Origin of the sequence: Agromyces albus (assembly GCF_004134825.1) — a bacterium.
Lineage (GTDB): Bacteria > Actinomycetota > Actinomycetes > Actinomycetales > Microbacteriaceae > Agromyces > Agromyces albus.
The window spans coordinates 1-44,767 of sequence record NZ_SDPN01000034.1; the positions used below are offsets into that span (position 1 = coordinate 1).

Genomic DNA, 44,767 nt, shown 5'->3' on the forward strand with positions numbered 1-44,767 from the left:
GCCGGCCGCGCGCGCCGACTGCACGAGCTCGCCGCAGCGCTCGACCGCAGCCGCGACGGCGGCCGCCGCGTCGGGCGCGAGCCCGTACGGTTCGAGCATCGCCGGGTCGCCGAACGACCGCTGCACGTCGACTACGAGCAGGGCGGCGCCGTCGGCCGAGAGCCCGCCGAGCTGACGTTCGCGCAGGCCGGTCATGTGACGAGCTCGGTCGAGTCCGCCAGCTCCGTCGAGTCCGCGAGTTCCACGGCCCGAAGTGCCGGCAACACGCTCTCACCGAACGACTGCAGCCCCTCGAGGTAGTCGGGGAAGATCAGCATGAGCCCATCGAGCTCCGCAGTCTCGAGGATCGAGAGCACGCGCTCGGTGACCGTGTCGGCCGAGCCCGTGACGTAGGGCGTCTGGAACGCCTCCTCGCCCTTCGCGCCTTGAGCCCATGAGAGGGCTCGCGCGGGATCCCAGCCCCAGGAGCGGCGCATGTTGCCGAGCGCCTCGCGGTCGATGCCCTCGCCGTAGCGGATCGCGAGCGCTTCGGCTGCGGCATCCGTCTCGCCCTGCACGATCGTGAGCATCGAATACGTGCGCACCTCGCGGCCCTCGGAGGCGGCGCGCTCGTGCACGTCGCGAGAGAGGTCGCGCATCTCGTCGAGCGTCTCGGCGCCGAGGAACGCGCCGTCGGCGTACTTCGCCTGGAACGCGCGGCCCGGCTCCGACCGGCCGGCGCTGATGATCGTCGGGCGCGGGTCGGGGTGTGGCCGCGACTCGCAGTCGGTGAGCGTGAAGAACTCGCCGTTCATGGTCACCGACGGCTCCGACCACAGCCGCAGCACGGCTTGCGTCCACTCCTCGGTCATGCGGTAGCGGGCGGCGTGGCTCATCTCGGCATCCCAGATGCCCATCTGGATGAACTCGTCGGCATACGCCCCGTTCACGATGTTCATGCCCGCGCGGCCGTCGCTGATCTGCTGCAGCGTCGTGAACACCTTCGCCGCGAACGCGGGGTTCTGCATGTTCGCGTGCACCGTCGCCCAGATCTTCACGCGCTCGGTGGCCTCGGCGAGGCCCGCCATCATGGTCATCGACTCGAGCGTCTCGCCCCAGTGGTCGGTGGCGCCGCCGAAGCCGCGCCACTTCGCCATGGCCATGATGAAGTCGAGCCCGATGCCCTCGGCGAGCTGTGCGACCTGCTTGTTGTAGTCGTAACTCGCCGGCGGGTAGGGCGCGGTCGACGAGATCATCCATCCGCCTGCCGCGTTCGGCAGGAAGACGCCGTAGTCCTTGTGCTGCATCATCCGTTCCCTCTCATTGCGGTGGGGGCGGATGCCGCAGCGAGCGGCATCCGCGAGTGCATTCCGGTCACGGCGCGGGCCACACGAGGCGCCCGTCGGCGTAGATCGCGTCGACGTACGCGGTGTCGAAGTAGCCGAGCGCTTCTTCGGGACTGAGCTCGTTCTCGAGCAGCGAGTACGTGTCGAGCATCTCGACGAGCGCCTCGACGTTCGCCGGGTCGATGGCACCGAGGTTGCCGCCCTTGGGCTGGCTCTTGCGGATGATGCCGACCTCGGTGTTCCAGACCTTCACGTTGTGTTCGAGGTCATAGCCCTCTCCCGAGAGTTCGGCGGCATAGCCGACGCACTCCTCGGGCATCTCCTCGCAGTAGCCGAACCCGCGGAGCGTGGCGCGGAGGAAGTCCTCGACGACCGTCGGGTGCTCGGCGGCGAACCCGGTGTTCGCGGCGAGCGCGCCGAGCGATCCCGGCACTTCGTAGTCGTACGGACGCCACACCTTGACCTTGTCGCCCGTGGCCTTGAGCAGGTTCGGCTCGTTCGAGATGAACCCAGTGAGCGAATCGACCTGGTGGCGGGGCAGCACGCTCGGGTCGTAGCCGACGACGACCTGCTGGATGCCTGCGAGGTCGACCCCGGCGTTGTCGAGCATCGCCTGCACGCTCGCAGGGAGCTCGCCCTTGTGTCCGAGGATCGTGCCGTCGAGCTCGGTGAGATTCGTGATGTCGGGCTCGGTCATGAGCACCTCGAGCCCGACGTTCGAGTACGAGGAGATGCCGACCATGTCGATGCCGGAATCCTGCGCGAGGATCAGGTTCTGCTGAGCGACGGCGGTGAACTGCACCTGGTCGCTCGCGACGAGCTGGACGTTCTGGCTCGTATCGCCCGTGCCGGGCTGGATCTCGAGGTCGATGCAGAGGGCATCGAAGTAGCCGAGCTCTTCGGCCGCGAGCACCTCGAGGATCGAGGCAGACGCCTGGTATTGGTAACCGGTCAGGTAGGTGACGGTACCGGCAGCCTCGTTCTCGGCGCATCGCTCGGCCGAGATGGCCGAGCCGACGGATGCCTCGGGCTCGGCCGCGTCGCCGACGCTCGCGCAGCCGGTGAGCGCGACGAGCAGTGCGGCGGTTGCGGCGACGCCGGCTGTGGTGATCGTGGAGTTCAGGACGGTGCGGGGGGCCATGTCGTCTCCTTCAGGTGGGGTGCTGTAAGTCGTGCTCGGGGTCTTTGCTGGTCTCCGGGCAAGGGGGTAGCCGGGAGGGTGGGTCCGGGAGGGAAGCGGCGGCTACTTCTGCTCGCCGGAGTGGGTGTCGTGCCAATGGAGCACGCGTCGCTCGACCGCGGTGACGAGGCCGAGGAGCGCCGATCCCATGAGCGCGAGAATGAAGATCGACGCGTAGATCACGGGAAGCTTGTTGTTCGAGCTCGCGAGGCTGATGGTGGTGCCGAGGCCCTCGGATGCCCCGGGGGCGAACATCTCGGCGACGACCGCGCCGACGATCGACAGCGGGAAGACGATCTTCAGCGCCGCGAAGAGGTAGGGCAGCGCGTTCGGGATGCGGATGTTCCAGAGCAGCTCGAGTCGCGAGGCCTTGATCGTTCGGTAGAACTGCAGCACGGCGGCCGGCACGGATCGCAGGCCGACCGAGACGTTGATGAGGATCGGGAAGAAGCAGATGATCGCGGTCACGATGAGCTTCGGCTCGGGGCCGAAGCCGAACGCCACGACGAGCGCCGGCGCGATCGCGACGAGCGGTGTGACGTTGAGCACGACCGCGATCGGCATGACCGCGCGCTTCACCATGGGCACCTCGCTGATCGCGATGGCGAGGATCGACGAGGCGACGAACGCGATCGCGAGCCCGAGCAGGGACTCCTGCAGGGTGACCCACGCGTTGGCGAGGTAGAAGCCGGGATTGCCGGCGAGCGTCTCGCCGATGTCAGCGAGCGGCGGAAGCAGGTAGGGCATCGTCTCGGCGCCGAGCTGCCAGAGCAACCCGAGCGCGACGAGGGTCACCGTGAGGGGCAGCCATCGACTGGGTCGCAGCACAGTGGGCAGGCGCCGAGGGCGAGGCGTCGCGGCATCCGCTGGGCTCGCAATCGCAGCGGTCGGAGCGGTGCCGTCTGAGGCCAGGGCGGTGGCGGGGGTCGTGGTGGCGGTGGCGCGGCGGAAGGTGTCGAGTGCGGTCATCATCGTGGCTCCTACGCCGCGTTCGGCAGTTCGGGCGAGCGCCAGGCAGCCTGCAGGCGATCGCGGATGAGGTCTTCGAAGTGATGGAACTCGGGGGTCTTGAGGAGCTCAGCGCTGCGCGGGCGGGGAAGGTCGATGTCGACGACGTCGACGATGCGGCCGGGTCGCGGCGCCATCACCACGACGGTGTCCGAGAGTCGCACCGCCTCGGTGACCGAGTGGGTGACGAAGACGACGGTCGTGGCGATCTCGTCCCACAGGTCGAGGAGCTGCTCCTGCAGCGCCTCGCGGGTGAACTCGTCGAGCGCCGAGAAGGGCTCGTCCATGAGGAGCACCTCGGGTTGCAGCCCGAGCGCCCGCACGATGGCGGTGCGCTGCTGCATGCCGCCCGAGAGCTCGGCTGGGAGCTTGTGCATCGCGTCCTTCAGGCCGACGTCGTCGAGCAGCTGCTCGAGGTCGGGCACGCTGCGAGGGGAAGCGGATGCCGCACGCGACCGTTTACGCTCAGCCGCCCTGTTGACCCGGTGCGGCAGGGTCACGTTCTGCAGCACGTTGAGCCACGGCAGCAGCGCCGGCGACTGGGGCACGAAGCCGATGAGCTTCGCCTCGCACGCGGCGTCGGGGGATGCGCCGAAGATCTCGACCTCGCCGGCGTCGGGTCGCTCGAGGTTCGCGATCATCCGCAGCAGCGTCGACTTGCCGCATCCTGATGGGCCGATGACGCTGACGAACCGGCCAGGAGCGATCGTCAGGTCGACGCCGTCGAGGGCGACGAGAGCGTTCTGCCCCGAGCCGTAGACCTTGCTGGCGCCCGCGATGCGGATGGCGGTGGTGGTGGTTTCGTCGCCCGTCGCCGGGGTGGCGGGGCCTGTTGTGCTGCTCGTGGTCTTGGAGCCCATGCTCACACCAGCTTTCTGAATTCGCGGTTGTGGTAGACGAGCGGTTCGCGATTGCTGTGCACGACGTGGTCGACGGCGATGAGCAGCATGAGGTGGTCTCCTGCGGTCTGCCGCAGTTCGACGCGGCCGAAGATGGTCGCCATCGCTCCGCTCACGGCAGGAACTCGAGGCTGATCGGCGTCGAGCTCGACGCCCGCGAACTTGTCGATGCCCTTGGTGGCGAACTGGCGGGCGATCCCGCCCTGGCCGTCGGCGAGGATGTTGACGGCGACCTCCTCGGCCGCGGCGAAGGCACCGTAGCAGTCGGCCGATTCGGCGAGGAAGACCGTCACGAGCGGCGGCTCGCTCGACACCGCGGTGAAGCTGTTGGCGGTGAACCCGTAGTTGCGGCCGTCGTGCGTCGTCGTGACGAGCGTGACCGAGGTCGCCATGTGGCCGAGCGCGCGGCGCAGCGGGTTGGGCGTGGTTTCGAGCACGGTCATGCGCGCACCTCCTCGGCGGTGACGGCGCCGAAGAGCGCGATGCGCGCGTCGACCCACTCGGCAAGGAGCTCGTCGCGAGCGGATGCGTCGGCCACCGTGCCATCGAGCAGCGCGAGGGCGCCGAACGGGGTCTCGGCGCCGACCTCATGCAGGAGCGGACGCAAGTGGATCTCGGCCGCGAGCGTCGTGTGGGCCGGCGAGGCGGCGATCACGAGCGGGATGGCGGCGACTCCGGCGAGCGACGTTGGCCCGTAGCCGTCGAGGAACGCCTTCAGGAGTCCCGTATACGACCCCTTGTAGACCGGCGTGGCGACGATGAGGAGATCGGAGCTCGCGACGCGAGCCTGTGCAGCTGCGACATCCGCTCGGCCGGGTTCGAGCACTGCAGGGCCGAGTTCGGCGAGTTCGATGACGTCGACCTGGAGCGGTGCTGCGACACGGGCGGTGATGGCCTCGGCGAGCGCAAGAGCGGTCGCTGAGGTCTTGGACGGGGTTCTCGGGTTGCCCGAGAGTACGACGAGCGAATGCATGGAGCCTCCACGACTCAATCCGATGTGCGAAAAGTGGAGAGCATGCGGAGCGAATCACGAAGGTGATGTGCACCGCGGAGGTCCATCTGCCTCGAAGTTACGCGTCGGGTGTTTCGCGGGCCGTGCGTCGATGTTTCACGTCTGTGAACTCTGCGGCTCTGGACGCAACTCTGGACGCTCCAGCTCTGAACCCTGTGGCGATCGACTTACTCGCCGGCGAAGAGCGGAGTGATCGCGGCGTTGCCGTAGACCACGACGTCGATGCCGAGGTCGCGGGCGGCGATGGTGGCCCAGCCCGTCTGGGTGAAGGCCTGCGCGGCGGTGCCGCTCACGCACAGCATGATGCGCGCGTCGGGGAAGAGCGAGCCTTTGAGCCACGCGAGCTTGAACAGGTTGGCGCTCACGCGGTTGCGATGCGCCGACTTGAACTCGCCCTGGTTGGCGACGAACTGCACGAAGACGGTGCCCGCGGCATCCGCGCCCTCGACCTCGAATCGCGTAGCGCCATCGACCATGATCGTGGCCGGTGCCAGCTCGGCGCCGACCGTGCGCCCGAGCGCGGCGAGCATCTCGCCCTCGACGCTGCCGTCGACGACGCGATGGCTGGCCCGTTCGAGCTCGATGCCGCGCGTGAGTCCCGTCATGGGCGACAGCCTACGAAACCTTCTGTTTCGCCCCGGTTTCCGGTCGGTGGTCGAGTAACGCCGGCCAAGCCCGCCGCGTATCGAAACCACACTCGCGCTCCCTGCCAGCGCCGTATTAGATAGTGATACTATCCATTACTGGATAGTTTAACTATCCAATACGTCACCACCTGGCCGCCGCCTCTTCGAACGGAGTACAACCATGGAACCGCTCATCGCCCTCCTGGCCGTCACCGGCGCTCTCCTCCTCATCGGTGCGGCGGGCGTGCGCTGGCTCCGACCGTGGACCGTTCCGCTGCGGGGTGGACTCGCCGCGATGTTCGTGCTGACCGGTGTCTCGCACTTCGTCGGGATGCGTGGCGAGCTGATCGAGATGGTTCCCCCGTGGGTGCCGGCACCAGAGCTCGTCATCACCGTGACCGGTGTTCTCGAGCTCCTCGGCGCTGCTGGGCTGCTGGTGCGGCGAACCGCGCCCCTCGCCGCCGGCGCTCTGGCGCTCATGCTCGTCGCGATGTTCCCCGCGAACGTCTACGCCGCCCTCGAGGGCATCGCCTCGACGACTGCCGACTACCTGCTGCCGCGAACGCTGATCCAGATCGTCTTCCTCGCCGCATTGCTGGCCGTCGTCGTCTCTCACGTGCACGCGGCCCGCGTGTCAAGCCCGCGCCTCGCCACGCGGTCGCGTGCAATCGTGGCAGGGACGGAAGGAGCATGATGAGCGACACCGAGGGCACTGACGGCACCACCAGCGAACCGCGCCAGAAGCCGGGCGGGCTCGGCAGCGAGGGCACGATTCCCAACGAGCCCGACGGCGTGGGCGTGGGTGCCGGTGAGCCGACGACGTTCGAGCCCGAGGAAGACCCCGAGGCGGCCGCCAACCGCGACGACGAGGCAACCGAGGCGGGGCCGGGCTCCGGCTCCTGACCGACCAGCGCGCCGATGCTCATCGCGAAGTGACGCGAATCGACCTTCGCTCGGGGCGGAAGGTCGATTCGCGCCACGCAGGCTCCACTCACGCGAGGGATGTCGCGCTACCGCCTCGTCGAGACGAGCGATTTCGCCAGCACCAACAGCGCGGAGTCGAGATGCCCGTCGCGGGTGTCGGCGACCGCGATCTTGATCGTCACCGGTTGACGCGCCTCGACGTCGGCCGAGCAGGTGAGCGGCGTCGTGAAGGCGTTCAGCTCGGTGTCGAACTGGGTACTCGGACCCTCCTCGGTGAAGTTCGCGACGTAGTACTCCGAGTTCGTCGTGGCGTTGATCGACGCGAGCCCCGCGGCATCCGCAGTGCCAGGAACCGCCGAGCACAGCTCGCCGTCGACCCAGATTCCTACGGCGTCGTTGTAGCCCTGCGCGCTCCAGTTGGCATATTCCTCACTGCCGAACGCGTACGCCAGTTGCAGCTTCGAAAACTTCGGCACTGCGGTGAACGTGAGCACGGCGGCGTCGTAGCTCGTGGCTCCGGCGAGCGACGTCAGGTCCTCGTCGCCGGCGCCACCGAAGTCTCCCGTGGTGGTGAGGCTCGAGTTGGGGCCGAGCAGCGCCGAGTCGGTGAAGTCGACGTCGGAGTCGGCTTGTGGATCGGCGACGATGAGGCTTCCCGACGAGAGCGCGACGCCAGCTTTGAGCTCCTTTCCGAACGCCTTCGACGTGAACAGGCCGCCCTGCACATCGGTGCCGGCGAATGAGGCGTCGCTCACCTTGACGCCATGCCCCGCCAGTGTCTTGGCGAGTTTGTCGGCATCGGTCTCGCGCAGGGTCTGCACCGAGCCCGAGCCCTCTTCTTCGGGGGCGGCGCCGGCGGGGATGGTGGCGCCGAGGGCGACCCCGATGAGGGATGCGGCGGCCACCGCGAGAACGAGCGGACGCAGTGCGCCTCGTCGCCTCGTCGGGACGATATGGGTTCTCATGACTCTCCAAATGATGAGCGGGCATCCGTTCGGATGTCCGCATGCGGTTGAGATCCGGGGGGAACTCGTCACCTCAGAGAGATCGTGAAGTCAAGCTATCGCCCCCCGACCGGGGGTCAAGTCCTCTTTCTTGCGGACACCGCGAAATGGCGGCTGGAGATCCCCGGAACGGCGGGGAACGATGACGAAAGCTCAACAAAGAAGTGGTCAATTGGCCTCCTTTGACTTGACATTGTCGGCGGGCCGCCTGAAAGATGCGCGTGGGGGGTACCACGTCACAGAGCGATCGATCATCAACAACTCGATCGAAAGCTGACATCGTGACTACACACAGAACACCGCGACGACGCGGACTCGTCGGCGTCATCGTTGCGGCCGCGCTCGTGGCAACCGCGTTCACCGCGGCATCCGCGCCCGCAGCAGCAGAAGAAGAGCCGATCCCGGCCGTGCCCGGATACCCGGCGCCGACCGATCACACCCAGCAGGCCTACGATCCCGAGGACGACTTCACCTCGAGGTGGACGAGAGCCGATGCCAGGCAGCTGAAGGCCATGTCGGATCCCACCGCGCCGTCGCGCGAGAACTCCATGCCGGAGGAGTTCACCATGCCGACGATCCCGCAGGACTTCCCCGACATGTCGAATGGCCAGGTCTGGGTGTGGGATACCTGGACCCTCACCGAGGGCAACGCCGACCAGCCGAGCTTCAAGGGCTGGGAGGTCATCTTCTCCCTCGTCGCCGATCGCAACCTCGGGTTCGACGACCGGCACACGTACGCCCGCCTCGGGTACTTCTTCCGCAAGGCCGGCATCCCGGCAGAGGAACGGCCGGAGAACGGCGGCTGGACGTATGGCGGCCTCGTCTTCCCGGATGGCGCATCCGGCGCGATCTTCGAGGACCAGTCGTTCAGCCACCAGACGGAGTGGTCGGGCTCGACCCGGATCTTCGACGGCAACAAGCTCCGGATCTTCTACACCGCCGTGGCGTTCTACCGGGACGCGGCAGGGCAGGACATCAAGCCGGCCGACCCGCGCATCGTGCAGAGCGAGGGGCGCATCTTCGCCGACGAGAACGGCGTGTGGATGACGGGGTTCCGCGATCAGCACGAGCTGCTCGTGCCTGATGGCACGTACTACCAGACGAAGGACCAGAATCCGTTCGTGAACTTCCGCGACCCGTTCACCTTCGAAGACCCGGCGCATCCAGGAAAGACGTTCATGGTCTTCGAGGGGAACACGGGCGGAGTTCGCGACCAGGTGGAGTGCACCGCGGAGGACCTCGGCTACAGGCCGGAGGACCTGCAGGGCGAGAATCCGCTCGGCGAGGTGCCGGTGGGAGAGGGGGTTCCGGGCGGCCCGCCCGAGATCCCAGCCGACGCGAACCTGCGTATGGGCAACGTCGGCCTCGCGGTCGCGGACAACAAGGCCCTGACCGAGTGGCACTTCCTGCCACCCATCCTCTCGGCGAACTGTGTGACCGATCAGACCGAGCGGCCGCAGATCTACATCAAGGACGGCAAGTACTACATCTTCACGATCAGCCACCGGAGCACCTTCGCGCCCGGCATCGACGGTCCTGAAGGCGTGTACGGGTTCGTCGGCGACGGCGTCCGAAGCGACTTCCAACCGGTGAACCGTGGGTCGGGACTCGCCCTCGGCAGTCCGTCGAACCTGAACTTCGCCGTCGGGTTCCCGTTCGCGCCCGACTTCAACCAGCACCCGGGACAGTTCCAGGCGTACTCGCACTACGTCATGCCCGATGGGCTGGTGCAGTCGTTCATCGACACGATCGGCACATCCGAGGACTTCCGCCGCGGCGGAACCCTCGCGCCGACCGTTCGCGTGAACATCGACGGTGACGACGTCACCGTCGATCGGGAGTACGGCGACAACGGACTCGGGGCGTACGCCGACATCCCGGCGAACACGGTGTGGCCGGTGCCGGACACGCCCGATCCGCGACCGATCCCGTAGACGAACGCGGATCGAAGCGGATGCCCCGGGCCGCGTGCCCGGGGCATCCGCCGACGCGTTGACGTCAGCGCCGTTCTCGCCCGGCCGTGCTCTAGGAACCCGGCCGCACGGCGTCGCCGACCTGCACGGCTCCCGGCCCCTGCGGCACGAGCCAGATGCCGAACCAGGTCTTGCCGTCCCAGCGGCGGTGCTTCGCGAGGGTACGGATCGGCTCCTTGCCACGCGCGAGCGTCACTGGGTCGATCGTCGTCATCACGCAGCGGTCGCAGACTCCCGAAACCCTGAAGCGCACGTCGCCGAGATCGACGAACGGCCACGCGTCTTCGGCGAAGGGCTCGTCGCCGTCGATCACGACGTTCGGCCGGAACCGCAGCATGTCGAGCGGGGCCGCCTCGTCGTCGACCCACTCGTCGAGCTGGGCGAGGGAGGCCTCGCTCGCGAGGAGGAGCGGAGCGGCGTCGGCGAGCGACATCCGATCATCGGGAAGTCCGCCGTTGCCGGGATTCACGGTGCGAAGACGCGGGTCGGGCTGCCACACGAGTCGTACGGGCCTGCCGAGCTGCGCGGTCAGCCAGTCGTCGGCCTCATCGCCTGCCGGGAGGGCGGTGCCCTGGCGCGAGTGGCCGACCGGAATGGGCGACGCGTCGGTGGGCGGATCGACCCGTAACGGGTCGCCTCCGACGCGCGGGTCGGCGAGTAGCACGCCGCCGTCGGCGAGCGCCTCCGCCGTCAGGCCCAGCAGGCCGTTGTGCTCGCGAGCCGTCACCGGCTGCCCGGCGGGATCGACCACCGCCCAGCGCCGATCGCCCTCGAGCCCCCATGGCTGAACCTTCGCCGAGGCGACGTCGTAGCCGGCGAACGACTTCACCGGATGAAGCCGGATCCGCGTGACACGCATTCCGCTACAGTACCCGCGCCGAGCTCAGGCCCGCGGCGGCGCCACCGACGCCCGCTCGACGATCGGGCAGTCGAGCAGCACCGGATGCGCCCCGAGCAGCCCGACCTCGTCGCGCCCCTCGATGAGCGACGCGACCGTGCGCACCGCCCACGCCCCCATCTCGTAGTGCGGCAGGGCGACGGTGGTGAGCGCCGGAAACAGGCTCTCGGCAATGGGATCCTGGTCGTCGAAGCCGACGATCGAGACATCCGCCGGCACCTGGAGCCCGAGTTCGGCGGCGGCGCGGTAGGCGCCCATCGCCATGCGGTCGTTGTAGCAGAAGACCGCGGTCGGCCTGGTGGCCGGGTCACGGCCGTGGTCGAGCAGGCCTATCGTCGCCTCGTACCCGCCGCTCGCCTCGGAGACCGCCTCGACGACGAACTCGTCGGGGTCGAGCCCCGCCGCGAGCATGCCGTCTCGGTAGCCCTGCAGGCGACCGCGCGTGGCGGGCACGTCGACCGACGTCGCCGCGAAGGCGATGCGTCGGTGTCCCTTCCGCACGAGCAGGTCGACGACGGATGCCGCGCCGCCGCGCTCATCGGGCATCACCGACGGGATCTCTCCCTCGCGGTCCCGCGCACCGATGAGTACGGCCGGCACCACGTGCAGCTCATCGGGCGTCACGACCTCGTCGTGGTAGACGGTCGCGTAGATGATGCCGTCGGCCTGCCGGTCGATGAACGCCTGCACCTCCGGCGTCTCGACCTCGGGATCGGTGTTCAGACGCGAGTTGATGATCGCGAGCGTGAGGCCCCGGCGACTCGCCTCCTCCTGCGCGCCGAGGATGATGCGACCGGCGTGCGGAGTGGTCGCGATCTCCTCGGTGAGCAGGCCCACCATCCCGGAGGCACGAGTGCGCAGTCCGCGGGCGAGGCGGTTCGGCTGGTAGCCGAGCTCCGCGGCCGCGGCGCGCACCCGCGCCTTGGTGTGTTCGCTCGTACGCGTGTGCGGAGTGTCGTTGAGCACGTGGGAGACGGTCGTCACCGACACGCCCGCCGCAGCCGCGACATCGCGTATCCCGACCTGCTCGCGCGGCATCCGTCTCCCGTTTCTCATCTCACCGTCTCACCTTCGTACCACTCCGCACCCGACACCGCGCCCGCCGCGTCGCGATTGCCTACCCGGCGGCGATCGCAGGGGTGGCCCTGAACGCGTTCGCAGCCCGGTCGACGACGACTTCGGCCTCGGTTCCGGAGTCCAGGATCGTGTTCCGCGCTGAATCGGAGTCAACCTCGACGGCCGTGACGGCGAGGCTGTCCGAAGCCTCGGTCGTCAGCAAGGCGTCCACCTGGGCTGAGAAGCAGGAGTCGCTCGACGTGGTTCGCACGTCCATCGCGACGACGTGGTTGCTGGAGATGTAGTTGCCGCCTCCCGCCACGAGTCGGATGATGACGGGGGTCGCGCCGGCCGGACGGATGGTCTCCGCGTCGACCACCTCGGAGAAGTGGTTGCCGATCACGGAATTGTTGCTGCCGTCGATGCGGAGGAGTCCGAAGAGGTCGTCGAGTCCGTTCCCGACGCCGAGGAACGGGGTCCACGGCTCCTGGTCGCGTAGGAAGTGGTTCGTGGCCACGAGGTTCTCCGAGCTGTTCGCCGCGAGCACCACCATGCCCGGGTAGAACGAGTGCAGACGGTTGCCCGTGATACTCGAACGCGTGACGCCGTTGAGATGGACACTGCTCGCGCCACGGGGGAACACGTTGTTGGCGGTGACCAGCAGCCCGCCGTGGTGCTCGGCGTAGATCGAGTGTCCCTTGAAGCCGGCTCCGATCAGGTTGTCGGTGATCTTCGACGCCTGTCCCCACCCGCGCAGCTCGATGCAGCTCCCGCATTCGGCGATGAAGTTGTCGTGGACGGAAAGCGCGTCGGCGTTGTAGATCGTCAGCGCGTGCTCGAGGAACACGAACCCCATGCCGGTGATGCGGAACGAGTCGTTGGAGCTGCCGACGTAAATGCCCGTCTTGCCGTTGACGTAGGTGTTCGCCGGATGGAGCTCCGAGCCGTCGCCGTCGAAGCGCATCCCGTCGATGCAGAAGTTCGCGAACTCGACCGAGCTGATCCGTGGGCTCCCGCTTCGCTCGATGAAGAAGGCGGCGCCCGTGGACTCGTCCACCTCGCCGGCGATGGGGAGGTCCACGACAACACGGCTGCCCCCTGGCCACAGCTCGTGCAGATCGGGCCACTCGTCTTCAGGGACGTTGAACCGGATGCTCGACGAGGTGAAGCCGTGTCCCGAGCCCTCGATCCTGAGGAAGCTGACGTCGATCACCACTTGCGTACGAAGGTGGTAGTCGCCTGGCGGTATGTGGATCACCGCGCCGGGCTTGCCGCCATGGTGCTCATCTGTGGCCGTCTGTCGCGCCTTGATGTCGGCGATGATGCTGTTGATGACCTCGCCGATGTCCTCGGCCGCATCGCCGACGGGCCACGTCGTCACGTCGTAGGAGTTGACGCTCGGCATGGCTCAGCCCTTGACCGCGCCGAGCGTGAGCCCGGCGACGATGTGACGTTGCAGGAAGAGGGTGAGCAGGATGACGGGGATCGAGTACACCGCGGCGAGCGCCGTCATGCCGCCCCAATCGAGCCCGAACTGGCTCTGGAAGTTCGCGATGACGATCGGCGTCGTCTGCGCGCGCACCGAGGTGAGCAGCAGCGCGAAGAGGAACTCGTTCCACGACGCGAGGAAGGCGAAGATCGCCGTGACGGCGACGCCCCCGGTGACCACGGGGATCACGACGCGCCAGAGCGCCTGCAGCCTGGAGCATCCGTCGACCTTCGCTGCTTCGTCGAGCTCGTCGGGCACCGCCTCGAAGAAGCTCGCCATGAGCCAGATCGACAACGGCAGCGAGATCGTGGTGTGCGCGAGGGCGAGGCCGAAGGATGTGTCGGTGATGCCGAGGTTCCGCATGATCTCGACGAGCGGGGCGCCGACGGCGATCGTGGGCACCATGCGCGTCACGAGTGCGGCGACGATGAAGACGCGACCGCTCGGGGTGCGGAACCTCGTGATCGCATACGCGGCCGGAACCGCGAGCACGAGCGAGAGCGCCGTGCTGATCACCGCCGTGACCACGCTGTTGACGAGTGCCGCGGGAACGCCCTCGCGGCTGAGCGCCGAGACGTAATTCTCGAGCGTCCACTGCGTGGGCAGCACCTCGGGCGGAACCGAGATCGCCTCGAGCGGTGTCTTGAACGACGTGAGCAGCAGGTAGATGAAGGGGAAGCCGTAGAGGATGAGTGCCGCCGCGAGCAGCGCCCACAGCACGATGCGGGTCTTGCCGCGCGTTTCGAGACCGTTCATTTCGCCGAACCTCCCGGGCGCCAGATGAGCGCGATCGCGGCGATGGCCACGGCGAGCATGACGATGAGGTACACGGTGCCCATCGCGCTCGCGAGGCCGGGCTCGCCGAAGCGGGTCATGGTGCGGTAGATCAAGAGGCTCAATGTCGTGGTGCTCCCCTGTGGGCCGCCATCCGTCTGGATGAGGATGATGTCGAATGCTCGCGCCGCGTCGATGCCGCGCACGATGAGGGCGACAGCGATCACCGGCCGAAGCAGCGGGATGATGACGCTGAAGAGCAGTCGCGGATACCGCGCCCCGTCGATGCGGGCCGCTTCGATCACATCGCCCGGGATGTTCTGCAGGCCCGCGAACAGCACGAGCGTGATGAACGAGGTCGTGAGCCAGATGTCGGGAATCGCGACCGAGAACAGGGCGATGCTCGGGTCGGAGAGCCAGTGGACCTGGTCGGGGCTCTGCAGGAGGCCGGCGCGGAACAGCAGCTCGTTCACGATGCCGAAGTTGTCGATGAGCAGGAACCGCCAGAGCAGGCCCGCGACGATCGGCGCGATCATGAGCGGGTACATGAAGATCGTGCGGAACACGCTCGACCGGCTCCCGAGGGCGGAGAAGAGCAGGGCGACCGCGAGTCCGAGCGTGAACTCGAGGGCGACCACGATGAGTGTGTACACGACGGTGCGCACCGACGCGTTCTGGAACGCCTCCGACGCGAACGCCGCCGCGTAGTTCGCGAACCCGACGAAGATGCGGGGGCCGCCCGCGATCGGCGAGATCTCGAAGAAGCTGTCGGCGATGAAGCGCACGAGCGGCCACAGCACGAAGCCGGCGAGGAACAGGCCGGCCGGTGCCATGAGCAACAGGGCGAAGGCCCGGTCGCTGAGGTGGCGACGAGTGCGTGGCCGCCCTGGGCCTCGAGCGGATGCCGCGAGCCGGCGTTCGCTCGGCCGGGCCGGCCCGCCCGGGGCGGTCTGGTCGACCGCCCCGGTCGGGGACTGCTTGGTGGTGCTTTCCACGATGTGTCCTTGCCAGTGGTGAGGTGCGCTTGCCGGTGGTGGGTTGCCGGTGGCGACGGCGGACTACTGGACGATCGCTTCGATCTGCGACTTGGCCTCTTCGAGCAGGGCGGCATTCTCTGCCCCCGGCTCGACGGCCTTCTGCAGCATCGGCACGAGCACCGAGTCGACGATCTCCTGCCACTCGGGAGTGGCCGGGCGCGGCAGGGTCTGCGGCGCGTTCAGGGTGTCGAGCAGTGCCGGGTAGTTCTCGAAGCCCGCCTCGCCGCTCTTCGCCTCGAACGCCGACTTGCGTGCCACGAGACCGAGCGAGGTGTCGGCCGAGAGGTCGTTGTGCTCGTAGGCGAACTGCACGAACTCCTTCGCCGCCTCCTGCTTCGCGCCGGCGGTCGGCACCGAGAGGTACCAGGCGCCGGGCACTCCGCCGATGCCGGCGGGACCGGCGATCATCGGTGCGACGCCGATCGAGTCCTTCACGACCGAGTCATCGGGCGTGGCGCGGTAGGCGTGGCCCCAGAACCGCATCATGGCGAGGTTGCCCTGGTAGAAGAGGTTCTGCGAACCAGCCCAGTCGAGCTGCGAGGCTCCGGATGGCGCATACGGGAGCAGGCTCGTGTAGTAGTCGAGTGCCTCGAGGTGCTCCGCACTTGCGATCGTCACGTCGCCGCTCTCTGCATCGAGCACCATGTGCTCTTCACCGGCTTGCGACACCGTGGCGAGCCATTCGGTTTCGACGGCACCCTTGACATCCGTGCCGTACAGGTCGGTCTGGCCATCGCCGTCGGTATCGCGCGTGAAGAACTCGGCGATGTCGTGGTACTGCTCCCAGTCGGTGGGGGCGGCGAGCGGGTAGCCGAACTTCGCCTCGAAGTCGGCCTTGTTCGTGGCGTCTTCGAAGAGGTCGGTGCGGTAGAAGAGGATCTCGGAGTTCGTCCACACGGGCATGCCGATGAAGCTCTCGTTCACCTGGGCTTCGGTGACGAGTCCGCCGAAGAGGTCGTCTTTCACGTCGTCGGTGTAGAGGTCGTCGAGCGGGGCGAGCCCGTCGGCGAAGGCGCTCAGCCAGATCGCGTCGAGTGCGGCGACGTCGAACGTGGGGCTGCCGCTCGAGAGCTCGGTCGAGATGCGGTCGTAGAGGCCGGCATAGGGCAGCTCGACGAGCTTGACCGTGGTGCCGGTCTCCTCCTTGTAGAGGTCGGCGATGGGCTGCAGTTCGGCCTTGCCGCCGCCTTCGACGACGACCGTGAGGGTGTCGGCATCAGCAGTTGCGTCTCCGCCGCCGACGCCGCACCCGGTGAGGGCGATGGCGGTGATGAGCGTGGTCGCGGCGGCGATTCCGACGCGTGCGCGCCGGCTGGGGAACCGGGGGCGAGTGCGAAGCTTCATTACTTCACTCCGTTCGAGTTGTCTGTGCAGGACTTGAGGGTGCGGTGCCAAGACGATTTGGCAAAACGTCTTGGCGACAAGCTATGACATCGTTGTCAGCGCGTCAAGACCTCTCGCGTTGCCAAAATCTCCGGGCGCCGTTTTGGCACGATGCCGGCCCACGCCGGCCACCGCGAGCCCGGACTCAGGCGAGCGAGAGCGTGAACGACAGCACAAATCCCGCCGCGGTGCTGAGCGCCACGGCCGGACCCCCGTGTTCGTAGGCCTCGGGCATCAGCGTGTCCGCGAGCGACGCGATCACGGCGCCGGACGCGAATGCCAGCGGCAGCGAGACGATTTCGGGGTCGCTGCCGGAGAGCGGGCCCGCGCCGATGACCGCCGCGGCGGTGACGAGCACCGCAGATGCGCTCCAGAGACCGATGATCTGAAGCCGTGGCAAGCGCTGTTCGCGCATGGACGCCGCGCCCACCAATGCCTCTGGCAGGTTGGAGGCGAAGATGGCGGCGAGCAGCGCGATGCCGCCGGTCCCCTCCTGCACGGAGATGCCCAACGCGAGATTCTCGGGTACGCCGTCGAGGGTGACCGCCGCCAGCAGCGCCACGCCCGCTGCACCCCGAACGGATGCCGCGGTCGCGGGTCGCTCGGCCGCGGCGGCATCCGTGTCGAGTTTGACGCTCCCCCGGTACTCATCGGCGGACTTCGGACGGGATCGACGTTGCGCCCACCGGTCGAGGAACGCGCTCAGCAGGGTGAACACGAGGGCGCCGACGAACAGGCCGATCCCGGCGAGCCAGATCCCGCCGCGCTCATACGAGTCCTCGAAGAGCTCGAAGGTCAGCGCGGTGATCAGCGCGCCGGCCGCGAAGGCGAGGAGCATCGCGAGCAGCCGCTTCGGGAGCTCGAACCGCACCCCGATGGCCGCCCCGATGATGAGGGCGCTCGACGCCAGGGCGCCGAAGAGCAGGACCGTCCCCATCGGGCATTTCCCCTCAAGTGTGCGATGACGCACCCATGCTGGCATTGGCCCGGTGGGGCGGCAAGGGGGTGGCGCTACGCTCGCCCGCGTCTACGCCCGCCAGCGCCTAGGCCCGCTCGGCGATCGCCTCCCACGTGTCGCCCGACACCACGAGGTCGGCGCGCTCCCGCGCCGGCGCGATGCGGCGCGCGTTCGCCCCATCGACCTCGATCGCCCAGTCTCGCGCCGCCTCGGGGGAGCGGCCGTGCTCGGTGTGCCGGCGCACGAGGCGATGCATCCGCTCGTCGTCGTGGGTGTCGCAGAACCACGACTCGTCGAGCAGCTCGCGCACGCGCGACCACGGCTCGACGTCACTCAGCAGGTAGTTGCCCTCGACGACCACGATGCGTGCCGACGGCTCGATCGCGATCTCCCCCGCGACGGGCTCGTCGACGTGACGCTCGAAGGCCGGCGCGTAGACGGTGTGATCGGTGTCGCGGCGCACGCGTTCGAGCAGTTCGACGAAGCCCCATCCGTCGAACGTCTCGATCGCTCCCTTGCGGTGCCGCAGGTCAAGCCGGTCGAGGGTCGCGTTCGCGAGGTGGAACCCGTCCATGGGCAGGAACACCGCCGGCTGCTCGGCCGCGCCGCCGTTCAGCTGGGCCACGAGCGCGTGCGCCAGCGTGGTCTTGCCAGCGCCTGGGCTCCCGGTGATGCCGATGAGAATGCGAGCACCGGATGCCTCGCGGCTCAGCCGCCTGGCCCGGCGGGCGAGCACCTCGAGCGCGTCACGGGTCGGAGGCGGGTCGCTCGCTGGCATACCACCAGCATGACGCACCTCGGGCAAAGGCCGCCGGAGCCGCGGCGCCACTGCTCGGACCAGACGCCGAGCTCTCTAGCCCTGCCGGTCGACGCGATCCTGTTCTAGTGTTCTGCATGAGTGGGCGTTCCGCCTCCTACCGGTTCGACAGGCGCTCGGGGAGTTGTCGATGGAACACGAGCGTTGCCGCAGCCGTGGTTCGGCTGGGCGCACAGAGTGAGCGTTCATGGCTGACCGGTCGAATGATCCTGACGCTCAGCCCAGCCGTCGGCAGTTCCTTCGCGTGGGCGGCGCGGCCGCGGCGGGAGCGGCTGCCGGTGGCGTCGCGGGATTCGCCGCCGGAACAACCGCCGGCAGGCCGGACCCGGCGACACCGCCGGCTGCGACCCTGCAGCCGGAGGGCACGATCCCGCCGCGCGCGGCTGGGCCCGGGTTCGACCACCTGGTGGTGGTGATGTTCGAGAACCGGTCGTTCGACAACATGCTCGGTTACCTGTATTCGGAGTCCAGCCCCCCGAACGGGCAGTCGTTCGCCGGGCTGAATGAAGGACCGTTCGGAAATGACGATCACGAGGGCCGGCGCGTCGAGACGCATGCGTACACCGGCACCACCGACGAGGTGATGAGCAGCCCGCGGCCCGATCCGGGTGAGGACTATCCCCACGTGAACACGCAGCTGTTCGGCACCGTCGATCCACCCGGCAACGCCCAGGCGCAGGTGGCGCAGATGCAGGCGCCCTTCAACGCGCCAAGCGCGTCGAGGCCGGCCACGATGGACGGATTCGTCCGTGACTACATCAACACGTTCCATGCGGAGCGCGGCACTGCCCCGACCCATGAGGAGGCGGATGTCGCGCTGGGGTCGTTCACGCCCGAAATGCTGCCCGTGCTCTCGACGCTCGCGCGCGAGTTCGCCGTCTTCGATCACTGGCACTGCGCTGTGCCGGGCCCGACCTTCGCCAACCGATCGTTCTTCCACGCCTCGACCTCGCACGGCTTCGTCACCAACCACGACAACGGCGGATACGCGAAATGGCGGAGTAATCGCGCGACGGTGCCGACGATCTTCAACCGACTCGAGGACGCCGGAATCTCGTGGTGCGTGTACTACGACGACCACCAGTTCGTCTCAATGACCGGGTTGATCCACGCACCCCTGCTCAAGCCGTTCTGGCACAGCAGGTTCCGCCCGATGAGGGAGTTCTACCGGGCGAGCGCCGACGGTTCACTGCCGGCCTATTCCTTCATCGAGCCGCGGATGGCCTACGACCACAACGATATGCACCCTCCTGTCGGCGACATTCGAACGACCGAGGTCGACGGTGTGCCGGTCACCGGAGGCGCCATCTCCGACGTCCGAGCCGGCGAGGCACTCCTGCACGAGATCTACTCGGCGATCCGGGCCGGCGAGTCCGCCACCGGGTCGAACGCGTTGAACACGATGCTCCTCGTCACGTTCGACGAGCATGGCGGCACCTTCGATCATGTTCCGCCGCCGGAAGCCGTACCGCCCGGTGACGACCATGAAGGCGAGATGGGGTTCAGGTTCGACCGACTCGGCCTACGTGTGCCCGCGATCGCGATCTCGGCGTATACGGCTGCGGGCCAGATCGTCAACGATCCCGTGCATCACGCCAGCGTGATCAGCACCCTCACCAGGAAGTACGATCTCGAGCCCCTCACGGATCGCGACCGGAACGCTCCGACGCTGGACCTGGCCGTCACGCTCCAGCACGCTCGACCGGCAGCCTCGTGGCCGCAGACGCATCCGCAATACACACCACGAAACCCCGAATCCGAGGACCCTGTTCCCACCGGCGACGACGATCGTCCGCTCAGCCCTCCCGGCCGAGGGCTCCTGGGGCTGCTCGCCGCCCACGCGGGCGTCACGGACTCCCTGCCAGTCACCTATCGACAGGCGCATGCATTCATCGAGCAGCACGGACGGGGCCTGTTCGGCCCACCTGACTGAGCTGCCGGCTGACCCAGGGTCGCTTGGGAGCCTCATCCGTCGGCCGCTGGGCTCGGCTAGTTGCATTCCTGTAACCGCTCCGAGTCACCTTCGGCTTCTCTGCGTTACCAACTGCCACCCGACGCGGCGCCGTAGAACTCTCGTGCGGTCGCCATATCGGTGACGGAGATCTCGACGTAGCCGATGCTCATCGGAATGCCGTGCTGGTGGTGTTGGGCCATGGCTTCACGTTTCCACGATCCCTGACACGGCGTTCGTACCACGCACCCCTTGTGGCCCCGCCATCGTGCCGCTATGGTGTCACTAAACCGGTTTAGACCCGCGCCCCAATCTGTTCCGCACCGAGGTGCGACGAGGCGCTGATGTCACGAAGCCGTTGACGGAGGGCCCCCGATGAGCGAAGACGCCGAGCAGGCTGCGGCACGCCCGACGATCACGGATGTCGCGCGCCATGCCGGTGTCAGCAAGGGCCTCGTCTCCTTCGCGTTGAACGGCCGGCCCGGCGTCAGCGCCGAGACCCGTGCCCGCATCCTGGCCTCCGCCGAGGCCCTCGGATGGACGCCGAGCCTTCGGGCCCGATCCCTCAGCGTCGACCGCTCGTATGCGCTCGGTCTCGTGATCGGTCGCAGCGTCGACGTCATCGCGGCGGATCCCTTCTTCCACGCGTTCATCGCGGGGGTCGAGAGCGAGTTCTCGACGGCGGGGCAAGTGCTCGTGCTCGCGCAGGCGACACCGGGCCGTGAAGAGGCCGCGACCTACCGCGGCCTCGCCGCCGACAAGCGCGTCGACGGCGTCTTCCTCACCGACCTGCGCGCGGGCGACGACCGCATCGCACTGGTTCAGGAACTCGGCCTCGCCGCCGTCACCCTCGGCCGGCCCGATGTCCCCTCGCCGTTCCCGTCGGTGTCGGTCGACGACGGCAGCGGCATCCGCGCCGCCGTCGAACACCTCGTCGCGCTCGGCCACCGCCGGATCGCGCACGTCGCCGGCCCATCGAGCATGCTGCACGGCCGTCGTCGCGCCGACGCGTTCGTCGCCGCCGCCATCGCGAACGGCGTCGAGCCGGTCGCGGTCGTCGAGACCGACTTCAGCGCCATCGACGGCGCCCGCGCCACCCGCGAGCTCATCGCGCTCGGCGCCGACCGACCGACGGCGATCGTCTACTCGAACGACCTCATGGCGCTCGCCGGCCTGGGCGTTGCGCAACGCGCCGGCCTCCGGGTGCCCCAAGACCTCTCCATCACCGGCTTCGACAACACCGAACTCGGGGAGCACACGTTCCCCTCGATCACCACCGTGGCGACGGACGCCACGGACTGGGGTGCTCGATCGGCCCGGCTCCTGCTCGCGGCAATCGCGAAGCAGCCCGCCGAGAACATCGATCTCCCCGAACCGAGGCTCGTCGTTCGTGAATCGACGGCGACCGCACCGAACGCTCATCCGCGCGGCATCGACGCCGCCCCCTGAAAGGAACTGGCCATGCGCCGACGAATCATGACGACCGCTGTTGCGGCGGCGGGACTCCTCGCCCTCACTGCGTGCACGAGCGGAGGCGGAGACGGCGGTGACGAGGGCCGCGGTGACATCACCATCTGGTACTCGAACAACGAAGCCGAGATCGCCTGGGGCAAGCAGATGGTCGAGGCCTGGAACGCGGAGCACGCCGACGAGCAGGTCAAGGCACAGGAGATCCCCGCCGGAAGCTCGAGCGAGGAGGTCATCGGTGCGGCGATCACCGCCGGGAACGCGCCATGCCTCGTCTACAACACCTCCCCCGCGGCAGTGCCCCAGTTCCAGAAGCAGGGCGGCCTCGTGAACCTCTCCGAGTTCGACGACGGCGACGACTACATCACCGAGCGCAGCGGTGACCTCGCCGAGCAGTATCGCTCGACCGACGGCGGCTTCTATCAGATGCCGTGGAAGTCGAACCCGGTGATGATCTTCTACAACAAGGCGATGTTCGCCCAGGCCGGCCTCGACCCCGAGAACCCGCCGCTCGCGACCTACGACGAGTTCCTCGCGACGGCTCGCACGCTCGTCTCCTCCGGCGCGGCACCGTTCGCCATCAACCCGGCGCCCACGAGCGAGTTCTTCCAGAGCTGGTTCGACTTCTACCCGCTCTACGCGGCCCAGTCGGGCGGCAAGCTGCTCGTCGAGGACGGTGCGGCGACCTTCGATGACGCGAACGGCGAGGCCGTCGCGGAGTTCTGGGCGACGCTCTACTCGGAGGGGCTCGCCGGGAACGAGCAATACCAGGGCGATGCCTTCGCCGATGGTCTTGCGGCGATGTCCATCGTCGGCCCGTGGGCGATCTCGGTCTACGGCGAAGACGTCGAGTGGGGCTCCGTGCCGGTGCCCACGCAAGCGGGCACTGCTCCTGAGGAGACCTACACGTTCAGCGACGCCAAGAACGTCGGCATGTTCACCGCGTGCGAGAACCAGGCCACCGCGTGGGACGTGCTGAAGTTCTCCACGAACGAGGAGCAAGACGGCATCTGGCTCGAGGAGACCGGGCAGATGCCGCTGCGGCAGAACCTGACCGAGACGTACGCCGATTACTTCGAGGCGAACCCCGCCTACGAGCAGTTCGGTGAACAGGCCGCTCGCACCGTCGAGGTGCCGAACGTGCCGAACTCGATCGAGATCTGGCAGACGTTCCGCGACGGCTACTCGAACTCGGTGATCTTCGGCGAGGAGCCGGTCTCGACCTTCCTCACCGACGCTGCCGCCGAGATCGACGAACTCGCCCAGGGCTGATCGGGCTTCCGGCCATGACCGCCGTCGAAGCCGCGCCGCGCCGCGCGGCCACCAAGCCCGATGAGGCTCCCCCGAGCCGCCGCCGACGGCGGTGGCTCGGGGAGCACCCCCTCGGTCTGCTCTTCAGCACGCCGTACCTCGTCTTCGTGGGGCTCATCTTCGCGTACCCGGTGGTCTTCGCGGTGTGGATGTCGTTCCAGGACTATTTCTTCGCCGCGCCGGGCGCCGAGGTCGATCGGCCTTTCGTGGGGTTCGACAACTACATCGCGGTCATCGAGGATCCCGCCGTCTGGCGCTCGTTCGGCAACGTCGGCATCTTCCTGCTGATCAACGTGCCGCTCACGGTGGGCCTGTCGCTCCTGTTGGCGACGGCACTCGACAAGGTCGTGCACGCGCGCACGTTCTTCCGCGTGAGCTACTACGTGCCGTACGTCACGGCGTCGGTCGCGATCGTCGCCGTGTGGTTGTTCCTGTTCACCTCGAACGGGCTCGTGAACCAGATCCTCGGGCCGCTCGCGCCCGACCCGTCGTGGCTCGTCAACTCGGGGCTCGCGATGCCCACCATCGCGCTGTTCGTCACGTGGAAGGGCCTCGGCTTCTACATCCTGCTCTACCTCGCCGCGCTGCAGAACGTGGGGAAGGAGCTCTACGAAGCGGCATCCGTCGATGGTGCCGGTGCAGTGCGCCGGTTCTTCTCGGTCACCGTGCCGGGCGTTCGCCCGGCCACCGTGCTCGTGCTGCTCCTCGCGACGATCACCGGGGCGAACCTCTTCACCGAGCCGTACCTGCTCACGGGCGGAGGCGGCCCGAACGGCGCGTCCACCTCGCCGGTGCTGCTGATCTACCAGAAGGGCATCGAGCAGGGGAATCCGGATGTCGCGTCGGCGATCGGCGTCATCCTCATCGTGTTCGTGCTCGTCATCGCGTGGCTGCAGCGACGTTTCGCAGGCGGTGAGGAGTCGTGACGCGCGTGAAGGCCGCGCTGCGGTACGTGCTCCTCGCGATCGGTGCGATCGCGTTCCTCTTCCCGTTCTATTACATGATCGTGGGCTCGCTGCAGGCGACTCCAGACCCGACCATCTCGGGCGCGTTCCCCGACCCGGCGAACCTCACCGGCGAGAACTACGTCGCCATCAACGAGCGCGTGAACCTCTTCCAGGGGCTCGCGAACTCCGGCATCTTCACGGGTGGCGTGATTCTCGGCACGGTCGTGTTCGGGGTGCTCGCGGGATACGCGCTCGCGGTACTCAACTGGCGGGGCCGCGGCATCACGTTCGCGATGGTGCTGCTCGTGCAGGTCGTGCCGTTCCAGCTGCTGATGATCCCGCTCTACGTGATGATCGCCCGCGACTACGGCCTCTCCGACAGCTATCTGGGGATGATCCTGCCGTTCTTCATCAACTCCACGGCGGTGCTCATCTTCCGCCAGTACTTCCTGCAGTTGCCGAAGGAGCTCTTCGACGCGGCACGGATCGATGGTGCGGGGGAGTTCCGGCTCCTCTGGACCGTGGCGCTGCCGCTCGTGCGGCCGGCGCTGCTGACCGCGGTGCTGCTCACGTTCATCGGGCCGTGGAACGAGTTCCTCTGGCCGTTCCTCATCACAAAGGAGGCGGCACTGCAACCTCTCGCAGTGTCGCTCGCCAACTTCATCTCGAACATCGCCGCATCGACGTCGAATCCCTTCGGCGCGATGATGGCCGGCGCAGTCGTGCTGGCCGGACCCGCCGTGGCGTTGTTCATCATCTTCCAGCGCTATTTCGTCTCGAACGATCTCGGCTCTGGAGTGAAAGGCTGATATGTCCATCACCACCACGACCGTTCCCTACACGCTCACCCGAATCGGGGTCGTGATGCGGCCCGAACCGGGCGAGCCCAACGAGGTCGAGGGCGTGCTCAATCCGGGGTCGGGCCGCTTGCCCGACGGCACGCTGTACCTGCTCCCCCGGCTCGTCGCCGAAGGCAACGTCTCTCGCGTCGGGCTCGCGCGAGTGGAGGTCGAGGGCGGCGTGCCGGTCGGCGTCGTGCGAGAGGGCGTGGTGCTGGAACCCGATCGCGGGTGGGAACGCGGCGCGTCCGGCGCCGGGGTCGAAGACCCGCGGGTCACGCGCATCGATGCCCTCGACTGCTGGGTCATGACGTATGTCGCCTTCGGTCCGCTCGGTCCGCGCACCGCAATCGCCGTCTCGCACGACCTGCGCGAATGGCGCCGGCTCGGGCCGGCGCTCTTCGCCTACGACGAGGCGCTCGACATGGACCTCAACCTGTTCCACAACAAGGACACGACGTTCTTCCCCGAACCGGTCACCGCGCCCGACGGCACCCGCAGCCTCGCGGTGCTGCACCGTCCGATGTGGGACCTCGGCGAGACCAAGCCCGGCGAGGGCGTTCGGCTCCCGGCCGGCATCACCGATCCCCGCCAGTCGATCTGGATCGCGTACATCCCGCTCGACGCCGCGCTCGCCGACATCCGTGCCATCACCGTGTGGCAGAAGTCGCGCCTGCTCGCCGCACCCGAGTTCGCGTTCGAGGAGCTCAAGATCGGCGGAGGCCCGCCGCCGCTTCGAGTGCCCGAGGGCTGGCTGCTCATCCACCACGGCGTCACCGGCACCATCGACAAGGCCTTCACGCAGCAGCAGAACGTCAACTACGCGGCGGGCGCGATGCTGCTCGACGCCGACGATCCGACGATCGTGCTCGCACGCACCTCCGAGCCGCTCCTCGCTCCCGAGACCGAGGAGGAGCGCAGCGGCATCGTGCCGAACGTCGTCTTCCCCACCGCGATCGAACTCATCGATGGCAAGCACTACGTGTTCTACGGCATGGCCGACTCGCAGATCGGCGTGGCGCGCCTCGACCACGTCGCCGAATGAAGGGCACATCATGACCACGGATGCCTCACGCCGCCCTCGCTGGGCGACACTCGCGCTCGGCCTCGCCGCCGCGCTCGCACTCACCGGCGGCCTCACGGCCCCCGCGCATGCGGAACCCGCCGCCCCCGAGCCGCTCGCGAACACCGCCCACCTCGACTTCCTGCTCGACACGGCGAGCCCGGCCGAGGTGCCGGGGCACACCACCTACCGTCTCGCCGAGGAGCCCGAGCTCGTGCTCCCGTGGACCTACGCGGATGCGCGCGACGGCGGCACCTTCGAGCGGGTCGGCGGCGGGCCACTCGACCCCGTCACCGGCGATTGGGGCCAGGGCGCCTACAACGCCGACGACGTCTCCCGCGCCGCCGTCGTGTACCTGCGGCACTGGCAGCAGACCGGTGACGAGGCGAGTCGCGTCAACGCGTATGAACTGCTGCGGTCGCTCGCCTACCTCCAGACCGCCGACGGCGAGCACGCCGGCAACGTCGTGTTGTGGATGCAACCCGACGGCGACCTCAACCCGAGCGCCGAGCCCGTCGAGCTGCCCGATCCCTCCGATTCCGACGCGAGCTACTGGCTCGCCCGCACCATCTGGGCCTTCGGCGAGGGGTTCGCGGCATTCGCCGACACCGACCCCGACTTCGCGGCGTTCCTCGCCGATCGCCTGGGCCTCGCTCGGGACGCTGTCGATCGCCAGGTGCTCGACCGCTACGGCGAGTACGAGATCTCCGATGGCATGAAGGTCCCGGCGTGGCTCATCGTCGACGGCGCGGATGCCACGGCCGAGGCCGTGCTCGGCCTCGCCGCCTATGTCGAGGCGGCTCCCGGCGACGAGGCCGCGCGCACCACCCTCGAGCGGCTCGCCGAGGGCATCGCCGCCATGGGCGCGGGCGACACGGAGTCGTGGCCGTACGGCGCGATCCTGCCGTGGGCGCTGTCGCGGTCGATGTGGCACGCGTGGGGGTCGCAGATGCCGGCGGCGTTGGCCGAGGCATCCGTCGCCCTCGACGATGCAGCGCTGCTCGAGCCGGCAATCGCCGACTCCACCGGGTTCACGACGACCCTGCTCACGGCCGGCGGGCCCGACAACGGCTGGTTCCCCACGCCGGCCGATCGGGTGCAGATCGCCTACGGCGCCGATTCACGAGTGCAATCGCTGCTTTCGGTGGCGGATGCCTCGGGCAGCTCTGCATTCGAGGAGCTCGCGGCGATGCAAGCGGCGTGGTTCTTCGGCGCCAACCGCGCCGGTGAGCCGATGTACGACCCCGCAACGGGAATCACCTTCGACGGCATCCAGCCCGATGGCTCGATCAACCGCAACAGCGGCGCCGAGAGCACGATCCACGGGCTGTTGACGATGATCGCGCTCGACGCCAGCCCAGAGATCGCGCAGCGGGCGACGACGGTGACGGATGTCGCGGAGCTCGACGGACTTCGCGTGATCGAAGCCGAGTCCACGACGTCGACGACCGGGTCGGTGGAGGCGCCCGCGTCGGCGTGGACGGGCGAGTCGCTCATCAGCGGCGACGTGCTCGTGCTCGATCGCGGCGAGAACGCGACGTTCGACCTCGGCACCGCCGAGGTGCCCCGCTCGGCCGAGCCCGTCGCGTGGTTGCCGGAGGGCGCCCGTGCGCGTTCGATCTGGAGTGCGGGCCGCACGCCCGCGGGTGTGCTCGACGGAAGCGGCGAGCCGCAGGGCATCAGTCCGGCGTCGGGTGTGCTGCTCCCGCGCCAGCTGCAGTCGTCGGTGCCCGGCACGAGCGCTTCGCTCACGGCCAGGGTGGAGCACGGCACGGTCACGCTCGACGCGCTCCTGGTGCGGCCTTCCGTGTCGCGACTCGTGCTCGACGGTTCGGGCGGCACGACCGAACTCGTGCACTCGACGTCGCAGCGACGGCAGCAGACCGAGGTCGGGTTCGAGGGCGCTGAATCGACCGTGCGTGTCTACGACGACCGGGGCGTGCTGCAGCGTGAGCAGGTCGTGAACGGGCGTGCGGAGGTACTGCTGCCCTCGGGTGGGTTCGCGGTGATCACGCGATAGGTGTTGTTTGCGGGGAGCGGCGTCGTCTCGTAGCGGCGTCGCTCTCGTCGTCGCTTCCTGCGAAACCTGTGACCGCTCCGAGTCCCAACCGTTTGCAGGTCCGGGCAATTCAGCGCAGTTCAGCGCGCATGAAAGGGTGGCCAATAGCTCCATGGTGTGATAGAAACTGGGAGCGCACACAGTTCACACACCCGCAGCGTTGCGGACGCCTCCGCCTCCCCGGCTGGCGCCCACGAGGCTGCCGAAGGAAGAGGGAGCAAGGATCTTGCGTCATCGCAACAGAGCACGCACAAGCAGGGCAACGCGCAGAGTAAGAACCGGCGTCGTCGCCATCGCGGCCGCGCTCGCCACCCTGGTCGCGGTGCCCGCGGGCGCGTCGGCGGCCTGGTCGGAGGAGACCGACGGTCCCGTCGAGGCTGGCATCTTCGTCGAGAAGGTCGATGGGCTGGCATCCGACTTCGTGAACGGCGTCGACGCGTCGACGGTGCTGTCGCTCGAGGAGAGCGGCGTGGTCTTCCGCGACGTCACCGGCCAGCCCGCCGACCTCTTCGACGTGCTCGCCGACAGCGGCGTGAACACTGTGCGCGTGCGCGTCTGGAACGACCCCTTCGATGCCGAAGGTCACGGCTACGGCGGCGGCAACGTCGACGTGGCGCGTGCCGTGAAGATCGGCGAACGTGCCACGGCGGCGGGCCTCAGCGTGCTCGTCGACTTCCACTACTCCGACTTCTGGGCCGATCCGGCCCGCCAGCTCGTGCCGAAGGCGTGGGCCGGCCTCTCCCCCGCCGAGACGGTCACGGCGCTGCACGACTTCACGGCCGATGCGTTGCAATCGTTCGAAGACGCGGGTGTCGACGTGAGCATGGTGCAGGTCGGCAACGAGACCAACAACGCCATCGCGGGGTACACCCGTGCGGGCCGGGCGATCGATGCGCAGTTCGCGGCGCTGCTCTCCGCCGGCAGTGCCGCCGTGCGGGAGGTGCTGCCCGACTCGCTCGTGGCGGTGCACTTCACGAACCCCGAGACATCCGGCCGCTACGCGACGTATGCCGCGGGCCTCGCGCAGTTCGGCGTCGACTACGACGTGTTCGCGAGCTCGTACTATCCGTACTGGCACGGCTCGACCGAGAACCTCACGACCGTGCTCAGCGACATCGCGACGACCTACGGCAAGCAGGTCATGGTCGCCGAGACCTCGTGGGCGCACACCCTCGAAGATGGCGACGGGCACCCCAACGTCATCGGCGCTGGCACGATCACCGACGACTATCCCGCGAGCGTGCAGGGGCAGGCGACCCAGCTGCGCGACGTCATCGCGGCGGTCGCGGCCGTGGGTGATGCCGGTATCGGCGTGTTCTATTGGGAGCCCGCGTGGCTGCCGGTCGGGCCGCCGAGCGAGCTCGACGCGAACCGGGCGCTGTGGGAGCGCGACGGCTCGGGCTGGGCGACGAGTTTCGCGAACGAGTACGACCCGGTGCACGTCGGCGAATGGTTCGGCGGTTCGGCGTGGGATAACCAGGCCCTGTTCGCGTGGGACGGCACTCCCCTCGAATCGCTGCGAACGTTCGACTACGTGCGCACGGGTGCGGTGGCACCGCGCGAGGTGGTGTCGGTCGAGAAGATCGCGCTGACGGTGACGGATGCCGCACCGGTGTCGCTGCCCACGACGATCACGGTCACCTATAACGACGGCAGCACGGAGCATCCGTCGGTCACGTGGAGCACCGCGGTCGACTGGATCCGCGGACCGGGCGTCTACGAGATCCCGGGGCAGACCTCAACCGGTCTCGACGTGGTGGCAACGGTTACCGTGCTGGCGGCGAACGTCGTGCGGAACCACAGCTTCGAGAGCGCCGACATGAGCGCGTGGTCGCTGACGGGACCCGCGGCCAGAACGCAGACCGCCGACGGGTCGGACGGCGACTTCGCCGTGACGTTCTGGAGCGGGCAGGCGTACACGACGTCGGTGTCGCAGACCCTCGCGGGCGTACCCGCTGGCACCTACACGCTGCAGGCCACGTCGCAGGGCACGGGCAGTCCCGTCGGTGACCAGCGCACGCTGTCGGCCGTGACGTCGGAGGGAAGCTGGAGCGCACCGCTGCAGTTCACGGCGTGGAACGAGTTCCACACCGCGACCCTGCCGACCGTGGTGGTCGGCGCCGACGGCATCGTCGAGGTGCGCGCGGAGTTCGCGCTCTCGGCGGGGGCTTGGGGCGTGCTCGACGACGTGCGTCTCGTTGCGGCTTCCGCGGCCGAATCGGTCGACACGTCGGCGCTCGAGTCGGCGCTCGCGGCTGCGGCATCCGTCGATCGAACGAAGTGGACGGATGCCTCGCTCGCCATGCTCGACGAAGCGGTCGCGATCGGCGAGGTCGTGCTTGCCGGCTCGCGGGCGACGCAGGACGACGCGGATGCCGCGAAGAAGCTCGTGAAGAAGGCGGTGAAGAACCTCAAGCCGCTGGGGTGATTGAGCTGACGTCGCGCGTGCTGGCCATGCCGGCCGAGCACTGAGTGGCGATGAGGGATGACTGATGGGCGATGGCCGGGAGCAGGGATGGCTTCCGGCCATCGCCTCGTCTGCGCGCCCCACCAAGAAACTTCAGCCCCGCGTGTGACCTCTTGGCGTTCGGCGACATTCCTAGAGTGAGGGGGTGCATGTGGACGAGAACGAAGGCACCGACGCCGACCTTTTGAGAAGGTTGGCGAGCGGTGATCAGAGGGCGTTGTCGATTGTGTACGATCGGCACGCCGCGGCGGTGACACGGTATGCATGGGCCATCGCCCCGAACCGGCACGACGTCGAGGAGATCGTCCAAGACACGTTCGTCACCGCGTGGCGCAAGGCGGCAGAGATCGCGATCCCGGATGCGTCGTTGCTCCCTTGGCTGCTCGTCACGTGCCGATACCTCGGCATGAATCTCGTTCGCAAGGCCGCCCGCAACCAGGCAGACGAGCTCGACGAGAACTCGACGCACCTCGCGGGCCTCTCGCGCCAGCGTCTCGACGCCGAGACAGCGCGGGAAGACCTGCGCTGGGTGCTCGACGAGATCGAACAGCTCGAACCCGTCGACCGGCAGGTGTGCGAGCTCTGTTTGATCGAAGGACTCCCCTACGCCGAGGCCGCGAAGCGCCTCGGTCTCAGCGTCGGCGCAGTGAAACAACGTGTGTCCCGTAGCCGGATCCGATTGAGGAAGGCGGTGACCCTCGATGAGAACTGAACCACCGACGGGTGATGAACTGACACGCCTGCTCGTGTCAATGAAGCGCAACGTGCTCGAGCAGGTCGCGCACGAACCGCAGTCCGCGCTCAAGCGCTCGCCGTTGACCGACCGCGTCCTCGCGGTGCTCCTCGGAGTGGCGCTGCTGCTCGGCCTCGGCGCCGGCGCTGCGTTCGCGTTCGGCATCGTGCCCTCGCCGCTCGGCGCGCCGAGCGACACCGCTCCCGATTCCACGGCGACGACGTCGCAGACACCGACGCCCGTGCCGACCCCCACGCCGACGCCATCCGAATTCGTGGTGGTTCCTGCAGACACGTGGGAGCAGCCGGCGTCTCGCTACGGGCTGGATTGCGAGTCGATGATCGACGATTCATTCGTGTCAGCCCTCTTCACCAGCGCCGTAGCGCCTGTCGACCCCATCGTCACGGCCGCTGGAGTCGGTATCGCCATCCCGCGACGCACTTCGATCCTCTCGCTCGGTGGGACGGTGTGCGAATGGTCGAACGGGGCACCCGCGAACGACCAGTACGGGGTGGGGCCGGATTATTTCGGCGTCATGGTCACGGTCGTGCCGCGACCCGTCGATGGATGGAGTGAACGCGCCGTGCGCTACGGCATGCCGCTTGATGGAAGTCACTGCAGCGAGAGCGGATGTTATGCGACGTCCGGGATCGGTGACGCCTGGGTGGCCGTCGAGGCCCATGGAGGCCAACCGAACGCGCTGAACCCCTCGGGTTGGCAGCCCCTCCTCGATGCGATCACTGAAGCTGTGAGCGCTGCAGGTCCCGCCACCGAGCCGATGGCGCCGGAGCGAACCCGTGCGCCGCTCCCAGAGGACTGCGGAGCGTTCATTTCGCTCGACACTGTGCGGTCCATCAGCTCAAAGCCCGAAGCTGAATCCTACATCGATGGCGGCGGCGGGTGGAGCGAGTGGGGCGAGGCCCGCTATCAGGCCGGCAACACCGGATGCAACTGGGGCTCCGGGGAGGACTATGTGGCGAGCGTCGACTGGGTGCGTGACGGGCGCTGGGCATACGAGCGGATGCTGGCCGCAGCCACCGCTTCGCCGCTGGAGTTGGAGGGTCTCGGCTCCCACGATGAAGCGTCCATTCGGTGCTATGAGATGCCCGACGCGTCGGCCTGCGCCGTGGATCTCGCGGTCGGTCCCGACTGGATCAACGTCAGTGGTAACGACCGGGAAACCGCGATCGCCCTCGCCGAGGCGGTACTCGCACAGCTCGCGCCGTAAACACCCGCAGCGCGGCATCCGCTGTCCATTCGGTTCTCGTCAACCTGGGGATCGACGGTCAGCGGATGCCGCGCGCGAACAGCAGCAGCGGCGTGCGCTCGGCATAGGCGCGGTACTCGTCGCCGAACGCGGCGATGAGGCGCCGCTGCTCGACGTGCGCCTTCACGACGAGCACCGCGGCGAGCAGCACCCACACGACGATGAGCTCGAGCCGCCCACGCCACAGCACCCACGCGGCCGTCGCGATGAGGAGCCCGAGGTACATCGGATTGCGCGTGAACCGGAACACGCCACCGGTGCGAAGCGGCGCACCAGGCTTCGGCGCGACCCACGGCACGAGGTCTCGTCCGAGCACCGTGGCACTGGCGATCACGAGGGCCGCTCCGATGAGCCCGAGCAGCACTGCGATCACGGTGATCCACGTCTCGCTCCAGAGCGGATCGCCCGGCAGGAGCAACAGCGCGAGGAGCATGAACTGCGCCGCCACGAGCCAGTTCGCGCGATCCGTCATCGTCGCCTCCTCGTGCCCCATCTTCCTCCGGATTCCGCATGACGCGGTCGCGAAGGCGATGCCTCCAGCGCAAGACCCTAGAACAACCGCCGCTGCGCCACGACCTCCGCACCCTCGAGCTCGAGGAGCAACTGCTTGCGCTCGAGGCCGCCCGCGTACCCCGTGAGCGAGCCGCTCGCGCCCACCACGCGGTGACACGGCACGAGGATGCTCAGCGGGTTGTGGCCCACCGCATACCCGACCCGCCGCGCCAGGTTGCGATCGCCGAGCCGCACGGCCAGCTCGCCGTAGGTGGTCGTCGCGCCGTACGGGATCTCGCGAAGCATCGCCCACACCGCCTCTTCGAATGCGTCACCGGCCGCGGCGGTCGGCAGGTCGAAGACGGTGCGGCGACCATCGAGGTACTCGGCGAGCTGCTTCCCCAGTTCCATGAAGAGGGCTTCGGATGCCGCATCCACCGCGAGCCCGATCGAATCCGCGCTCGGCGGGTGCCAGTGCCCAGGAAAGTAGATGCCCGTCAGCCCGTCGGCGTCGGCGACCACGAGCAGGTCGCCGAGCGAGGTCGGGAGCGTCGCGTGGCGCAGGGGCATGCCTCCATCCTCGCCCCGTCGCGCCGGCCTGGGGGCGCCAACGCCAGCGGGATTCGGACTTCATGGCCGCCACAGCAAGCGAGCAGCTCAGCGATCACCGCTCAGCGGGGTGGTTTCGATACGCGTCGCGCTTCGCGCGGCGCTACTCAACCACCGGGCGGCGGTGCCATCCGCCGAGTACCATCGCCGTCATGCGCATCCGCTTCACCGCCGAGATCTACGAGTGGTCGGCTCGCAGGAACTGGTTCTTCGTCGACGTGCCGCCAGAGCCGAGCGCCGACATCGCCGACCGGCCACGGATGCCGCGGGGCTTCGACTCCGTTCGCGTGACCGCGACGGTCGGCGGCACGACGTGGAACACCTCGATCTTCCCGTCGGCCGACACCTACGCGCTGCCGCTCAAGAAGGCGGTGCTGAAGGCGGAGGGCATCGGTCAGGGCGACGAGATCGCGGTCGAGCTCGACGTGCACGACGGCTGAGCCACACGCCTACCCTCGCTGGCCGGCGACCAGCTCTGCCCGATTCGCCTCGTACTTGCGCCTGCCGACGAGCCGCCAGATGAGTCGCACCGGCGGCGGCAGGTGCTCGCGCTGCCACTCGTCGCCGCCGTCGGGTTGCGCCGCGAGAATGGCCCCGAGCTGCTGGAACATCTTGCCCTTCGGCGTCGCCTTGCGACCGTGCTCGCCGAGGGCGTCGACCTCCTTCTGGGTGAGGGTCGTCTCCATGACGGGCACGACGTGCTGCTCCTCATCGGGAAGGTGCACCGCGAGTGCGGCATTGATGCCGTCGAGGGCACTGAGCACGTCCGCGGCATCCGATGACCGACCACTCGCCCGCCACGCGGGCAGTGCTGCATCGAGCGCGTCGAGGTAGATGAGCATGGCGCTGTGCTGCTCCTTCATTCGGGCGATGTGCCCGGCGCAGGAGGGGGCGCGGCCCTCGAGAGTGTCCCACAGCATGGTGTCTTCGCCCTCGTGGTGGGCGTGCAGTGAGACCGAGAGCATGTCGAGGTGGTCGCCGACGACATCGGCGTGCGCCGAGTCGCCCTCGCTGACCCCGTTGACAAGTGCGGGCCCCTCGCCGAACCCGGCCCGGAACATCCGGTGGATCTCGGCCATGCCGCTCGCGTCGCAGGTCTTCGGTGCGCCGGCCCCCCGGCCGGGCTGGTCGCCGCTCGCGGGAAGCGCGGTCGCAGGCATGTCGGCTCCGATCGTCGATGACGGGACGCTGTCGCTCGCGACGTTACGGGCTCGCGGATGCCGCGGCAAGAGCCCGGCCGACAGGCGCACGCGTTCACCGGCCAGCATGGGACCGAACTTGTTCGGGCCACCGGCCTCATGACATCGCCGAACAGGTTCCCTATGTTCTTCCTAGGGCGCGCCGGATCGGGAGGAGCGTCTCAGGTGGCTCTGCACCCTCGAGGAAGTCTTCGATGATCGCGGCCACAAGTTGCGGGCGCTCCATGACGACGGTATGTGAAGCGCCGGGCAGGACGCACAGTCGACCGGCCGGCAGCGCCTCATAGAGCGCGACCGTGTGGTGCAGACGCACAAGGTCGTCATCGCCGACGAGTACCAGGGTGGGATGCTCGAGTCGAGCGAGATCGTCGGTCGTCAGCGTCGGTTCGGTGGTGGCCATCGCCATGAATTTCTCCGCGACGACGGGGAAGTGGTCGGCGCCGTCGGGTGAGCGCTCCGCGTAACTTTCGAGCAGTCCCACGGGCGGTGCGTCGTCGTCCAGATCCAGCTCGTGAATGCCCTCGAAGTGGTAGTTGGTGCCGATGAGCACGAGCCGGTCGACGAGCTCGGGCCGGCGAAGCGCGACGAGCAGCGCCACTATGCCGCCATCGCTCCATCCCACGAGGTGGACCTTCGATGCGCCGACGTGCTCGAGCACCTTGATGGCGTGCGTGGCCATGTCGTCGTAGTGGAACGGCTCCTCGGTATCGGCGGTGTAGCCGTGGCCGCGACGGTCGAAGCCGATGACGCGGAAGTTGTGCTCGAAGCTCGATCCGATCAGATCGAAGAGCACGTCGCTGTTGCTGAGGCCGCCATGAAGGAGGACGACGATGTTCTCACCGCTTCCACGAGTCTCGGTCCAGGTGTCCAGTCCGTCGATGTCGATGTATGCCACCGCTTCATCTCCCTCGTTGGGTCGCTATATCCGGTGGAGGATGGGGCGAGCCGTGGTCTGCTTGCGGTCTTCACGGTCGGTCGTGTCGCTCATGCCGACCTCCTCGGTCGATGCGTTCAGGGTAGTTCGCGCGCCGCGCTGCCGCACCGGGTTGCCAAAGCGGATGGTCGGCGAGGTCGTGCACGGAACCATCTGCACCCCGCAACGCCGGCCCGCGAGCGGGCCTCGGTTTGCGACACTGCGCTGATCACTGGTCCTCGAGCCACACCTGGGGGCAACATGGGTACGCGAGCCGTTCGTCGGGTCGCAGACATGGCGCTCGAGGGGGTTGGCATGACGGATGTCACGAGCCGCCGCCCGTCGACGGTGGCGATGCGCACCATCCGCATCGTGAACCTCATCGCGCTCGCGCTCATCGTCGGGCTCGGGATCGCGTTCATCGTCGCGTCGGGCCCGCTGCTCGAGCTCGGCCTGATGGCTGCGTGGTGTGTGGTCTCGTCGCTGTACGCGATCGCGTGGATGTCGATCATCGGCTGGTCGTCGCGCCTCGAATGGCGCGGCATCGAGACGACCGTTCCGCCGCGCGCGCCGAGCCGTGGCGTCGCCCTCATTACGACGATCGCCGCAAGCCTGATCGGCGTCTCGGCCGCGAGCGAGTTGCTCCTGCTGCACAGCGATCCCGTGGTCGGCAGCGCGATCGACATCGTGGGCGTCTGGGCGATGGTGCTCGCGTGGGGGTTCCTGCACTGGGGCTTCGCGCAGATCTACTTCCGGCTGTACCACCGCGAGCGCCCCGGCATCGCTGGCGGCCGCGAGGCTGATGTGCCCGCGATGCGCTTCCCGAAGACTCCGACCCCGAGGCTCGTCGACTTCGTCTACGTCGCGTTCCAGATCGGCACGAGCTTCACCGCGAACGACGTCGAGACCACCACCCGCGTGCGCTGGACCGTGACTTGGCACTCCGTGCTCAGCTTCTTCTTCAACGGCTTCATCATCGTGCTCGCGCTGAACACGATCAGCGGGGGTCGATGAGCGGATGCCTCGGGGCGGGTGTGTGAAGCGCTGAGGCATGCGATGACGTCGTTCGGTCGTCGGTTCCCCGTTCCACAGGGCGGACCGCCGGGTGTGGTTTCGATACGCGTCGGGCTGCGCCCGACGCTACTCAACCACCGTGGTGCTCAGGCTGCCGGCCTTCGGTCGTGCTGGTCGGCGAGCCGGGTCGGGGATTTCGTGACGGGGCGCCAGCCGCCGCCGGGATCGAGCCACGCCGGCGGGCGGATCTGCGGTACGCCGCGAAGCATCCGGATGCCCCAACCTGACGTGTCGATGCTGCGGTGATGGAACCAGCACAACAGCACCCCGTTGTCGGGATGAGTGGGACCGCCGTCGACATCAGGAATGACGTGGTGGATCTCGCACCAGGCGGCAGCGACCGAGCACCCGGGGATGAGGCATCCGCCGTCACGCAGCGTGATCGCACGACGCTGGTGCGGGGTGAAGCAGCGCTCGGGGGAGCCGAGGGCGATGATGCGGCCATCGTCGTCGAAGACCACCTTCTGCGTGCCACCGGTGCACATCATGTGCCGGACCGCGCGGAGCGAAATCGGGACCTCGACGCCGTCGGCGTGCGCGACACCACGCCCCGACTCGATGTCGGAAGCCCTGACACTGACGAGCACCGTCGGTGCGGCGCCGCCGATCATCGGATGCTCGCCCGAGCGCGCCGCGGTGTCGATCGCGGCAGCGAGCACGTCGTGACGTTGCTGATCGGCCGTGCGGGTCTCACCGAACTCGGCGATGCGCGAGCGTTCCTCATCGGTCATGAAACCGCCGCCCGAACGCGGCGCAAGATGCGCGTCGAAGAGCCGCGTGAGCTTCGCCGCGACCTCGGGCATCAACTCACCCGTCACCGGGATCAACCCGTCGCGGGCCCGCCCGAGCCGGAACCCTCGGCGGCGCATCGCCCGCTCATCGTCGGGCTCGCGACCATCTTGGTCGAGGAACACCGACCACGCCTGCGCCTGCACCCGCAACTCATCAGCAGTGCACCGCACCGCCCCACCGTCACCGCCACCGCTCGCCTCGGCGACAAGGGCCTGCTCGGCGGTCGCCAACGCGACCGGGTCGGCGACGGTACGGGTGCGGTCGAGCTCGCGGATGATCGTGCACGCCGCATCCGCACCCAACTCCCCTGCAGCGAGCGCGGCCGCGACCAGCGGAAACACCGCCTCGATCGGCTCGCCCGTGAACCCGGAGCGTGCCCGCGTGGCCGACCCCAGCGCGATGCGCCGACGCGCCTCGAAGCCCGACGCCTGCGTCACCCGCTCGACCAGCTCGGCAGCCGACCGGCACCCCTTGCGCGCCGACAGGCGCTGCTCACCGAGCTCAACCCGAGACCGCTCGGCGATCTCACCCGCGAACGCCGCACGATGCGCGTCGACGAGCCGGCCGAGCGCCTCGAGCTCACCCATCGTGACGAGCAGCTCATCGTCGGACCACAGCCGCGCATCACCGAACGCGAGCACGCCAGCAAGCGTCGAGCGGAGCTGCTCGAGCGCTTCACGGGTGCCGGTCATGGGTCTATTCTTCCGGGCCCCACTGACATTCGAACGCCCCGAAAATGGCTGGTCAGCCTGTGGATTTAGGCACCAAACGAGAACCTGTTGAGGACAAGTGCGCCCCGCGACATCCGACTCCGTCAACCCCACGCCGCGCGGCGGCAGCTGTGCTTACCATGGCCCCGACGCCGCCTGAACAGACGCACGCCCGAACCCGACCGAACGGAGCATCCGATGACCGTTGCACGTGACATCATGACGCCCGATCCGACCTGTGTGAAGGAGGACCAGACGCTCGTCGAAGCCGCCAGGCTGCTGCGCGACCTCGACGTGGGAGCGCTGCCCATCTGCGGCAACGACAACCGACTGAAGGGCATGCTCACCGACCGCGACATCGTCGTGAAGTGCATCGCCGACGGCGGCGACCCGAGCACCGTCACCGCAGGCAGTCTCGGCGAAGGCAAGCCCGTGACGATCGGTGCCGAAGACGACATCCTCAAGGCAATGGAGCTGATGCAGAAGCACCAGATCCGTCGCCTGCCGGTGATCGACGACCACAACCTCGTGGGCATCATCAGCCAGGCCGATATCGCGCTGTCGCTGTCGGCCACCGCGACCGGAGAGACCGTGGCGGAGATCTCCGAGAAGTGATCACCGCACGACGACATGCTCGAGCACCTTGGTGGCGTGCGTGGCCATGTCGTCGTAGTGGAACGGCTCCTCGGTATCGGCGGTGTAGCCCTGCCCGCGACACGCTGCCGGGATCAGCCGGCGGGCGATGCCGGCCGCCTCAGCCCGTGCAGCAGGGCGAGGATGTCGGCCGCGGCACGCTGGAGATCGAAGTCGGGATCGGCGAGATGTTCCGCGACCACGCCATCGATGGCTCCGCCGAGGATGACCGCGAGATTGCGCGCGTCGGCATCGTCGGGGTAGACGCCCGCACGCCGGGCATCGTCGATGAGGCGGGCCGGGGCCGCCCACCTCACCGCGGCATCCGTCGCTCGCACCACTCCGATGTCGTTGGACTCGTCGCGCGCCTCGACGATCATGCGCACCTCTGTCGGATGCGCCGACATGTAGCCGACGAGCGCGGTCACGTAGGCGTCCACCTTCCCGGCGGCATCAGGGGCGCTGCTCACGCTCTCGGCCACCGACTCCGTCAGCGATTCGATCACCCTGTCGTACGCCGCGCGGATCACGGCGTCCTTCGACTCGAAGTGGTAGATGACCGCCGCCTTGCTGATACCGGCGGCGTCGGCGATGCGCTGAAGGGAGCAACCACGGTAGCCGTACCGGGCCACCAGGTCGATCGTGACGCTGACGAGCTGCGAGCGCCGAGCCTCCTCGGTGAAGGTCGCGGGGCGACCGGAGGCCGCTCGCTCGCTTCTCGGGATCGTCGGCATGCCTCTACCTTGCCACGCGGGTCGTGCGAGCTCGGTGCGAAGCCTGCGCGTACGTCCTCATTCGCCCGTCGCCGCCAGGAACGACGCGACGTCGTCGGCGATCCGCTCGGGGTACTCGCCATTGATCGCGTGCGACGCGTCTTCGTAAACGAGCACGGTCCCGTCGTGCAGCGTCCGGTCGGCGAACTCGGCCGCCGCCGCTGAGTCGTGCATGACCGACTTCCCGGCCATGATGACGAGTACCGGCATCCGTACGTCAGCGACCGCCGATTCCGCGAAGCGGGCCGGTGCCGGCAGCTTCAGGGCGTAATGCTGCATGCCCGATTCGATCATCGCGGCGATCGGCGAATCGTCGACGGGGGCCCCGCCGGCCGTCCAGCTGTTGAAGTCGTCGCGCCACGACTTCGGGAACCATGCCACCGAGGCCGGGATGGAACGGACGACCGCCTCAGGCGCGATATCGGCGAAGGTCACTGCCGGATCCAGCAGCGTGACGCTGGTCACCTTTTCGGGCTGGTGGATAGCAAGGTTCATCGCCGTCCAGCCGCCGATCGAGACGCCGAGCAGATTCACCTCTCGGTCCGGCAGCTCAGCGATCGCCTCGTGGAGCCACTGCGCCTGCTCGGCATCGTTCTCGATCGGTCGGTCCTGGATGCTGGCGCCGGGCTCCCCGAGAAGGTCGAGCGTGTAGACGGTGCGCAGCTGCTGCAGCTCGGGAATGTTGTCGGCCCACATCGGCGACCCCGACGCGCGGCCGGGCAGCAGCACCAGCGGTGCCGCGTCGGGGTTCGCCCCGTCGAAGCGATAGAAGCGGACGACCCCGAAGTCGGTGCGCACGTCTAGAGTCGCATCAGGGGTCGGCATCTCTTCCATGGCGGCGTCGTATGCGGCCGCGAACGCATCGTGGCTCTCGGCCGAACGGAAGTGGCCGATCGGCGAGGTGTCGCGAATGGCGAGACCGGCGACGGCCAGCAGCGCCACGACGCTCGCCACGATGAGCAGCGCGCGCCGGCGCCGACGTCGGCGCCGAGTCCCTCCCTCCGATGCAGTCGGCTGCGAGGTCATTCCCTCGCGGTCCGCTCGACCGTCGCCTCCTCGGATGCCGCGCTCCTGTGGAGTACTCGATTCCGCTGGAACTCGCATGTCTGTTCGCCTCCCGTCTGGCGCGCGAACACCCGGTGTGTCCGCTCACTAACCATGTGGTTCGTTAACTTACCACGTGGTTAGTCGATGCACTCGGACGACATGGTGCACTACGTCGCGGATCGATTCGAGGTCCGCGCCGGCGGGCAGGCGTGCGGCCGACTCCGGTCGGTGGGCGCTGACGAGGAGGTCCGGCGGCGGGTGGGACCAGCCGCGGTCTGCTTGGCGCTACCTTCGGGTGAGGAGGCCGCCTGAAACCCGGTGCTCCCGCTCTTACCTCACGACTCGACCGAACCTTTCATCACCTACGACCCGGCATACCACTCAGTGGCGACGGAGGGAAGAGGATGTCTGCGATCAGCAGCACCTCGGTACGCTGAGCTCAGAACCAGACCAGAGAGGGTGGTGAGTTCCATGGATGCGACGAAGCACTGGAGCATCACCGTCGACATCGACGAGCAAGAGGACACCACGCTGGCACAGGTCAGCCTGCGCACGCCCGCAGGTCAGGATGTGACCGGCGTCGGCCAGGCACAGCGCAACCCGCACGATCCGAGCGTGCCCGAGATCGGCGACGAACTCGCAGTCGCGCGCGCTCTGCGCAACCTCGCCGAGCGACTGCTGCACACAACCGAGAGAGACATCAAGGGCGCCACTGGCGAGTCGGCGCACCTGCACCGCTAGGGCAGCGGATGCCGCGCCCCGCGATCCCCGGTTGACGTACCCGCGCCGCCGCGACGAGGCTGGCACCATGGCTGACTCCACCCCTGAGAACTGGCGCCGCGTCGACGACTACCTCGCCGCGACCCTGCTCGACGACGACACGGCCTTGGCCGTTGCACGTTCCGATTCCTTCGACGCGGGTCTTCCCGCGATCGAGGTCACGCCACTCGCCGGCAAGCTCCTGCATCTGCTCGCACGGATGACGCGGGCTCGCAACGTGCTCGAGGTGGGCACGCTCGGCGGCTACTCGACGATCTGGCTCGCCCGCGGCATCCCCCGCGATGGCCGCGTGGTGACGCTCGAGCTCGAGCAGCGCCATGCCGACGTGGCCCGCGCCAACCTCGAGCGAGCGGGAGTGTCCGAGCAGGTCGAGATCATCGTCGGGCGCGCCGCCGACACCCTGCCGCGGATCGCCGAGCGCGGGTACGAGCCCTTCGACCTCGTGTTCATCGATGCCGACAAGGAGTCGAACTCCATCTACATCGACTGGGCGATCCGCCTGGGGCATCCGGGCACCGTCATCGTCGTCGACAACATCGGCCGCGGGGGCGAGGTCGCCGACCCGAGCACCGACGACCCGATGGTGATCGGCACCCGACGTGCGCTCGAGCTCCTGGGCAGCGACCCGCGGGTGGACGCCACCGCACTGCAGACCGTCGGGGCGAAGGGGTGGGACGGGATCGCGATCGCGACCGTGCTGTAGCAGACCGTGGTGCAGCACTAGTCCCCATCGAGCGCGCCCGGGTACAGCTCGTCGAGCAGCCCGAGCGCGATGTCGACGAGCACCTCCTCGAGCTCGCGCTGCAAGGTCTCCTCGCCCTCACCCCGCTGGCCCCAGATCACCGCGAGCCGATCGTGCTCGGCGACCACCGCCTCCACCACCATCGGTCGCCAGAACGGCGGATACTCCCCCTTGCGCCAAGCTCCGCGGCCGCGTCCGTAGTGCGCCACGGCCAGGTACCGCAGCAGCGCCGAGGTCACGAGCCCGTCGAGGAACGCCTCCTCCCAGCGCAGGGTCGAGTCGCTCCGACCGCGCACCGCGTTGATGCCGCGCGCGATGCTGCCGCCGCCGAGCACACCGAGGATCGCGCCGGCGATCATTCCGGCCCCGAACGTGAGACCACCCGCCGCGAGGTCGGCGCCGAGTCCGGTCAGCGCACCCGACACGACGCCCGACAACATGGCCGTGCGGGTCTCGTCGAGCGGAGCGTCGATGTGCAGGTCGTCGGCCACTCGCTCGAGCACCTCGTCGGCGGCTCGCCCTTCGAGCCGGTGGATCGCGATGAGCCGTTCCGTGCTCTCGCGCAGGTCGGCCTGCAGTCGCCCAGCCATCTGCTCCGCGGCATCCGCTCGGGCCCGTGATCGCTCGGGGCTCGGCAGGCCGAGGGAGCCGCCGACCCGCTGCGCGAGCGGTTCCTCGGGCAGCGTCGTCTGGTCGACGGCGGCACGCGCGATCGGCCCTGCGAGCGCGGCCATTGCGGCGTCGAACTCGCCCATCCGGAGGTCGCGCCAGGCGGCCGACAAACGGGCGAAGGCCGGCCGCGAGGCATCCGGAACCAGCGGATCGATCGCCGCGAACAGCGTGAACTCCTGCACCCAGCAGCGCGCGAACGCGTCGAGCGCGAGCACGCCCCGCACGGGTGTGGAGTCGCCGAGCGCGGCGCGCCACCGTGCGACATCCGCCTCCTCGACCGCACGCTCGCGCGGAGGGCCGGTCTGGTTGAGCAGCACGAGCACGGGCTTGCCGATCCACTCGAGCACCTCGAGCTCGGGGGCGAGGTAGCCGGCGTCGGCGGGCGCCTCGGCCGCGTTCACGAGGTAGAGCACCACGTCGGCCTGCTCGGCGACGTTGCGCACCGCGAGCTGGCTGAGCCACAGCGAGCGGTCCTGGTAGCGATCCCACACCTGCGACGTGAACCAGCCGATGGGGTTACCGGTCTGCCGCAGCCGGCGCACGAGTCGCACGCTGTCGCCGAAGCCGGGGGTGTCCCACAGCGTGAGCAGGTCGCCCTCGCTCGTCTGCACGAGCGGGAACGGCGTCGACTCGGCGGTGACGTGCGGGGCGTCGCGCACCTCGCCGACGTCGCGCCCGAGCAGCGTGCGCGCGAGCGTCGTCTTGCCAGCGTTCGTGTGCGAGATGAGCGAGAGCGAGACGGCGCCGGCATCGAGACCGGGCACCTCCGGCAGCCCCGGCGGCCCCGGCGGTCGAGTAGGCAGCGAAGCAGCCGTATCGAGACCCCGCCCCCGATCAAGCCCGTCGGATGCCCCTTGCTCGCTCATGACCGCCTCGCATCTGGCGTGGCGTCGCCATCATGTGCGGATGCTGCAGCGGCGAGCTCCGCCTCGGCCGCGGCCAGGTCGGGGTCGATGAGATCGACGAACACCGAAACGCTCCCGTGCGCCTCGAGCAGCTCGCGCCACGCCGCGCGGCGTTCGTCGCGTCGCCGGGCGTCATCGCCCCATCGCGCGAGGAACGCCGACTCGTCGACGAGCGCGACGGTGGTTCCGGATGCCGCGGCACGGCGCCGATCGTCGCCACCGCCGAGCGCCGTGAGGAACGCCCCATGCGCGTCATCCTCGGGCGTGGCCGTGAGGCCGAACAGCGGCACGCGGATCTCGCCAGCGTCGCTGAAGCCCGTGCCCGCGGCATCCGTCACCGAACTCTGCTCGAAGTCGTCGCCCCACGCGACGGGCGCGTCAATCGCCGCAACCGCGTTGCCGTACGCCCGCGCAAGGATCGCTTCGAGCCCCGCCCGCGCCTCGGGCGTGAGGGTGTAGCTGTAGGGGATCACGCGCACGCGCGCCGGCTCACCCACCCACGCCGCGACGAGCCGGCGATAGTACGGCTCGTCGAGCGGCAGCACCACGCGCTTCGCCCGGCGCCGCTCGACGAGCCCCGCGACGAGCGCGAGCACGAGCCGCGGCACGATGACGACGGCGGCGACCGTGGCCGCCATGAGGTGCATCCACAGCGCGGCGTTCTCGCTCGCGGGCGCCCGGATCGCCTCGATCGCGGCAATGTCGGGCACCGGGATGCCGGTGACCCACGATCCCGGCGCGAGCGTCACGGCGAGCAGGGCGTGCACCTGCTCGGCTCCGAGGAACGTGCTCTCCCACGACGCACGGTACTCGAACGCGAGCCCGCGCAGGTAGAGGCCGGCGATCACGCCGAGCGCGGTCGCCGCCGCAGCGAGGTGCAGCACGCGAGCGGCGCGCGCTCCGTAGAGCGGTGCGGCGACGCGCGCCCAGTCGCGGGGGAGCGCGGCGAGCACGGTGCG

General features: G+C 68.6%; 44 protein-coding genes and 1 pseudogene. 18 read left to right on the top strand and 27 right to left on the bottom strand.

The window, feature by feature from the left end; translation table 11 throughout:
* The 8 genes and pseudogenes from ESP51_RS15165 to ESP51_RS15200 form a co-directional block, all read right to left on the bottom strand.
* Nucleotides 1–195: pseudogene (locus tag ESP51_RS15165) on the bottom strand (cysteine hydrolase family protein); the annotation flags it as partial.
* Nucleotides 192–1,289 (bottom strand): LLM class flavin-dependent oxidoreductase, encoded by a 1,098-nt coding sequence (locus ESP51_RS15170; RefSeq protein WP_241843192.1) that lies wholly within the window; start codon nt 1,287–1,289, stop codon nt 192–194. The pseudogene ESP51_RS15165 and the gene ESP51_RS15170, both read right to left, overlap by 4 nt.
* A 64-nt stretch (nt 1,290–1,353) precedes the next feature.
* Nucleotides 1,354–2,466 carry an ABC transporter substrate-binding protein gene (locus ESP51_RS15175; RefSeq protein WP_129521736.1) on the bottom strand — a complete coding sequence of 371 codons (1,113 nt, stop codon included), beginning with the start codon at nt 2,464–2,466 and terminating at the stop codon, nt 1,354–1,356.
* 102 nt (nt 2,467–2,568) lie between these two features.
* Nucleotides 2,569–3,477: an ABC transporter permease gene (locus ESP51_RS15180; protein ID WP_241843193.1), complete on the bottom strand. Its 909-nt coding sequence runs from the start codon at nt 3,475–3,477 to the stop codon at nt 2,569–2,571.
* 8 nt (nt 3,478–3,485) lie between these two features.
* Nucleotides 3,486–4,373: an ABC transporter ATP-binding protein gene (locus ESP51_RS15185; protein ID WP_129521775.1), complete on the bottom strand. Its 888-nt coding sequence runs from the start codon at nt 4,371–4,373 to the stop codon at nt 3,486–3,488.
* A 2-nt stretch (nt 4,374–4,375) separates the two neighbouring features.
* Nucleotides 4,376–4,855 (bottom strand): flavin reductase family protein, encoded by a 480-nt coding sequence (locus ESP51_RS15190; protein ID WP_129521737.1) that lies wholly within the window; start codon nt 4,853–4,855, stop codon nt 4,376–4,378.
* Nucleotides 4,852–5,385 (bottom strand): NADPH-dependent FMN reductase, encoded by a 534-nt coding sequence (locus ESP51_RS15195; RefSeq protein WP_129521738.1) that lies wholly within the window; start codon nt 5,383–5,385, stop codon nt 4,852–4,854. Before ESP51_RS15195 ends, ESP51_RS15190 begins: the two co-directional genes overlap by 4 nt.
* A 206-nt stretch (nt 5,386–5,591) precedes the next feature.
* Nucleotides 5,592–6,029, bottom strand: a complete 438-nt coding sequence (locus ESP51_RS15200) for a hypothetical protein (RefSeq protein ID WP_129521739.1) — start codon at nt 6,027–6,029, stop codon at nt 5,592–5,594.
* Nucleotides 6,030–6,231: 202 nt separating this feature from the next.
* Between ESP51_RS15200 and ESP51_RS15205 the strand changes: the two genes are divergently transcribed.
* The gene (locus tag ESP51_RS15205) at nt 6,232–6,744 is read left to right on the top strand and encodes a DoxX family protein (RefSeq protein ID WP_129521740.1); all 513 of its coding nucleotides are present in this window, start codon (nt 6,232–6,234) and stop codon (nt 6,742–6,744) included.
* On the top strand, nt 6,744–6,953 hold the full coding sequence (locus ESP51_RS15210; RefSeq protein WP_129521741.1) for a hypothetical protein: 210 nt from the start codon (nt 6,744–6,746) through the stop codon (nt 6,951–6,953). The genes ESP51_RS15205 and ESP51_RS15210 overlap by 1 nt, the downstream gene beginning before the upstream one ends.
* A 107-nt stretch (nt 6,954–7,060) precedes the next feature.
* On the opposite strand, the gene ESP51_RS15215 is transcribed toward ESP51_RS15210, so the two are convergent.
* Nucleotides 7,061–7,939 carry a choice-of-anchor L domain-containing protein gene (locus ESP51_RS15215; protein WP_129521742.1) on the bottom strand — a complete coding sequence of 293 codons (879 nt, stop codon included), beginning with the start codon at nt 7,937–7,939 and terminating at the stop codon, nt 7,061–7,063.
* Nucleotides 7,940–8,259: 320 nt separating this feature from the next.
* Between ESP51_RS15215 and ESP51_RS15220 the strand changes: the two genes are divergently transcribed.
* A complete protein-coding gene (locus tag ESP51_RS15220) occupies nt 8,260–9,912 on the top strand; it encodes a glycoside hydrolase family 68 protein (RefSeq protein WP_241843194.1) in 1,653 nt (550 codons plus the stop codon).
* A 91-nt stretch (nt 9,913–10,003) separates the two neighbouring features.
* On the opposite strand, the gene ESP51_RS15225 is transcribed toward ESP51_RS15220, so the two are convergent.
* The 8 genes from ESP51_RS15225 to ESP51_RS15260 form a co-directional block, all read right to left on the bottom strand.
* Nucleotides 10,004–10,810 carry an MOSC domain-containing protein gene (locus tag ESP51_RS15225; protein WP_129521744.1) on the bottom strand — a complete coding sequence of 269 codons (807 nt, stop codon included), beginning with the start codon at nt 10,808–10,810 and terminating at the stop codon, nt 10,004–10,006.
* A 24-nt stretch (nt 10,811–10,834) separates the two neighbouring features.
* Nucleotides 10,835–11,887 carry a LacI family DNA-binding transcriptional regulator gene (locus ESP51_RS15230; protein WP_129521745.1) on the bottom strand — a complete coding sequence of 351 codons (1,053 nt, stop codon included), beginning with the start codon at nt 11,885–11,887 and terminating at the stop codon, nt 10,835–10,837.
* 79 nt (nt 11,888–11,966) lie between these two features.
* Entirely contained in the window at nt 11,967–13,310 is a 1,344-nt protein-coding gene (locus ESP51_RS15235) for a NosD domain-containing protein (RefSeq protein ID WP_129521746.1), read from the bottom strand.
* A 3-nt stretch (nt 13,311–13,313) separates the two neighbouring features.
* Nucleotides 13,314–14,150, bottom strand: coding sequence for a carbohydrate ABC transporter permease (locus ESP51_RS15240; protein WP_129521747.1), 837 nt, complete (start codon nt 14,148–14,150; stop codon nt 13,314–13,316).
* Complete coding sequence (locus tag ESP51_RS15245; protein ID WP_129521776.1) at nt 14,147–15,001, bottom strand: carbohydrate ABC transporter permease; 855 nt, start codon at nt 14,999–15,001, stop codon at nt 14,147–14,149. The genes ESP51_RS15240 and ESP51_RS15245 overlap by 4 nt, the downstream gene beginning before the upstream one ends.
* A 225-nt stretch (nt 15,002–15,226) precedes the next feature.
* Nucleotides 15,227–16,549 carry an ABC transporter substrate-binding protein gene (locus tag ESP51_RS15250; RefSeq protein WP_129521748.1) on the bottom strand — a complete coding sequence of 441 codons (1,323 nt, stop codon included), beginning with the start codon at nt 16,547–16,549 and terminating at the stop codon, nt 15,227–15,229.
* A 184-nt stretch (nt 16,550–16,733) separates the two neighbouring features.
* Nucleotides 16,734–17,525, bottom strand: coding sequence for a ZIP family metal transporter (locus ESP51_RS15255; RefSeq protein ID WP_129521749.1), 792 nt, complete (start codon nt 17,523–17,525; stop codon nt 16,734–16,736).
* Nucleotides 17,526–17,631: 106 nt separating this feature from the next.
* Complete coding sequence (locus ESP51_RS15260) at nt 17,632–18,324, bottom strand: nucleoside/nucleotide kinase family protein (RefSeq protein WP_129521750.1); 693 nt, start codon at nt 18,322–18,324, stop codon at nt 17,632–17,634.
* Between the two features lie 226 nt (nt 18,325–18,550).
* On the opposite strand from ESP51_RS15260, the gene ESP51_RS15265 reads away from it, so the two are divergent.
* A complete protein-coding gene (locus tag ESP51_RS15265; protein ID WP_129521751.1) occupies nt 18,551–20,296 on the top strand; it encodes an alkaline phosphatase family protein in 1,746 nt (581 codons plus the stop codon).
* Nucleotides 20,297–20,400: 104 nt separating this feature from the next.
* Here the strand turns inward: ESP51_RS15265 and ESP51_RS21275 are convergent, their stop codons facing one another.
* Nucleotides 20,401–20,517 (bottom strand): VOC family protein, encoded by a 117-nt coding sequence (locus ESP51_RS21275; protein ID WP_422386856.1) that lies wholly within the window; start codon nt 20,515–20,517, stop codon nt 20,401–20,403.
* Nucleotides 20,518–20,689: 172 nt separating this feature from the next.
* On the opposite strand from ESP51_RS21275, the gene ESP51_RS15270 reads away from it, so the two are divergent.
* From ESP51_RS15270 to ESP51_RS15310, 9 genes are all read left to right on the top strand, one after another.
* Nucleotides 20,690–21,763 carry a LacI family DNA-binding transcriptional regulator gene (locus ESP51_RS15270; RefSeq protein WP_129521752.1) on the top strand — a complete coding sequence of 358 codons (1,074 nt, stop codon included), beginning with the start codon at nt 20,690–20,692 and terminating at the stop codon, nt 21,761–21,763.
* A 12-nt stretch (nt 21,764–21,775) separates the two neighbouring features.
* Nucleotides 21,776–23,053, top strand: a complete 1,278-nt coding sequence (locus ESP51_RS15275; RefSeq protein WP_129521753.1) for an extracellular solute-binding protein — start codon at nt 21,776–21,778, stop codon at nt 23,051–23,053.
* A gap of 14 nt (nt 23,054–23,067) precedes the next feature.
* Nucleotides 23,068–24,018 (top strand): carbohydrate ABC transporter permease, encoded by a 951-nt coding sequence (locus tag ESP51_RS15280; RefSeq protein ID WP_129521754.1) that lies wholly within the window; start codon nt 23,068–23,070, stop codon nt 24,016–24,018.
* A 74-nt stretch (nt 24,019–24,092) separates the two neighbouring features.
* Nucleotides 24,093–24,848 (top strand): carbohydrate ABC transporter permease, encoded by a 756-nt coding sequence (locus ESP51_RS15285; RefSeq protein WP_129521777.1) that lies wholly within the window; start codon nt 24,093–24,095, stop codon nt 24,846–24,848.
* A gap of 1 nt (nt 24,849) precedes the next feature.
* Nucleotides 24,850–25,923: a glycoside hydrolase family 130 protein gene (locus ESP51_RS15290; RefSeq protein WP_129521755.1), complete on the top strand. Its 1,074-nt coding sequence runs from the start codon at nt 24,850–24,852 to the stop codon at nt 25,921–25,923.
* Between the two features lie 10 nt (nt 25,924–25,933).
* Nucleotides 25,934–27,961, top strand: coding sequence for a hypothetical protein (locus ESP51_RS15295; RefSeq protein WP_129521756.1), 2,028 nt, complete (start codon nt 25,934–25,936; stop codon nt 27,959–27,961).
* 265 nt (nt 27,962–28,226) lie between these two features.
* On the top strand, nt 28,227–30,428 hold the full coding sequence (locus tag ESP51_RS15300) for a glycosyl hydrolase 53 family protein (protein WP_206737325.1): 2,202 nt from the start codon (nt 28,227–28,229) through the stop codon (nt 30,426–30,428).
* A gap of 190 nt (nt 30,429–30,618) precedes the next feature.
* Nucleotides 30,619–31,179, top strand: a complete 561-nt coding sequence (locus tag ESP51_RS15305) for an RNA polymerase sigma factor (protein ID WP_129521757.1) — start codon at nt 30,619–30,621, stop codon at nt 31,177–31,179.
* Complete coding sequence (locus tag ESP51_RS15310) at nt 31,169–32,428, top strand: hypothetical protein (RefSeq protein ID WP_129521758.1); 1,260 nt, start codon at nt 31,169–31,171, stop codon at nt 32,426–32,428. Before ESP51_RS15305 ends, ESP51_RS15310 begins: the two co-directional genes overlap by 11 nt.
* 58 nt (nt 32,429–32,486) lie before the next feature.
* Here the strand turns inward: ESP51_RS15310 and ESP51_RS15315 are convergent, their stop codons facing one another.
* Nucleotides 32,487–32,939, bottom strand: coding sequence for a methyltransferase family protein (locus ESP51_RS15315; RefSeq protein ID WP_164990545.1), 453 nt, complete (start codon nt 32,937–32,939; stop codon nt 32,487–32,489).
* A 77-nt stretch (nt 32,940–33,016) separates the two neighbouring features.
* A complete protein-coding gene (locus ESP51_RS15320) occupies nt 33,017–33,529 on the bottom strand; it encodes a methylated-DNA--[protein]-cysteine S-methyltransferase (RefSeq protein ID WP_129521760.1) in 513 nt (170 codons plus the stop codon).
* Nucleotides 33,530–33,720: 191 nt separating this feature from the next.
* Here ESP51_RS15320 and ESP51_RS15325 point away from each other — a divergent pair, with 191 nt between their 5' ends.
* Nucleotides 33,721–34,008: a DUF1905 domain-containing protein gene (locus ESP51_RS15325; protein ID WP_129521761.1), complete on the top strand. Its 288-nt coding sequence runs from the start codon at nt 33,721–33,723 to the stop codon at nt 34,006–34,008.
* Nucleotides 34,009–34,017: 9 nt separating this feature from the next.
* On the opposite strand, the gene ESP51_RS15330 is transcribed toward ESP51_RS15325, so the two are convergent.
* Both ESP51_RS15330 and ESP51_RS15335 read right to left on the bottom strand, forming a co-directional pair.
* Nucleotides 34,018–34,728 (bottom strand): hemerythrin domain-containing protein, encoded by a 711-nt coding sequence (locus ESP51_RS15330; RefSeq protein ID WP_129521762.1) that lies wholly within the window; start codon nt 34,726–34,728, stop codon nt 34,018–34,020.
* Nucleotides 34,729–34,888: 160 nt separating this feature from the next.
* Nucleotides 34,889–35,662: an alpha/beta fold hydrolase gene (locus tag ESP51_RS15335; RefSeq protein ID WP_129521763.1), complete on the bottom strand. Its 774-nt coding sequence runs from the start codon at nt 35,660–35,662 to the stop codon at nt 34,889–34,891.
* Nucleotides 35,663–35,995: 333 nt separating this feature from the next.
* On the opposite strand from ESP51_RS15335, the gene ESP51_RS20675 reads away from it, so the two are divergent.
* Nucleotides 35,996–36,694 carry a DUF1345 domain-containing protein gene (locus ESP51_RS20675; RefSeq protein ID WP_164990546.1) on the top strand — a complete coding sequence of 233 codons (699 nt, stop codon included), beginning with the start codon at nt 35,996–35,998 and terminating at the stop codon, nt 36,692–36,694.
* 146 nt (nt 36,695–36,840) lie between these two features.
* Here the strand turns inward: ESP51_RS20675 and ESP51_RS15345 are convergent, their stop codons facing one another.
* The gene (locus tag ESP51_RS15345; RefSeq protein WP_129521765.1) at nt 36,841–38,238 is read right to left on the bottom strand and encodes an HNH endonuclease signature motif containing protein; all 1,398 of its coding nucleotides are present in this window, start codon (nt 38,236–38,238) and stop codon (nt 36,841–36,843) included.
* A 216-nt stretch (nt 38,239–38,454) separates the two neighbouring features.
* On the opposite strand from ESP51_RS15345, the gene ESP51_RS15350 reads away from it, so the two are divergent.
* On the top strand, nt 38,455–38,871 hold the full coding sequence (locus ESP51_RS15350) for a CBS domain-containing protein (RefSeq protein WP_129521766.1): 417 nt from the start codon (nt 38,455–38,457) through the stop codon (nt 38,869–38,871).
* Between the two features lie 113 nt (nt 38,872–38,984).
* Here the strand turns inward: ESP51_RS15350 and ESP51_RS15355 are convergent, their stop codons facing one another.
* Nucleotides 38,985–39,623: a TetR/AcrR family transcriptional regulator gene (locus ESP51_RS15355; protein ID WP_129521767.1), complete on the bottom strand. Its 639-nt coding sequence runs from the start codon at nt 39,621–39,623 to the stop codon at nt 38,985–38,987.
* Between the two features lie 57 nt (nt 39,624–39,680).
* Nucleotides 39,681–40,391: an alpha/beta fold hydrolase gene (locus ESP51_RS15360; RefSeq protein ID WP_241843198.1), complete on the bottom strand. Its 711-nt coding sequence runs from the start codon at nt 40,389–40,391 to the stop codon at nt 39,681–39,683.
* 789 nt (nt 40,392–41,180) lie between these two features.
* Between ESP51_RS15360 and ESP51_RS15365 the strand changes: the two genes are divergently transcribed.
* Together ESP51_RS15365 and ESP51_RS15370 are read left to right on the top strand one after the other, a co-directional pair.
* Complete coding sequence (locus ESP51_RS15365; RefSeq protein WP_129521769.1) at nt 41,181–41,450, top strand: DUF1876 domain-containing protein; 270 nt, start codon at nt 41,181–41,183, stop codon at nt 41,448–41,450.
* Between the two features lie 67 nt (nt 41,451–41,517).
* Complete coding sequence (locus tag ESP51_RS15370) at nt 41,518–42,192, top strand: O-methyltransferase (protein ID WP_129521770.1); 675 nt, start codon at nt 41,518–41,520, stop codon at nt 42,190–42,192.
* Nucleotides 42,193–42,209: 17 nt separating this feature from the next.
* Here ESP51_RS15370 and ESP51_RS15375 read toward each other — a convergent pair whose 3' ends face one another.
* Together ESP51_RS15375 and ESP51_RS15380 are read right to left on the bottom strand one after the other, a co-directional pair.
* Nucleotides 42,210–43,769: a DUF3482 domain-containing protein gene (locus ESP51_RS15375; RefSeq protein WP_129521771.1), complete on the bottom strand. Its 1,560-nt coding sequence runs from the start codon at nt 43,767–43,769 to the stop codon at nt 42,210–42,212.
* A partial coding sequence (locus tag ESP51_RS15380) for a DUF2868 domain-containing protein (RefSeq protein WP_129521772.1) occupies nt 43,766–44,767 on the bottom strand: 1,002 nt, incomplete at its 5' end. The genes ESP51_RS15375 and ESP51_RS15380, both read right to left, overlap by 4 nt.

Excerpts from the sequence above, each read along its gene's own strand:
- ESP51_RS15170 (WP_241843192.1), bottom strand. The coding sequence starts at position 1,289 with ATGATGCAGCACAAGGACTACGGCGTCTTCCTGCCGAACGCGGCAGGC.
- ESP51_RS15175 (WP_129521736.1), bottom strand. The coding sequence starts at position 2,466 with ATGGCCCCCCGCACCGTCCTGAACTCCACGATCACCACAGCCGGCGTC.
- ESP51_RS15180 (WP_241843193.1), bottom strand. The coding sequence starts at position 3,477 with ATGATGACCGCACTCGACACCTTCCGCCGCGCCACCGCCACCACGACC.
- ESP51_RS15185 (WP_129521775.1), bottom strand. The coding sequence starts at position 4,373 with ATGGGCTCCAAGACCACGAGCAGCACAACAGGCCCCGCCACCCCGGCG.
- ESP51_RS15190 (WP_129521737.1), bottom strand. The coding sequence starts at position 4,855 with ATGACCGTGCTCGAAACCACGCCCAACCCGCTGCGCCGCGCGCTCGGC.
- ESP51_RS15195 (WP_129521738.1), bottom strand. The coding sequence starts at position 5,385 with ATGCATTCGCTCGTCGTACTCTCGGGCAACCCGAGAACCCCGTCCAAG.
- ESP51_RS15200 (WP_129521739.1), bottom strand. The coding sequence starts at position 6,029 with ATGACGGGACTCACGCGCGGCATCGAGCTCGAACGGGCCAGCCATCGC.
- ESP51_RS15205 (WP_129521740.1), top strand. The coding sequence starts at position 6,232 with ATGGAACCGCTCATCGCCCTCCTGGCCGTCACCGGCGCTCTCCTCCTC.
- ESP51_RS15210 (WP_129521741.1), top strand. The coding sequence starts at position 6,744 with ATGAGCGACACCGAGGGCACTGACGGCACCACCAGCGAACCGCGCCAG.
- ESP51_RS15215 (WP_129521742.1), bottom strand. The coding sequence starts at position 7,939 with ATGAGAACCCATATCGTCCCGACGAGGCGACGAGGCGCACTGCGTCCG.
- ESP51_RS15225 (WP_129521744.1), bottom strand. The coding sequence starts at position 10,810 with ATGCGTGTCACGCGGATCCGGCTTCATCCGGTGAAGTCGTTCGCCGGC.
- ESP51_RS15230 (WP_129521745.1), bottom strand. The coding sequence starts at position 11,887 with ATGCCGCGCGAGCAGGTCGGGATACGCGATGTCGCGGCTGCGGCGGGC.
- ESP51_RS15235 (WP_129521746.1), bottom strand. The coding sequence starts at position 13,310 with ATGCCGAGCGTCAACTCCTACGACGTGACGACGTGGCCCGTCGGCGAT.
- ESP51_RS15240 (WP_129521747.1), bottom strand. The coding sequence starts at position 14,150 with ATGAACGGTCTCGAAACGCGCGGCAAGACCCGCATCGTGCTGTGGGCG.
- ESP51_RS15245 (WP_129521776.1), bottom strand. The coding sequence starts at position 15,001 with ATGGCACCGGCCGGCCTGTTCCTCGCCGGCTTCGTGCTGTGGCCGCTC.
- ESP51_RS15250 (WP_129521748.1), bottom strand. The coding sequence starts at position 16,549 with ATGAAGCTTCGCACTCGCCCCCGGTTCCCCAGCCGGCGCGCACGCGTC.
- ESP51_RS15255 (WP_129521749.1), bottom strand. The coding sequence starts at position 17,525 with ATGGGGACGGTCCTGCTCTTCGGCGCCCTGGCGTCGAGCGCCCTCATC.
- ESP51_RS15260 (WP_129521750.1), bottom strand. The coding sequence starts at position 18,324 with ATGCCAGCGAGCGACCCGCCTCCGACCCGTGACGCGCTCGAGGTGCTC.
- ESP51_RS15265 (WP_129521751.1), top strand. The coding sequence starts at position 18,551 with ATGGCTGACCGGTCGAATGATCCTGACGCTCAGCCCAGCCGTCGGCAG.
- ESP51_RS21275 (WP_422386856.1), bottom strand. The coding sequence starts at position 20,517 with ATGGCCCAACACCACCAGCACGGCATTCCGATGAGCATCGGCTACGTC.
- ESP51_RS15270 (WP_129521752.1), top strand. The coding sequence starts at position 20,690 with ATGAGCGAAGACGCCGAGCAGGCTGCGGCACGCCCGACGATCACGGAT.
- ESP51_RS15275 (WP_129521753.1), top strand. The coding sequence starts at position 21,776 with ATGCGCCGACGAATCATGACGACCGCTGTTGCGGCGGCGGGACTCCTC.
- ESP51_RS15280 (WP_129521754.1), top strand. The coding sequence starts at position 23,068 with ATGACCGCCGTCGAAGCCGCGCCGCGCCGCGCGGCCACCAAGCCCGAT.
- ESP51_RS15285 (WP_129521777.1), top strand. The coding sequence starts at position 24,093 with ATGATCGTGGGCTCGCTGCAGGCGACTCCAGACCCGACCATCTCGGGC.
- ESP51_RS15290 (WP_129521755.1), top strand. The coding sequence starts at position 24,850 with ATGTCCATCACCACCACGACCGTTCCCTACACGCTCACCCGAATCGGG.
- ESP51_RS15295 (WP_129521756.1), top strand. The coding sequence starts at position 25,934 with ATGACCACGGATGCCTCACGCCGCCCTCGCTGGGCGACACTCGCGCTC.
- ESP51_RS15310 (WP_129521758.1), top strand. The coding sequence starts at position 31,169 with ATGAGAACTGAACCACCGACGGGTGATGAACTGACACGCCTGCTCGTG.
- ESP51_RS15315 (WP_164990545.1), bottom strand. The coding sequence starts at position 32,939 with ATGACGGATCGCGCGAACTGGCTCGTGGCGGCGCAGTTCATGCTCCTC.
- ESP51_RS15320 (WP_129521760.1), bottom strand. The coding sequence starts at position 33,529 with ATGCCCCTGCGCCACGCGACGCTCCCGACCTCGCTCGGCGACCTGCTC.
- ESP51_RS15325 (WP_129521761.1), top strand. The coding sequence starts at position 33,721 with ATGCGCATCCGCTTCACCGCCGAGATCTACGAGTGGTCGGCTCGCAGG.
- ESP51_RS15330 (WP_129521762.1), bottom strand. The coding sequence starts at position 34,728 with ATGCCTGCGACCGCGCTTCCCGCGAGCGGCGACCAGCCCGGCCGGGGG.
- ESP51_RS20675 (WP_164990546.1), top strand. The coding sequence starts at position 35,996 with ATGACGGATGTCACGAGCCGCCGCCCGTCGACGGTGGCGATGCGCACC.
- ESP51_RS15345 (WP_129521765.1), bottom strand. The coding sequence starts at position 38,238 with ATGACCGGCACCCGTGAAGCGCTCGAGCAGCTCCGCTCGACGCTTGCT.
- ESP51_RS15350 (WP_129521766.1), top strand. The coding sequence starts at position 38,455 with ATGACCGTTGCACGTGACATCATGACGCCCGATCCGACCTGTGTGAAG.
- ESP51_RS15355 (WP_129521767.1), bottom strand. The coding sequence starts at position 39,623 with ATGCCGACGATCCCGAGAAGCGAGCGAGCGGCCTCCGGTCGCCCCGCG.
- ESP51_RS15365 (WP_129521769.1), top strand. The coding sequence starts at position 41,181 with ATGGATGCGACGAAGCACTGGAGCATCACCGTCGACATCGACGAGCAA.
- ESP51_RS15370 (WP_129521770.1), top strand. The coding sequence starts at position 41,518 with ATGGCTGACTCCACCCCTGAGAACTGGCGCCGCGTCGACGACTACCTC.
- ESP51_RS15375 (WP_129521771.1), bottom strand. The coding sequence starts at position 43,769 with ATGAGCGAGCAAGGGGCATCCGACGGGCTTGATCGGGGGCGGGGTCTC.